The organism is Microthrixaceae bacterium (genome assembly GCA_023957975.1).
GTDB lineage: Bacteria > Actinomycetota > Acidimicrobiia > Acidimicrobiales > Microtrichaceae > JAMLGM01.
This window is the reverse complement of the sequence record JAMLGM010000012.1, coordinates 1-57,671: the sequence shown is the minus strand read 5'-3', so window position 1 is coordinate 57,671 and position 57,671 is coordinate 1. Positions and strand designations below refer to the sequence as shown.

The following is a 57,671-nucleotide window of genomic DNA, read 5'->3' as shown; positions in this document are numbered from 1 at the left end:
AATATCAACGCGGGGCTTGCTAGCGCCGCCATCACGACAACGGCCACGAGCGGAACAGCGAAGGTGTCGCTCACCGCGATGGTCGCACAGGCCGACTCCTACTACCTCGCCTCCAACCAGCACTTCTACAAGTACGTCGCAAACTCGGGGATTTCGTGGACCGCAGCGGAGGCCGCAGCTCGTGCCATGAGCTTCAACGGACAACCCGGTTACCTTGCGACGATTCCGGACTCGACCGTCAACACCTTCGTCTCGACTCGTATCGCGAACGCGACCAACGTCTGGTTCGGTGCGCGTGCCTATGCGAGCAGTGCGAGCGATGGAACCCAGGTTCTCGCAAGCGTGTCGGGCACCCCCTATCCCCGGGTGTGGCGCTGGATTGCGGGGGCCAATCAAAGCCCGATCCAGGGTGGAATCATCAGCATCTGCAACAACATCGCTGCTGTATGTGGCTTTGTGAACCCCGGCAGCTACTTCAGTGCGTGGGCCTCCAACGAGCCCAACGATGCGGGGGGCGGCAGCGGTGGGTACTCGGGCGAATGGGTTGGCGTGACCAACTGGAACGGAACCGCAGGAGCCTGGAACGACCTGCCGGCCACCGCAAGCGGAGCTAGTGGCTACATCGTGGAGTTCGGCGGCAAGGCCAACACCGATCCCTCCCTCGGCACCGGGTTTTCGGGAGTGATCACGGCGAACAGTAACGTGACCGTCGCCAATGCCCCGACCGCACCGGCAGCCCCGACGATCACCGCGACCGCGGGCAATGCCTCAGCAGCGCTGAGCTGGAGCCCACCTGTCGATGGCGGCGCGCCCATCACCGGATATCAGGTCTCAGTGAATGGAGCGGCATGGGGCGCTCTCACGACCTCGACCTCGACCACCACGGTCGACGGCAACCTTGTCACCACGGAGAACGCGAATGTCGCGGGCCTCACCAACGGAGCCTCCACACAGATCCGTATCCGAGCGATCAACAGCGTCGGCAACGGCGCGGCGAGCAATGTCGCAACCATCACCCCCGTGGGCCCTCCGGCCGCGCCCTCGAGTGTGAGCGCGACGCGTCACAACGCGTCGGCCACCGTGACCTTTACCGCTCCCTCGAACGGCGGATCCCCGATCACCGGCTACACGGTGACCTCCGCACCCGGCGGGTTCACCGCAACCTGTTCAGCGAGTCCGTGTCTCGTGACCGGCTTGACCAACGGCACCCCCTACACCTTCACGGTCAGTGCAACCAACGCCCTCGGCACCTCGCCGGCATCGGCTGCCTCCGCGGCGGTGACCCCGGCCACCGTTCCTGGGCCGCCAACCGCAGTCAGCGGCACGCGAGGTAACACACAAGCCACCGTGTCCTTCACGGCGCCAGCCTCCAATGGCGGGTCGACGATCACCGGCTACACGGTCACCAGTTCCCCAGGAGGAATCACGGCCGCGTGTTCGATGTCGCCGTGCACGATCACGGGGCTGACCAATGGGACCTCATACACCTTCACGGTGGTCGCGACCAACGGTGTCGGTGATTCGGTCGCTTCCGCTGCGAGTGCAGCGGTAATTCCGGCAACGGTACCGGGGCCTCCGCAGTCGGTGAGCGCTGTGCGAGGAGCAGGACAGGCGAGCGTCTCGTTCAGCTCTCCAGCTTCGAATGGCGGCGATGCCATCACCGGCTATGAGGTGACAGCGGCGCCCGGCGGCGTCGTCGAGTTGTGCGCCACCAGCCCCTGTGTGGTGAGCGGATTGACGAACGGAACCAGCTACACATTTACCGTTCGAGCAATAAATACCGTTGGCTATTCGCCAGGATCGACCGCATCCAATGCCGTCACTCCAGCGACCGTGCCGACCTCGCCGACCGGCGTGTCTGCGCAGCGTGGCGACGGCAACGCGATCGTGACGTTCACCGCACCGGCATCCGACGGCGGATCCGCGATCAGCGGCTACCAGGTGACCTCATCTCCGGGAGGCGCCACGGTGACGTGCTCCTCAAGCCCCTGCAGCGTGCCAGGTCTGACCAACGGCACGGCGTACACCTTCACGGTGCGGGCAACGAACCTCATCGGCGACAGCGCGGCTTCGTCGCCGAGCGCGCCAATCACCCCGGCCGCGCTACCCGGAACGCCAAGTGGCCTTGTGGTGCAGCGCGGCGACGAGTCGGCGGTGTTGAACTTCGACGCTGCGGCCGCCAACGGCGAAGCGATCACCTCATATGAGGTTTCGATCGATGGTGCTGGATGGCAAACCCTGGCAACGACGGGCACCTCCTCGTTGAGCGCGACGGTGAGCGGGCTTTCCAACGGCGTGGAATATTCCTTCAGGGTTCGTGCCGTCAACGATGTCGGCGCTGGCCCCCATGCAGGGCCACAAAGCGTCACCCCGGCCACCGTGCCCGATGCGCCGACCTCGGTGAATGCATCGCGAGGCAATGGGCGCGCGAGTGTCACGTTCAGCTCGCCTGCTTTCGACGGTGGTGCGACGATCACGTCCTACACGATCACCGCGGCCCCCGGCGCAGCCTCGGCGACCTGTTCGGCCAGCCCCTGTGATGTGCTCGGTCTCGACAACGGCACGGCCTACACGTTCACCGTTCGGGCCACGAACAGCGAAGGCGATTCGGTCGAATCCTCGCCGTCGAACAGCGTGACCCCCGCGACGGTGTCCAGCGCTCCGAGCAACGTCGCCGCGAGCAGGGCCAACCAGTCGGCCGTGGTGAGCTTTGACGCACCCGCATCAGACGGTGGATCCGCGGTGACGAGCTACACCGTGACCGCATGGCCTGGTGGCGCGGTGGCCACATGTTCGACAAGCCCCTGCACCGTGTCGGGCCTCGCCAACGGCACCTCGTATTCCTTCACGGTGACAGCGCTCAACGATGTCGGCAATTCCGCGAGCTCACCAGCCAGCAACGCCGTCACCCCGGCAACGGTGGCCGACGCACCGACGTCGGTGGTCGCTATGGCCACGAACGGGCAGGCCGTTGTTTCATTCACCCCTCCCAGCGGCGATGGAGGTACCCCGATCACGGGCTATGTCGTCACCACTTCGCCCGGCGGTGCAACGGTCGCGTGTTCGGCCAGTCCGTGCACGGTGAATGCTCTGAGCAACGGAACCGCCTACACCTTCGCGGTGACGGCCATCAACGAAGTCGGGTCCTCGGCTCCCTCAGCATCCTCGGCAGCGGTGGTGCCGGCCACCTTGCCCGGCGTACCAACAGCGGTGGGCGTTTCACGTGGCAACGAAGCTGCGGTGGTTTCCTGGGCGGCTCCAACAGACAACGGTGGTGCCGCGATCGGCCGCTACCGAGTCACGATCTCCCCAGGGGCCGGGACAGTGTGGTGCACATCGTCGCCATGCCCGATCCCTGGTCTCACAAACGGGGTCGGGTACTCGTTCAGCGTCGCTGCGGAGAACTCCGTTGGCCTCGGTGGAGAATCGGCGGTGTCCTCACAGATCACGCCGGCAGGTCCACCGAGTGCCCCCTCACAGCTCTCGATTCGCTCCGGTGACACCGCTGCGACCCTCGAGTTCGAACCGGCTGTCGCCGATGGCACGCCGATCACCGGATACGAGGTCTCATCCGATGGTGGGTTGACGTGGACACCCGTGTCGACGATGGGGGCTCATCCCATGGTCGTGACCGTGTCGGGGCTGACCAACGCCACGGTGTATCAGTTCGCCGTTCGTGCGCTCAGTAGCGCAGGTGTCGGCGAGCCGGCCGGACCGATCAGCGTGACCCCTGCGGGTGCGCCTGCCCCGGTGAGTGGAGTGCGCGTCGAGTCGGGAAATGGGTCCGCCACGATCAGCTTCAATGCGGCAACGTCCAACGGTGCTCCGCTCTTGGGCTATGTCGTGACCGTTCAGCCCGGCGCTCGTACGGTGTCGTGTCAATCGAGTCCCTGTGAGATCTCGGGTCTCGACAACGGGGTCACCTATGCGTTCACCGTTCGAGCGGTGAATCAGGTTGGCGACGGTGTCGAGTCCGCGGTCGTGGTAACTACGCCGGCCGGACCGCCCGCACCCGCAGCCGATGCATCGGTGACGATGCGGGGTGGCGAGGCCACGATCAGCTGGCAGGCGCCTCGGTCGCTCAACGGCGCGACCATTACGGGCTACACCGTGACCGCACAACCGGGGGGAGCGTCGTGTCGACCAGCGAGCCCGTTGGAGACCTCGTGCACGATCACCGGACTCGATCCGTCGAAGACCTATGTGTTCGGCATCGTGGTTCACAGCACCGAGGGTGATTCTCCGATGGAGGTCGCGTCGTTGCCGTCCTCTGCTGGAAACCTGTTGGCCTTCACCGGATCCGATCCTCGTCGTCTCGCACTTGTGGCGTTGATGGCGGTCGCTGCCGGTGCAGCAATCGTCGGCACGCAACGCCGACGTCGGGCGGCCTTCTAACCCTTCGCCAGTCGAAACTCGCTCCCGTTCAACGAAACCCGCTTCTGAGCGTGCAACAAGTGCACCCTCAGAAGCGGGTTTCGAGGTTTTCAAGCGGGATTCGGGTGGCCTTGGCTGCCGAAGTACTCAGCGCTGAAGGAGGGTGAAGAGGCGGTGCATCGCGACCGCGGCCGCAGCCGAGACATTGAGCGAATCGACCTCTGTCGACATCGGGATACGCACCGCAATTGTGGCGGCGTCGATGGTGGCCTCGCTCAGTCCGTGGCCTTCGGCCCCCAAAATCACCGCGACGCGATCCCCGAGCAGTTTGCGCTGCACCACCTCATCGATATCCACCCCGTCGCGACGAGGGGTCAACGCCACGGTCGTCACCCCAGATTCGTGGAGAGCCGACAACCCGTCGGCCAGCGCGAGGCGTGCGAAGGGGAGCCGCAGCGCCCACCCCACCGACACCCGCACCGTGCGTCGCGCGAGCGGATCACAGGTCGTGGCATCCACGAGCAAACCATCGCCCCCCAACGCTGCCGCGTTGCGAATCACGCTGCCGAGGTTCTCCGCATCGTTGATGCCCTCGCACACGACCAGGTTCCGGCCTCGGCCGATCACCGTGGAGGCCAGCACCGCCAACCCGCGATCGGCGCTCGCCACGACCCCGCGATGCAGCGGAAACCCGACGATCTCATCCAACAGGTCCCGGGGAGCGGCGAACACCGGGGCGCGCACGTGCCCGAGTTGTTCCGCCGCGCGTTCGAGGCGGGCCTCGTCCACCAGGACCGCGCGGGCGCCGTAGCGCGACCTCCCCAGGCGCTGGGCGGCCAACCACCCTTCGACGATGAAGATTCCCTTGTGGAACGGACCCGGAGCCTCGACCGAACGTCGAAACGCCGTGTCGTTCAGCCGTCGAAAATCGCTCACCCGTGGGTCGTCGGGGTCGGTCAGGTGGATCGGGGTCACGAGTTCAGATGCTATTCATTTCGAGACCCTGTCGCCGCGGCACTACTTTTGGCGCCATGTTGAATCTGGTGCTGCCCAAGGGATCGCTCGAGAAGGCGACGTTTCAGTTGTTCGCCGACGCGGATCTTCCCATCCATCGCAACTCGGCAGTCACCTACACCGCCACGATCGACGACCCCCGAATCGCCACCGTCCGGATCCTCCGCCCCCAGGAGATTCCGTCCTACGTCGCCCAGGGCCTGTTCGACATCGGCATCTGTGGGCGCGACTGGGTCGAGGAGACCTCCTCGAAGGTCGTGTCCCTCGGCGAGATGAAGTACTCCAAGGCCACCTCCAACCCGATCCGGGTGGTCGTGGCGGTCGCCGGGGATTCGCCGGTCGACCGCGTCGAGGACCTGCCCCAGGGGGTGCGGGTCTCCACCGAGTATCCCGAGATCACCCGCCGATTCTTCGAATCCAAGGGGATCGAGGCCGACATCCGGCTCAGCTACGGGGCGACCGAGGCGAAGATCCCCGACATCGTCGACTGCGTCGTGGAGATCACCGAAACCGGCTCAGCGCTGCGCGCTGCGGGCCTGAAGGTGATCGACGAGATCATGCAGAGCTACACCGAGGTCGTGGCCAACCCCGAGGTGTACGAGGACGCCGACAAACGTCACGCCATGGAGCAGATCATGACCCTGCTGCAGGGCGTGCTCGAGGCCCGAACCAAGGTCGTGGTGAAGCTCAACGTCGCCGCCGCCCACCTCGACGAGGTCATTTCGAAACTGCCGGCCATGAAGACGCCGACGGTCAACGAACTGTACGGGCAGTCGGGATATGCGGTGGAGACCGTCGTCGAGAAGCGTCAGATCAACGTGTTGATCCCGGCGCTGAAAGACGCAGGAGCCAGCGACATCATCGAATTGCCGCTGTCGAAGATCGTGCACTGAACGTGAGTGTCGCCACCGAATCCGTCCTGAGCGGAACCGTCACCACCTGGGACGACCCGCGGGGAATCGGCGAGATCACCGCGGACGACGGCACGGTCTACGGGTTCCACTGCACGGCGATCGCGGACGGATCGCGTCAGACCGAGGTGGGCGCCGAGGTTCACTTCGTCGTGAGGCCCGCGCGTCTGGGCCGGTGGGAAGCCGCGGGGATCACCCCCGCGTAGGCTGAACCCCATGACTGCCGCCACCTCCGTTGACAATGTCGCCTGGGACCTCGAACCGCTGCTGAAAACCTCCGAACTCGAGGGAGTCGAGGCGTTCATGGCCTCGGCCACCGCCGATGTGGAGGCGCTCGAGGCCTACCGGGGTCGCCTCGGCGAACTCGACGCCGGCGAGCTTGCGACCTTCTTCGACAAGGTCGCTTCGTTCAACGACAAGCTCGGCCGGGTCGGCAACTACGCCAGCCTGCAATTCGCCGTCGCCACCGACGACCCCGAGGTCGGTGCGCTGATGCAGAAGGTTCAAGAGCAGGGCACCGTCCTCGGCTCCCGACTGATCTTCATCGAGCTCGAACTCGCCGAGCTCGACGACGACACCGCAGCGTCCTTCGAGGCCGACCCGAGGCTGGCCTTCGTGCGTCACCACCTCGCCAGCATCCGCCGCTATCGGCAGTTCATGCTGAGCGAACCCGAGGAGGTCGTGCTGGCCGAAACCTCGGTCGCCGGATCCCAGGCCTGGTCGCGGCTGTACGACGAGCAGGCGAGCGCCATCACCGTCGATCTTGACGGCGAGCAGGTGCCGCTGTCGGCAGCGCTCGCCAAGATTCAGGACCCCGACCCCGAGGTACGTCGAACGGTCGCCGAGGCGGTCACCGCCGGACTCGAGCCGGGCCTGCGCACCCGCGCGTTCATCTTCAACACGTTGCTCGTCGACAAGTCGATCGACGACCGGCTGCGCGGCTACCCGTCGTGGATCTCGGCGCGGAACCTGTCCAACGAATCCTCCGATGAGTCGGTGCAGGCTCTGATCGACGCCGTGGTCGCGCGCTACGACATCCCGCAGCGTTGGTATGCGATGAAGGCCAAGATGCTCGGGGTCGAGCGAATCAACGATTGGGACCGCTCCGCGCCCGTCGTGCACGACGACACCGAATTCGGTTGGGAGGAGGCCACCGCGCTCGTCGAGGACGCCTACCGCAGCTTCTCACCTGAGATCGCCGGGGTGGTGCGCGAATTCTTCGACAACGACTGGATCGACGCCCCGATGCGGCCGGCCAAGCGCGGCGGAGCCTTTTGCGCCTACACCGTGCCGACCCATCACCCGTATCTGATGTTGAACTGGACCTCGAAGCGCCGCGACGTGTTGACCCTCGCGCACGAACTCGGCCACGGGGTGCACGCCTACCTGGCGCGCAGCCAGGGGATCTTCCATCAGTCCACCCCGCTGACCCTGGCCGAGACGGCGTCGGTGTTCGGCGAGACCGTCACCTTCGGCAAGCTGCTCGACGGGGTCGACGACCCGGCGCAACGCCTGCCGCTTCTGGCCGAACACCTTGAAGACCAGATTGCGACGGTTTTTCGTCAGGTCGCGATGAACCGTTTCGAGGATGCGGTGCACACCGAGCGGCGCGATGTGGGCGAGCTGTCGGTGGCCCGATTCGGCGAACTGTGGAGTGCGACCCAGCGCGACATGTTGGGCGACGCGGTCGACGTCAGCGAGAACTACGCATCGTGGTGGAGCTACATTCCGCACTTCATCCACACCCCCGGCTACGTCTACGCCTATGCCTACGGACAGCTGTTGGCGCTGTCGGTGTATGCGCGCTACCTCGAAGAGGGCGAGGGGTTCGTGCCGCGGTATGTCGAAATGCTCTCCGCCGGAGGTTCGATGTCGCCGGAGGACCTCGGCCGAATCGTGGGCATCGACCTGGCCGATCCGGGGTTCTGGGACGGCGGGCTCGACATCATCGCGAAGCTGCTCGACGACACCGAGGCGGCGGCACGGGCGGCGGGCAGGATCTGAATCAGTCGCGCTGGCAGAGCGTTCAGCGGCCGGCGAAGATCGCGGTGACGAGCGCGTTGCCCTGTTCCTTGCCGATCACCGCGGTGTCGAGTTCGGGTTCGAAGATGTGCCGGATGAACCCGGTGAACATCTGACCGGCGAGCAGCGACGCGATGGCCTCGCTGTTGGGCAACTCGGGAATCGACCGGCCGATCCACTCGGTCAACGCTGGGGAGATCGTCTCGATGAGGTCGCGGCCGACCACCATGACCGAGGGCTCGCCACGAAGGCCTTCGCCGAGGAGGATTCGCCAGACCTCCTCCTCGGCGATCGCTCCGTCCCAGATGACCATGAACACCGCGAACAGCCGGTCCTCGGCCGACAGCGACGCGTCGACCTCGACGATCTCGGCCATGCGGGCGCCGTACTGGCGCTCGTCGACGACCGCCTTGACCAGGGCATCCTTGCTCTCGAAGTAGTGATAGATCGCCGCGACGTTCAGGCCGCACTGTTTGGCCAACTGGCGCATCGACATCTTCGCCGCACCGTTGTTGGCGATGAGCTGCAACGCGGTGTCGAGGATGAACTCGCGCTGGTTCGGCCGTCCGGCTCCGGAGGTTGTCACGTCGTCAGTCATGGTGCGGTGGCTCTCATGCGGTCCGTTTGTCGGGCAAAGGTGCGGCCCCTGCCCGGCCCCGGGTGGGTGGGGCAGGGGCCGGGCAGGGGCCGGGTCGGCTCAGTGGGCGACCGGACACCCGCCGGCGGTGAAATCGGCCGGCATGTGCTGAAGTGCGAGAACGAGCGAGGACTCGCCGCGGGGAACCTTCGCGCCCGCGGGGACGGTGATGTCGGGCATGCGGGAGAGCAGTTCCTGGAACACCAGCTTGACCTCCATTCGGGCGAGGTTGGCCCCGAGGCAATAGTGCGGGCCGATGCCGAAGGCCATGTGCGGATTCTCCGGGCGCTGGAAGTCCAAGACGTCCGGGTTGGAAATGGCGCGCTCGTCGCGGTTCGCCGCCGCGTACAGCATCAGGACGCGGTCGCCCTTCTTGAGGTCGGTGTTGCGATAGGTGTGGTCCTGTTCGACCGTGCGAACGAAGCCGAGCACCGGCGTCACGTAGCGGATGAGCTCCTCGATCGCCGGGTCCATGAACTCGTCGTTGAAGAGGTTGTCGATCATCAACTGCTTCTGTTCGGGGTACTCGCTGAGCGCCAGCAGGCCGCCGGTGATGGCGTTGCGGGTGGTCTCGTTGCCGGCGACCATCAACACGGCGAGGAACGCGAACAGCTCGTCGTCGTTGAGGGCCGACTTTTCGAGCATCGCCTGGCGGGTCGCGTCGTCGACCCCCTGATAGACCTTCTCGTGTTCACGCTCGAGGCCGCCCTCGTCGTAGGCCTTGGTGAGGATCGAGATGAGGTCGTCTTTGGGGTCCTCGCGGCGCTCGGCGATGAGGCCCATGCACAACACGGCGAACTCGCCGAAGGCCTCGGCCGCCGCGAGCAGCACCGGGTCGTCGCCGTCGACGTGGCCGTCGCCCGCCATCATCTGGTCGCTCCAGCGGTACATGTCCATGCGCTGGGCCGGATCGAGTCCCATCAGTTCGCAGATGATGATGAGGGGCACGTGGATGGCGAACTGCTCGACGAAATCGATGTGGCCGGAGTCGATGACGTCATCGATGAGCTGGCCGGCGAGTTCGCGGATGTGGGGCATCATCGCCCGCACCCGGCGGGGCGTGAAGCCGGCGTTGATGAGCCGGCGGGTGGCGATGTGTTCAGGGCCGTCGAGGGTAATGATCGACATGTCGCCGGCGATCTTCGGACGCACGCCATAGCGCGACACATAGATGTCGTTGTTGCGGCTGATGTGGAAGATGTCTTCGTGGCGGGGCGCGATGTAGAGGTCGTTGATCGCGTCGTAGTGGAGGTGGTCGAGCTCGCGCAGCGCGGCGTAGATGTCCCACGGGTCGTCGAAGACGGTGGCGTCGGTGAAGTCGATCTTGGAGAGGTCGACTGCCGCGGGATTGCCGGCAGCTTGGGATGAGGGCGTGAACACGGAAGTCATGGCGCCCACGTTACCTAATTGAACGTTCGTTTGTTAGGTCATCCGAGGGGTCGGGGTGAGGTGTCCGCCGGTCGGTGAGATGCGTGCCGGGCGCTTGCCGGATGCGTGCCGGATGCTCGTCGCACGCGGACGTGCCGGCCGCAGGAACGCAGGCCGGCACGTCGTAAGGGTGTGGGTTGTTCAGGCGTCGGGATCGTCGGATTCGTCGGCGGGTGAGCCCGGCCGTGCCTCGACCTGTTCCTTCAACTCCACGAAGACCTGCTGAAGTTGGGTGAGCGCCTGACGCAGAACGGGTTCTGCGTCGGCGAACTTGCCCGACAGCCGATCCAACACCGCTCGCAGCGCCTCGATCGCGATGGTGGCCTCGGCGAAATTGGGAGGATTCTCGCCCAGGTGGATCGCGCCGAGTTCGTAAATCCCCATGAGGTGATTGGCCACGATCTCCGACGCCGGTACCGCCAGCATCTCCTGGCGAACCCGACCCATCTCGGCGAGCATCTGGGTGGCTTCGGCGATCTGTTCGGGGGACAGCGTCGCCACATCGATTCCGGCGGTGGCGAGCGCCTCGGCCAACTCGGGGGTGACCTCGATCGCGGCGCCGCCTTGGCCTCGCACCGATGCGCTCTGAGGCGCGGCCTGCGCTGCGGTCGGGGAGGAGGACGGCTGGGTGGTCGATTGCTTCGGGGGGACGGGGCGTTCGCCGTCCGGGGTCCACAGGCTCACGTGAACTGTCCTTTGTCTGGTCGGGAGTGCTAGTGTAGTTCCCGCAACTCAACGGAAAGTGGGCCGCCTCCGGGCATGCCCCACCTGGCCACCACCGCAGCGGGGTTTCCCCGTGGGGTCCACCTCGATGAGGTATCCCCGGCACCGAGTGCGCCAGCGTCGACGCTTGAGACCATCTCACCGTGCGACACGTCGTCGCCCGACCAGGATGTTCGCAGCGGATGTCGACGATTCCGACATCCGCTGTCAGCGTTTTCGGGCGCCGCTCGAACTCCGACCGGGGATGGGGTCGCCACCCAAACGAACCAACGTCGAAAGGACGTGTGAGTGGAAGAAGTCGGGTCATAGCACCACCACCACGCAATGATGAACCTCGGATCAATGACCGAATTCGCGCCCGTGAGGTGCGACTCATCGGTCAGGACGGAGCGCAGCTGGGCATGAAGACCCTGCCTGAGGCCCTGTCCATCGCCCGAGCGGCCGAACTCGACCTCGTCGAGGTCGCCGGAAACGCCAATCCTCCGGTGTGCCGGATCATGGATTACGGCAAGTACAAGTTCGAGGCCCAGCAACGAGCCAAGGAATCCCGCAAGAAGGCCACCAACATCACGGTCAAGGAAATGAAGTACCGCCCCAAGATCGGCGGCGGCGACTTCGACACCAAGACCCGCAAGGTGGAGCAGTTCCTCGGCGAGGGACACAAGGTGAAGATCACGATCATGTTCCGTGGTCGTGAGATGCAACACCCCGAACTCGGTCGCAAGATCCTCGATCAGGTTGCCGAGAAGGTTGCAGACGTTGGTCGGGTCGAAGTGTTTCCGAAGCAGGATGGTCGCAACATGACCATGGTGCTCGGTCCCGACAAGAAGGCTCAGGCCGCCGCTCAGAAGCGTGCGGCCGCCGAGGCAGCAGAGGCCGCCGGTACGGCGGATGATGCCGCCGAAACAGAAATCCCGCTCGACGCCGACGGCGCCGGGTCGGAGGAAGCAACGAAGGAATCGTGACGACATGCCCAAGATGAAGACCCACCGCGGCGCCAAGAAGCGCTTCAAGGTGACTGGTTCCGGCAAGATCATGCGCCGCAAGGTCAACCGGTCCCACATCCTCGAAAAGAAGCCGTCAAAGCGCACCCGTCGCCTTGCCGGTGAGGCCGAGCTTCCCAAGGGCGATGCTCAGCGTGTCCGTCGTCAGCTCGGCATCTGATCGCCTACTGACACCCCACCAGATCTAACGAGGAGTTCCCAATGGCACGTGTCAAGGGTGGCGTTCACGCCAAGAAGAAGCACAAGAACGTACTGAAGAAGGCGAAGGGTTACTACGGCAACCGGTCTCGCACGTTCCGCGTCGCCAACCAGTCGGTGATGCATGCGGGGCAGTATGCGTTCCGCGACCGCCGTGCCCGCAAGGGCGAGATGCGCAAGCTGTGGATCCAGCGCATCAACGCGGCCTGCCGTCTCAACGACATCAGCTACAGCCGGTTCATGGGTGGCCTCAAGGCCGCCGACATCGAGATCGACCGCAAGTCGCTCGCCGACATCGCCGTGGTCGACCCGGCCGCGTTCTCGGCCCTCGTCGAAGCCGCCAAGGCGGCCAACGATGCCAAGGCGTCGAACGCCGCGAACGCCGCGTAATCGGGCACCGTCGAGGTCGGTCCCAATCGATGGCTGACGAATCGGGGGCGCTGAGCGCCTCAAATTCGAGAATCAAGCAACTGCGGCGCCTCTCGGGGCGCCGCAGTGCGCGTCACGCCGACGGTGAATTCGTCATCGAGGGGCCGGTGCTGGTGAGCGAAGCGCTCGAGGCCGGCGTTGCCGTGCGAACCGTCTTCGTCGACGCCGCACACGACGGGCTACGCGAGCGGTTCCGACACCTGGGTGCGACCCACGGCGTCGAGACGCTTGAGGTCGCGAGCGGCGTGCTGGGTTCGGTGTTGAGCGCCGTGTCCCCGCAGCCGGTGTGTGCGATCGCCGAGACGACCCTGGATCGGCCGCTCAAGGACGTGGCGCAGATGGCGGCCGACCGCAGCCGACCGTTACTGGTGCTGGTCGACGTGAACGACCCGGGAAACGCAGGCACGCTCCTGCGCGCCGCCGAGAGTTCCGGGGCCGCCGGGTTGGTGTTGTTGGGAAACAGTGTCGACCTCTACAACCCGAAGGTCGTGCGTGGTTCCGCGGGGTCGATGTTTCGGCTCGCCATCGCGGTCGGGTCGGACATGAGTCTTGACGAGGCGCTCGACGCGCTGCGTCGCCGTGGTATCGCGTCGGTAGCAGCGGTGGCGCGCGGGGGAGTCAGTCACCTCGAGGCTCCGCTGGATGGCGCGATGGCGATCGTGTTGGGTAACGAGGCACACGGTCTCGACGAGGCAGCGATCGCCGCGTGCGATTCGGCGGTCACCATCACCATGGACGGAGCGACCGAATCGCTCAACGTCGCGATGGCCGGCACGGTGTTGGCCTTCGAGTCGATGCGCAGGCGCCTGACCGCGACCTGACGCAAGGTCGTGCCTGACGCGTTGCGGCTTGGGGGCTGAGGTCGGCGGCCTACGGGTTCAGCGGCCGGCGGGTTCAGCGGCCGGCGGGTTCGGTGACCTACGGGTTCAGTCCTCCGGGCCCGGCTCGCCAGGTCCCTCCGGCGGTTCGGTCGTCGGAGGTTGAGTGGTTGGGCGCTGGGTGGTTGGGGGCTCGGTCGTCGGCGGTTGGGTGGTTGGGGCCTCGGTGGTGGTGCGCGGCGGCCTTGTGGTGGTGGGAGCCTCAGTCGTCGTGGTCTTGGGGGGCTTGGTGGTGGTGGGCGCCTCGGTCGTGGTGGTCTTGGGCGGCTTGGTGGTGGTCGTCTCGTCGGTCGTGGTGGTCTTGGGCGGCTTGGTGGTGGTGGGCTCGTCGGTCGTCGTGGCTCTCGGCGGCCTGGTCGTGGCAGGGGCGCGTGTGGCCGACGCCGTGGGAGCCGGGGCCGGCGCCGTTGCGGCAGCCGCCTCCCGTTGCATCGCGGCGAACAACGCTTCGAGGTCGGCTCGGCTCGGCTGCTTGGCCTTCTTGGCGGTGGTGGTGTTCCCGTCGCGGGTGGTCGTTTCGGTGCCCGAGTCGGTTCGCTCCTCGGTCGCTCCCATGACCTCGGCGAGGGCCGCGGCGTTCATCTGGTGCAGGATCTCAATCAGTTCTTCATCGCTCAATGCCGTCGCATCGATTTCCTCCACCGCGAGGGTCTCCCCGTCGAGTTGCACCGTCGCCGGGGGAGCGGTTTCTTCGGGGCTGGCCTCAGCGCTGCTCTCGGAGCGGGCGGAGTCCTGGGCGATGATGATCGCACCTGAAGGGCCTCGTCCACCGACGATGACAACGATGGCGATGGCGGCGACGGCCCCCGAGAGCCCGATGCCCTTGACCCGTTGGGCGAGCGAATAGTCGGCCCATGACAGGAGGAATTGCTCGCGGGCGCGGGTCAGGCGATAGCGCCACCTCCGCAATCGCCCGTTCGCCCGATCGGGCGATGCGTCGTCAGTTCGATTCCACGCACCCATGCCTCAGAAGCTCCTCAAAACCCGGCTCGACGATCTTCAGCAGTTTAGACAGAGTTTCAACTCATACAAGGGCATCCTCGGCGCTCTGATGCCCCTCAGTGTCGGCCGTCACAGGTGGTGGTGGTCGTCGTCGGTCGTCGCCATAGATCGTCGCCGTCGGTCGTGCGTGGCGGTGCGGCGTCGTAGGCTCGCCCCATGACTGTCGTACGAATCAATGCCATCGAGGTTCCCGAGGGATTGGGAGCCACACTCGAGGAGCGTTTCGCCGCTCGCCTGCACGCTGTGGACCAGGCGCCCGGGTTCCGCGGGTTCGAAATGCTGCGGCCCACGGGCGAAGCGGAGAAGCGCTACTTCATCGTGACGCACTGGGCGACGGCCGAGGACTTCGACAACTGGGTGAACTCGGCGGATTTCGCAAAGGGTCACGGCCATGCTGACGGCGCGGGTGGCGCTGCTGGTGGTCATCCGGGCGCAGGGCCGGTTGCCACGGGGTCGGCTGTTCTCGAGTTCGAGGTCGTGCTCGAGTCGAAGCCGACCTGACCCGCGGCGCGCTGACCCCGCGGCGCGCTCACCCCGCGGCGCGCTGACCCGCGGCGCGCCTGAACCAGCGGCGCGCCTGACCCGCGTCGCGCTGGCGCGGGCAGCTCCCACGGCGGGTTGCTGCGATGCGGTGTCGGAACCGTCAGGCGGGTGGGCTGACGCGGCGCATGGCGTCGGGCGTGAGATCCGACACCGACGCGTAGCCGTCGACCGCCATGAGGAGGTCGAGTTCGGCGAGCAGGCTGCGGATGACGTGTTCGACACCGGCCTGTCCGCCGATCGCCAACCCGTAGGTGTAGGGGCGGCCGATGGCGACGGCGGTCGCGCCGAGGGCCAGCGCCTTGGCCATGTCGGTACCCGAGCGGATACCCGAATCGAACACGACCGGCGCATCCCCGCACGCGGCCACGACGTCGGGTAACAGGTCGATCGCCGGGATTCCGCCGTTGGCTTGTCGTCCGCCGTGGTTCGAACAGTAGATGCCGTTCACCCCATGATCGAGCGCCTTGCGGGCGTCGTCGGGATGATTCACCCCCTTCACGAGCAGCGGTAGATCGGTGACCGAACGGATCCACTCCAGGTCATTCCAGTCCATGCCGGGGTTGCCGAATCCGAACGCCCACGCGCCGGTCGCTGCGGTTGGGTCCTGCTCGGGCGGCACCGCAAGTTTGGACCGAAACACCGGGTCGCTGAAGTAGTTGGCGAGGCACAAACCGTTGAGCTGCGGGAAGCTCGCGATGGTGAGGTCGCGGGGGCGCCAGCCGAGGGTGAGCGTGTCGACGGTGACGACGATGGCCTGGTAACCGGCGGCCTCGGCTCGGCGGATCAGGCTCTCACAGACGTCTCGATCCGAGGGAGGGTAGAGCTGGAACCACCCCGGAGTATCGCCGAGCGCGGCGGCCACCTCCTCCATCGGATCCTGCATGAGCGTCGACGCGATCATCGGGGTGTTCGTGGCGGCGGCAGCGTGCGCCGTCGTGATGTCGCCGTGGCCGCTTTGTTCGCAGATCCCGATCACCCCCACCGGGGCGAGCATCAGCGGAGTGTCGTAGGCGACCCCGAACATCTCGACGCCGAGGTCGCGTTGCGCGGCCCCGGCGAGGATTCGCGGGATCAGCCCCCAGCGCTCGAACGCGCTGACGTTGGCCCGTTGGGTGTATTCGTTTCCCGCACCGCCCGACACATAGGACCAAAGATGTGGTGCCAGTGCCTCGTGCGCGGCGGCCTCGAGTTCGTCGAAGGTCATGGGGAACTCGGGGGTCACCCCCTCAAGTCCGTCGAAGTAGATGCCGAGTTGCCAATCTCCGTGATTCGCCACGTGCGCCCCCTTGAAGCCGTTCCCCATGATGGCCGATGTCGACGGGGCGGGGGAGTGTCGACGGGTTTGCGCCGTCGGCCTCGCCGCAATGGGTTCGCGGCGTCGGCGGCTGAGCGGGCAGAATGGACGGATGTCCGATTCTCCATCCGGTTCCTCGTCCGGCGGTGACCTCCTCGCCCAGATCGCGTCGATCGTCGAGGCGGCGCAGCAGGCTATCGGCGTCGCCGACTCTCTCGATGCGCTTCGCCACGCCGACAGCGACCACCTCGGCAAAGCGTCGAAGCTGTCGGCACTGAAGTCTCAAATGGGCGCGCTCGATCACGAGGGCAAGCGGTCGGTGGGCAAAGCGCTCAACGAGGCCCGCACGACACTCGAGGCATTGGTGGCGCAGCGTCGAGACGCATTCGAGGCCGCCGAGCGAGCCTCGCGTCTCGAGGCCGAACGCCTCGATCTGTCCGAGGCAATCGTCGACGCGTCGGTCGGCCACATGCACCTGATCTCCCAGACCCTCGAACGGCTTGAGGACGTGTTCTGCGGGTTGGGGTTCACCGTCGCCGAAGGGCCCGAGGTCGAGACCGACTGGTACAACTTCGAGGCGCTCAACATGCCCGAGGGGCACCCGGCCCGCTCCATGTGGGACACGCTGTATCTCGAGGCGGGAGAGCCCGAGACGATCCTGTTGCGCACGCACACCAGCCCCGTGCAGGTCCGAACGATGATGCGCCAGGAGCCTCCCATCTACATCGTGGCCCCGGGCCGGGCGTTTCGTTCCGATACCGCCGATGCCACCCACCTGCCGGTGTTTCACCAGATCGAAGGGCTCGTCGTCGACCGTGGCATTACGTTCGCCGACCTGCAAGGAACGATCGAGGCGTTCGTGAAGGCGTTGTACGGCCCCGATCGACGCACCCGCCTTCGGCCGTCGTATTTCCCGTTCACCGAGCCGTCTGCCGAGTTCGACATGACGACCGCATCGGGGGAGTGGGTCGAACTCGGCGGCTGCGGCATGGTCAACCCCAACGTGTTGCGTTCCTGTGGGCTCGACCCCGAGGAGTGGTCGGGGTTCGCGTTCGGGTTCGGGATCGAACGGATGGCGATGCAACGCCACGGCATGGACGACATCCGCGAGTTCGTCACCAACGACGTCCGATTCCTGGCGCAGTTCTAGCCGTCGCCGCCATTGCTCATCACCATTGCTCCTCACCATCGCTCAGAAAGCACACGATGAAGGTTCTTCACAACTGGCTCGCCGAGTACGTTCCAGGACTCCTCGATCATCCGATTGGCGGCGACGCCGAGGCGCTCGGCGAACACATGACCGAGCTCGGTCTCTGCTGCGAGGAGGTCGTGCGACTCGGCAATCTCGAGGGAATCGTCGTCGGCGAGGTCCTCGAGCGCTCGCCGCACCCGAACGCCGATCGCATCCAACTCGTCCGCGTCGACATCGGTGCTGGCGGCGAGCCGCTGCACATCTGCTGCGGCGCCACGAATTTCGAGGTCGGAGACAAGGTGCCGCTCGCAACGCTCGGCACCACCATGCCCGGCGGGATGGTCATCGAGAAGCGCAAACTTCGCGGTGAACTCTCCGAGGGCATGATGTGTTCGGGCCGCGAGTTGGAGATCGGCGACGACCACTCCGGAATCCTGATCCTCGATGAATCGGCGGCGATCGGCGCTCCGATCGCCGGCGTACTCGGCATCGAAGCCGACGCGCTGTTCGACCTCGACCTCACTCCGAATCGCCCCGACGCCATGTCGGTGATCGGTATCGCCCGCGATGTCGCTGCCGGCCTCGGCCTGGAGTTTGTGCTTCCGGAAATCGATGTTGCCGAATCGGGTTCGCCGGCGGCCGACGTCGCGTCGGTGTCGATCTCGGATCCGGACCTTTGCGGTCGATTCACCGCTCGGGTGCTCACAGGCGTCAAGATCGGCACCTCGCCGGAGTGGATGCAACAGCGACTCATCCACCTCGGGATGCGCCCGATCAACAGCGTCGTGGATATCTCGAACTACGTGATGCTCGAGTACGGACAGCCGAACCACACCTACGACCTCGCCAAGGTGTCCGGCGGTGCGCTGGGCGTGCGCCGGGCCGTGGAAGGGGAAACGATCGTCACCCTCGACGGGCAGACCCGAACCTTGGTCTCTCGAGACGGGGTGATCGTCGATGGTGCGGATGTTGCGGTCGGAATCGCCGGCGTGATGGGTGGTGCCGACACCGAGATCGGCGACAGCACCGAGACCGTCCTGTTGGAGGCCGCCTGGTTCGCCCCCAAGGAAATCGGGTTCACCTCGAAGCGGCTGGGGTTGCGTTCGGAGGCGTCGGCCAGGTTTGAAAAGGGCGTCGACCCGGAGATGGCCGAGCGGGCTGCGCTGCGCATCTCGCAGTTGCTCGTTGCACAGGGGGCGACGTTGCACCCCGGCGTCGTCGTCGCAGAAGGCAACACGCCGAAGCCGGCGCGTTTCGACGTACGAACAGCGCGGGTGAACGCAATTCTCGGATCCTCGTTGTCGACCGGGGAGATCCGCGGGTATCTCGACTCGATCCGGTTCACCACCTCGGATCGTGGCGGCGTGGCGGGTGATTCCGAGGTGATCGATTCCGAGGTGATCGATTCCGATGTGTTCGCGGTCGAGGTGCCGTCGTGGCGCCCTGATTCGACCGCCGAGATCGATGCCATCGAGGAGGTCGCGAGGCTGCACGGCTATGGCCGTTTCGGCAAGACGCTGCCGAAGTCGCCGACCGGGGGAGGCCTCACCGATCGACAGGTCGATATCCGTCGTCTGCGCCGGTTCCTCGTCGCTACTGGGTTGAACGAAGTCACCCCGATGGCGTTCCTCGCGCCCGGTGATGCGGAGAACTCCGGGGTTCGGGCCGATGCGGTGCGAGTCGCCAATCCGCTCGTCGCTGAGGAGTCGGTACTTCGAACCTCGCTGTTGCCGGGTCTGGTGAAGACGGTTGGGTACAACGCGACACATCGTCAGGTCGGTGTCGGGCTGTTCGAGATCGGCCACTGCTTCGCCGCGGCCCCCGATGGCGGGTTGCCGGTGGAATGGGAGGAGGTCGCCGTGGTGCTCGCCGGTCGCGATGCGCGAGACGCCGTGGAGTTGGCACGGCGCATGACGACGCTGTTCGGCCTGGTGGGTCCGGTCACCATCCGTAACGAGCCGGTCGGCGGCCTGCACCCGGGACGCAGCGGGGTGATCCGCGCCGGCTCGAAGAAAAAGGGTGCCGACATCGGAGTTGTGGGTGAGATCGATCCGGCGGTCGCCGAGCGACACGGGATTTCCGAACGGGTGGCCTACGTATCGTTCACCCTCGGCGGCCCCGAGGCCTGGCACGGTGGCGATGGCCTGTTGAGTGTGGCGCGCAGCGAGGCCAAGGCGCGTCCAATCAGTCGGATGCCCAGCGCTGATTTCGATCTCGCATTCCGGGTGGCGGACTCGGTCGGCGCAGATGTGTTGGGACAGACGTTGCGGGGTGCCGCGCCCGAGGTCGTGTCGGTGGAGTTGTTCGACGTCTTTCGTGGCGGCGCCGCCGGTGCCGCCGCGGGTGGCGTTGGTGATGCGGGCGATGCCCCGGGTGCCGCGGGCGATGCCCCGGGTGCCGCGGGCGATGCCCCGGGTGCCGCGGGCGATGCCTCGGGTGCCGCGGCCTCAACCGGTGGAGGTGGTCGCTCGCTGGCCTACCGAATCCGGGTGCAGGCGCTCGACCACACGCTCAAGGACGCCGAGATTGCGGCGGTGCGCGAACGGCTCATCGAGGCAGCATCGAACGGCCACGGCGCGACGTTGCGGTAGCGGCGGCCGGCACATCGACATGACCAGTGTGGAGCGTCCTCAGCGCCACCTTCATCGGGGGCGGTAGAGGAGGCCCTCAACCCAGGTGTCGAGTGCCCACGCTGTGAGTGGTGCGCCACCCCCGCATGGCTTAGCCGTGTACTTGTCGATGGCAGTGTTGTCGATGTGGTCGCGCAAGGACTGTTCGCTCGGCCGGTGCGGTGCGCCCTCGACCATGTGGCGTGCCAACGTGTTGCCGAGCAGGCTTCCGCGTCCGTCACGGAACTCGGCGATGCCATCGACGATCGTGATATCGAGGTGCCCGCCATGGACACGGCGATGGTGGAACGAGCAGATCGGGACCAGGTTGTCGAGGTCGGTCGGCCCGTGCGGGTATGGCTGGACGTGGTGATAGTGGAGAAAACGCGACTGCCCGCAACCGGGGACGGCACAGCCGCCGTACTGGAACCGCAGCGCCTTTCGTTGAGCCGGTGACGCGAAGCGGTGCTCGGTGCCGAGTTTGAGCGGCACCCCCTTTTGATGCCAGAGCAATTGCAGTGTCCCGGCTCGAGCGAGCATCGCCACGATGTCGGGCGTGAGGTCGGCGCCGTTGAGCAGCGTGGCGACCGAGTCGGGACGGAGTTTCTGTGTGACGAGGGTGTCGATGTCGATCAGCACATTCACGCAGAACGGTTCGTTGCCCTCACGGGTCAGGTTGTGGGAACGGGCCGCTTCTAGGGCCAGCCGGCCGAAGTGATACATGATCGAGTAGTTGGAGGGAACCGGGTTCCGCTCGGGTCGATCGCTGCTGGAAGCGGGTGGGGTGTCTGGCCCCGGTGCGGCGCCTGAATCGGGTGCGGCGTCCGCTGAGTCGCCTGACGCAGTCCTCGCGATGTCGCCCACGGGTGCGCCCGTCGTGTCGCCCGCTGCGGGGTCACCGGCGGTATCGCCCTGTTTGGAACGCCCGGTGTCGCCTGCGCTGTTGGCCGCGGCGGCGCGCTCGGGCTCATCGTCGAATCTCTCGTTGCGTTGGGCGCTGCGTCGTGCGGCCTCGAAGGCCTCGTCGAGCAGTGCGCCAAGTTCGAGTGGCGCCCTGCCGTTGACCCGCCAGAATCCGTGCTCGTCGTGCCAGGTTCGCCAGTAGGTCTCGTCGTCGTCGGTGACGTCGATCTCGTCGGTGTGTCCGCCTCCGGGGCCGACGGGTGGGTTCGGTACGGCCGTCGTGTTGCCATCGGCACCGTTGGCAGAACCGGAGGTCTGGCCGGGAGCGTCATCGTCGCCCGTAGAGGTGCCAGAGTCGTCGGGTTCCCCGTCAGGCCCGGCGCCGCTTCCGGTTCCACCGTCGGCGCTTCCATCGCCGTCGTTGCCCGCGGCGCTTCCATCGCCGTCGTTGCCCGCGGCGCTTTCCGCGGCGCTTTCGTTGGCGCCTTTCTCGGCGCTTTCCTCGGCCTCGGGGCGGACCTTGCGGTACCAGCGAAAGGCCCGCGCCGCCTGTGGGGTGGTTGCGGTGGTGACGATGGAGGCGAGCGCCTCGTCGTTTTCGGGGCAGGCGACCCGAGCCGCCATCGCCGCCATGCCAAGCGAGACGGCGCCCTGGCTCGCCCGCTCCATGACGGTTGGCATCGCTTGTTCGGAGACGGCCTCGGCGACATGGGCGACCTGTTGTGCCGTCGAGCGGGTCATTCCGCAGTTGACGACCAGCCAGTGGATCACCGACCGCCAGTCTCCACCGGCGTTGTACCGCTGATGCGAGGTCAGATCGGCAACCTTGATCGCGAGGCGGGCGTGAGCCGCGTTGATCTCGCCAGCCAGCGTGCGGATCTGCGCCTCGAGGTTGTCGTAGTCGGCGTAGCTCTCTGCGACCTCGGCGCGATGTCGGCGGCTGTCAGAACCGGTGCCCGCGTTCGACGTCGCGTTCGATGTCGCGTTCGACGTCGCCTCGTCGTTCCCGGCCGTGCCGGAACGCTCATGACGTGATGCGAGGGGATCGAACATGTGTTCATTGTAACCATAAAACGAACGGGCGTTCGATAAATTGCATGGGTAATTTCACCCAGGGTGGGCATGGGAGGGCTGAGCTCCGCGTGGTCATGCATCCTCGCCAGCTATGCGATAGGGTGCATGACTATGCAGAACGTCCGGAAGATCGGAATCATCGGCGCCTCTGGGTTCGCTGGATCCGAGGTGCTGCGCCTCGCTGTCGGTCACCCCGGGGTGGAGGTCGTGTGGGCCACCGGAAACTCCGAGGCCGGTACGGCGATCGGCGACCTCTACCCGTCGCTCGCAGCAGCCTACGGCGACGCTCGCTTCGCGACGTTCGACGCCTCGATGCTCTCCGAGGTCGACACCGTCATCCTGGGGCTGCCCCATGGCGCCTCGCAGGCGTTGGTGCCGGCCCTCGTCGACAATGTCGAGTTCGTCATCGATCTCGCTGCCGACTTTCGTCTTCGCGATCCCGATCAGTACACGACCTGGTACGGAGAACCTCACACCGCGCCCGAACTGCTGGAACGCTTCACCTACGGATTGCCCGAGCTGTACCGCGACGAACTGCGCTCGGCCCGTTTCGTCGCTGCTCCGGGTTGCTACCCCACCACGGCCATTGTCGGATTGGCGCCGGTCGTCGCCGCCGGGTTGATCGAGCCGAGAGGCGTGATCGTCGACGCTGCCTCCGGCGTGTCTGGCGCGGGCCGTCCACCCAAGCCGAACACCACGTTCTGTCAGGTCGACGAGGACTTCACCGCCTACGGACTCATGAACCACCGTCACACCCCCGAGATGGAGGCCCACACCGGCGCGTCATTGCTGTTCACACCGCACCTCGCCCCGATGAACCGAGGCATCCTCGCCACGATCTACGGTCGTGCGACCGCGGGCACATCCACCGAGACCGTGATGGAGGTGCTGCGTGACGCGTACGCTGATTCGCCGTTCGTCGTCGTGAGCGACCGGATTCCTTCGACCAAGGCCACGCAGGGCTCGAACACGGCACACCTGACCGGCCGATATGACGAACGCACCGACACGGTGATCGTATTGAGCGCGCTCGACAACCTCGTGAAGGGCACCGCCGGCCAGGCGCTGCAGTGCCTCAACCTGATGGCGGGCTTCGACGAGACGCTCGGCCTGCCCCGCGTCGGCCTCACCCCGTAACCCGCCAGCGCTCTTGCGCCCGTTCTCCGATAACCAGTGGTCGTGATCACGACCACTGGTTATCGGAGAACAGGCTGGTGGCGCGGGTCAGGTGTCCCCGAGCGATGAGTAGAACTGGCGGAACCATCGCCGGTACTCGTGCACCGGCCCGTCGACCGCGGTGAGGATCGGCCGCTGGCGGTAGACCTTGTTCTCCCAGATGGCGATGTCCTGGGCGAATTGTGTGTTGGTGACCTGGTCGTTGAGCGCCGCGATCGCGGCGGTGGCCTCGGGGTCGTCGAGCTCGCGCATCGAGAAGTGGATGGTGATCTCGGTGATCTCGCCGTCGATCGGCGTCTGGGTGATGTAGGTCAACATGTCGAGGCCCGCTTCTCGCACCTCGACCGCCACGATCCCGGGGCCGTTGGTGGTCGTCACCGAGTGGACCTCGAAGCCGGCGGCATCCACCGCGGTCACCTTCAAATGCTGATCGACGACCATCGACGGCCCATCGAAGCTGACGATCTGGCGGTCGTCGCTCGGAGGTTCCATGTCGTGGACCATCCAGAAGTGCGACGAGTCGATGATGTTCTCGGTGAGATCCTGGACCCCGACGCGCACCCGATAGGAGTTGATGTTCCACGGCGTCCAGGCGCCATCGGTGCGATAGGGGGTGATCTCGTAGGTGGGGTCGATGCCCGACGCGTGGTGCCACACGAAGATCCGGTCGTTGAGTTCGCGGGTGTGCCACGTCGGCAACGTCGCTCGAGGCGGTCGACGGTCGAGTCGCGGCACCTCGATGAGGCGACCCTCGGCATCGAAAACCCACCCGTGGAATGGGCAGGTGAGGGTCTCGCCGCACACGATTCCGCCGACCCCGAGATGCGCTCCGAGGTGGGGGCAGTGGGCATCGAAGACCTGCGCCGTCCCCGTTTCGGTGCGCATGACCACGAAGTCCCGATCGAGGCTGGTGACCGGCACGGCCTCACCTGCGCCGACCAGATCGGACGGGGCGATCGAGAACCAGCCGTCGGGAACCGTCGGGAACGGGTATCGGCCGCCGGACCCACCCGCGGCCATCGCCTCAGGCGCCATCGCCCGTCCCGCCAGTCCCGCCCGTCCCGCCAGTCCCGCCGACCGACTCGGCAGTCCCGACGACCGACTCGGCGAAGCGCCCGGCGAAGGCGCGCAACGGCAGGTCCGCGCTCGTCACGATTCCCGGTGGGGCGTCGACGACCGCACGGATGGAGTTGAGCGCCGGCATCCCGGTCACGGTCATGCCGACCGCTGCGAATGCGGCGGCGGAGCTGAAGTCGGTGCCCGGCTTCGGCAGGATCAGGTGCTTGGAGTAGATGCACGGGTCACCGTCGATTTGGGTGATGTAGCACCCCTGGATGTTCCAGTTCGGCGCGGTGTGTGGCGTCATCTGCCACTCGAGGTGCATCTCGATACGTGGCACACCGTCGACCATTCCGAGGTACTTCAGATAGCAGCCGCCGAGCGACCCTTTGGGGAGTTGGTACCAGCCCAGATCGATGTCGTCGGTGCAGGCGCCCAACTCGTAGTCGAAACGCACCTCGTCGAGTTCCAGGTCGAAACAGTCGGCCATGAGGCGAACGGCGTCTTCGAACACGCGGGTGTATTTCTCCAGCATTGCGGGCACCCGCGGATCATCCACCGGGAGCCCGAAGCCGACCTCGTTCCAGGTTTCGACGGAGTGGTGGCACGACACGTCGACCGACTCCTTGCACAGGACCCGTTCGATCTCGGTGACGTCGGCCGAATGCACGATGGTCAGGATCTGTGCGAGCCCCGGATTCATGCCGGTGCCGTAGAACGTGGATCCGCCGCGTTCGCAGGCCTCGGCGATCAACTCGCGTTCGGTGCGTCCCGACGGGTGTGGGTGGTTGGCGACCCGGTGGTGGCCGGTGATCCAGTCGGCGGTGGTGACGAGGTCGATGCCCGCTTCGAGGACGGGCAGGTAGATGTCGAGGTCGGGAAAGACCCCGTGGAAGGTGACGCAGTCGGGCTTGGCGGCGATGAGTTCGTCGACCGTGGCCGTTGCGACGACGCCGACCGGTTCGATTCCGACGATCTCGCCGGCGTCGCGTCCGATCTTGTCGGGGGAGTAGCAGTGCAACGCCACCAGCTCGAGGTCGGGCTGGTGGCGTAGGCGTTTGATCATCTCGGTGCCGAGGTTGCCGGTGGCGACCTGGGCGACGCGAATCGGTGTGCGGCGACCGGTCGGGTCGTTCATCGTGTTCCCCCTGGATCGCTGGTTGACCAGTGTCAACCAGCGAGGGGCAACCTACCAGTTCGGCGGGGATTGAGCCCCGATCGTCGTGGCAACGCCGGTGGGTGCCGAACCCCCTACTGGATGGGGGTAATAGCCTCGGCGTCGATCGCGATCTTCACGTCTTTGCCGACGACGACGCCACCGGTCTCAAGCGCCTGGTTCCAGGCGACCCCGTAGTCTTCGCGGTTGATCTGGCCGGTTGCGGAGAACCCGATGCGGAGGTTGCCCCACGGATCGACGGTCGCTCCCTCGAATTCGACGGTGAGCGTGGTCGCCTTGGTGATGCCGTTGAGGGTGAGGTCGCCGGTGACCAGCCACTCCGAGCCCTTGGGTTCGACCTTGGTGGAGGCGAAGGTCATCTTCGGGGTGGACTCGGTGTTGAAGAAGTCGGCCGACTTGAGGTGGCCGTCGCGGTTCTCGTCGTTGGTGTTGATGGAGTTCAGGTCGATCTCCACGGCCACCGAGGACTCGGTCGGTTCGTCGGCGATGGTGATGGAACCGGCGAACTTGTCGAACGAACCGCGCACCTTCGACACCATCATGTGGCGAACGGTGAACCCGACGGCGCTGTGCGACGGGTCGATGGAGTAGCTGCCGGGGAGGGGGAGGGTGGATCCGTTGACGGTGCGGGTGGTCTCGGTCATGGGAATGCCTTTCGGGGCTGGGGTTGGGTTGCGTTGAGGGCAGATCCTCGTGAGGGCAGATCCTCTCGGGGGAAAATCCTCTCGGGGGAAATCCTTCTGCCAACAAAGGTACCACATGCAACTATTGAAACGTCAAATAAATTCCCTGGTAGCCTGAAATCGTGTCCACCAAGCCTCCGAAGCCGTTGAAGGCGCCGAAACCGTTGGCGATCTCGCCCGAAGACGACCGTCTGCTCACCCTCGCCGGCCTGCTGCTCGAGTCGACCGACAGCGTTCGCGCCCGCATCGCCGAGACGCTCGAGGCCGACAACTCGCTGAACGAGGGACTCTTCGACCCGTTGTTGCGGCTGGCTCGAACCGAAGGCGGGTCGCTGCGGATGACCGACCTGGCCGCCCAGTGCCGCGCCACCCCGTCTGCGGCGACGCGCAATGCGGATCGCCTCGAACGCCTGGGGCTCGCCGAGCGCGTTTCATGCCCCGGTGACCGTCGGGTCGTGCACCTGTCGATCACCGATCGTGGGCGTCGAGTGGTCGCCGATGCGCTGCCGCCGCACCTCGAGATGATTCGTTCGTTGCTCGATGCGGCGCTCGAACCCGACGAAGTCGACGAGTTGGAACGACTGCTGCGAAAGCTCCGCGACACCGTGCATCCGTGTGCCGCGGTGGTGAGTGGACCGCCCGCGTAGGGTTGACCCCGTGAACGAACCGACATCGACTTCTGCCAGCGCGCCGCGGGGCTTTCGGGTTCTGACCGCGAATCTCGGGGTGAAGGACTCGACCACCGACTTCTGCCTGGTGGTCTCCGAGCGCCCGTGCGTGTCGGCCGGGGTGTACACGCAGTCGCGATTCTCGGGTCCGAGCGTGGCGCTGGCCCGCGCCGCCACCGGTCGCGGGGATGCCCGGGGAGTGGTCGTCGTGTCGAAGAACGCGAACGTGGCCAACGGCCCCGACGGCGACGCGGACGCCGCGGAGCTTCAACGCCTCGCCGCCGACCTCTCAGGAGCGGCGGTTGAGGGCATCGCCGCGCAACAACTTGCGGTCGCCTCCACCGGGGTGATCGGACGGCGCTACCCGATGGAGCAGATGCGATCCGCGATCGCCGGGCTGTCGCTGCCCGATACGGAGGCCACGGCTGCCGACTTCGCCGCAGCCGCGCAGGCGATCATGACCACCGACACCCACGCGAAGCTCGTTTCGGCCGAGGTGGAAACCCTCGACGGTTCGACCGCCACCCTCGTCGGTATCGCCAAGGGGGTCGGCATGATCGAGCCCAACATGGCGACCCTGCTCACCTTCTTCTTCACCGACGCCGAACTCAGCGCCCCGGCCCTCGACGCCGCGTTCCGTTCCGCGATGGAGGTCACGTTCAACGCACTCAGCATCGACACCGACACCTCGACGAGCGACTCGGCGGCCATCTTCGCCAACGGCGCGGCCGGCCGTGTCGATCCGGCGGCCTTCGGCGCCGCGCTTCGGTCGGTGGCTCGGGACCTGGTGTTGAAGATCGCAGCCGACGGCGAAGGAGCCTCGAAGGTGATCGAGGTGCGGGTGAGCGGCGCACGAGACGATGCCCAGGCGAAATTGGTGGCCAAAGCGATCGTGAATTCGCCGCTGGTGAAGACGGCGGTGCACGGCTCAGACCCGAACTGGGGCCGCATCGTGATGGCCATCGGCAAGTGCGATGACCAGGTCGACATCGACCAGGACCGGGTGTCGGTCGACATCGGCGACACCCGTATGTATCCCAGCGCCGCGACCGAATCCGAACGCAGCGACGCCCTCGCGCGGGCAGAGGCCCACATGGCCGGCGACCACGTCGTGTTGTCGGCGAACCTGGGCATTGCCGCGGGCGAGTTCACGGTGTACGGATGCGACCTCACCGACGGCTACATCAGGATCAACGCGGACTACACGACATGAGCAACGACCCGACCTCAAGCACTCAACCCGGAAACGACGCCCCCTCGAACAACCAAGGAGGCAGCGGGCAGAGCCGCCAGGTCGACGTGTTGTTGCAGGCGTTGCCCTACATCCAGCGCTTCCGTTCGGCGACGGTCGTGGTGAAGTTCGGCGGCAATGCGATGACGTCGCCCGAGCTGTTCGACCAGTTCGCCCAGGACATCGTCATGATGCACTCGGTGGGCATCCGCCCGGTCGTCGTGCACGGCGGAGGACCCCAGATCGGGCAGTGGCTGGACCGTCTCGGCAAATCGAGCGAGTTCGTCGACGGCCAACGGGTGACCGACGCCGAGACCCTCGAGGTCGTACAGATGGTGCTCGTGGGCAAGGTGAACTCCGACATCGTCAGCGCGTTGAACGCTCACGGGCCGGTTGCGGTGGGCCTGTCCGGGCAGGACGCCGGACTCATCGAGGCGACCAGACGCCACGCGGATCTCGGATTCGTCGGCGACGTCACCGACGTCAACCCCGAAATCGTTCACCGTCTCGTCGACATGGACCTCATCCCGGTGATCTCGACGGTCGGTTCCGACAGCGACGGTCAGGCCTACAACATCAACGCCGATGCGGTGGCCTCCGCCGTCGCCGAGGCGCTCGGCGCTCAGAAGCTGATCTTTCTCACCGACGTTCCCGGATTGTTGGGCGACATCGACGACCCGTCGAGCCTGATCACCGAGGTGTCGACCTCGCAGGCGCGGCAGTTGATCGACGACGGCACGATCGGCGGCGGGATGATCCCCAAGATCGAGGGGTGCATCGAGGCCATCCACCGCGGGGTGCGCGAGGTCCACCTGATCGACGGTCGGGTGCCCCACGTGTTGTTGTTGGAACTGTTCACCGACGCCGGAGTTGGCACAATGGTCATCGCCTGAATCGGCATTCGAAGGGGGAAGAACATGGGGAAGCGTCTCAGGCGCGTCGGCGCGGTGGCGATCGCCGCAGCGGTCACCGCGAGCGCATGTGTGGCCGAGGCGCCTGCGTCGAGCCGCGATGCGGAAGTCGCGAAGATGGTTCGGTACGTCGAGCGGAAGCGTGGCCGCGAATTCTTGACGCCCCCGGTGGTGAGCTTCGTGCCGGAGCAGGAGTTCGTCGCCCGCGTGCACGAGATGGTCGACGACACAACCGCCACGCTGCAGGTGGACGAGGCGGCGTTCAAGGCGCTCGGGTGGATGCCCGAGGCCGATGCCCTGGTCGACAAGTACCGGATTGCGTTCGGCAACGGCGTCATGGGGTTCTACGACCCGATCACCGAGGAGTTGGCGGTGCGCGGGGACAAGCTGACCCCGTATCGGCGCGAGGTCGTGGTGCACGAACTGACCCATGCGCTCGACGATCAGCACTTCGGCCTCGACGAGGAACACGGTGAGGGCATCATCGATTCGCGGCAGTTGGCGTTTCTCGTCGCGGTCGAAGGCGACGCGGCCGCGGCTCAACGGTCCTGGTCGCAGTACCGTGGCCCGATCGAGGCCTCCGCGAGCTTGCTCGAACAGCTGTCGATGCCGGTCAGCGCCGAGTTGCTCGGCGTTCCGATCGCGTTGCTGAGCCTGGCCCAGGCCCCCTACCTGCAGGGTCCACGGTTCATCCGCGCACTCGATGGCGAGATCGATGCCATGTTCTCGGCGTTTCCGGTGAGCGAGGAACAGGCGTGGTTCCCGGATCGTTATCTTCTCGGCGATCAGCCCCAGGACGTGCCCGATCCGATCGCCGGTGGCGTCGAGATCCGTCGCGGCGAGTTCGGCGTGTTCCTGCTCACGCTGCTCATCCAACGGGGCATCAGTCTCGACGCTGCGGTCAATTCCGCGACGAGCGGGTGGAGCGGTGGCGAGTACGTGACCTGGGACGGCGGAGGGTCACGCCGGTGCCTGACCGCGACCGTGCGCATGGATACCGAGGAGCAGGCCGCGGGCCTGCGCGCCGCGTTGAGTGGATGGGCCGCGTCGGCACCGTCGGCGACATTGAGTGCACTCGGGGCCGACACCGAGATCGAATCGTGCAGCTCCGCCGGCGGATAGGCCGGGACGCTCACGCTGGCCGTTCGGGCAGGGCGCCGTTGGCCGTTCGGGTAGGGCAGCGCTGGCCGTTACAGTGCCACACAACAGCGACAGGACTGCAGCGACACGACTGCAGCGACACGACTGCAGCGACACGACTGCAATGAGGGGGTACCTGACATGTTGGTGAAAGCAGCGGTTCTTCGCGAGCCGCAGGCTCCGTACACGATCGAGGACGTCGAGCTCGACGAACCCGGCCAGGGTCAGGTGCGGGTACGCATCGTCGGTGCCGGAATCTGTCACACCGACGTCGTTCCCCGGGGGGTGTCGTTGTCGCCGCTGCCGATCGTCACCGGCCATGAGGGTTCGGGCGTCGTCGATGCGGTGGGCGAAGGGGTCGAGGGGATCGCGGCCGGAGATCACGTCGTGTTGACCTTCGATTCCTGCGGTGAATGCGAGCAGTGCAGGGAGAACCATCCGGCGTATTGCGAAACGTTCCTCATGCGTAACCTCGTGGGCCGTGAACTCGACGGGACGACGTGCATGCACGACGCCGGGGGCGAGGAGGTCTCGGCGCGTTGGTTCGGTCAGTCGTCGTTCGCGACCTTTGCCATCGCGAATGCTCGCAACACCGTCGTCGTCGACAAGGACCTGCCGCTCGACAAGCTCGGCCCGCTCGGCTGTGGCATTTTGACCGGTGCCGGATCCATCGTTTCGGCGATGGATGTCCAACCGGGCCGCAGCCTGGTCGTGACCGGTGCCGGAGCGGTCGGGTTGGCGGCGATCATGGCGGCCAAGGTCATCGGCGCGAACCCGATCATCGCGGTCGACCTGCACGAGTCGCGCCTCGAACTCGCGAAGGAACTCGGCGCCACCCACACGGTGAACGGCGCCGGCGACGTGGCCGCCGAGGTGCTCGCCATCACCGGTGCAGGAGCCCACTACGCCTTCGACACCACGGGGGTGCCGGCGGTGATCCAGACGGCGTTGGCCTCGCTGCGAATGTCCGGGGTGTTGGGTCTGGTCGGCGTACAGCAGGGCGAGGTGGTGCTGGATGGTTTCACACAACTCGGCAAGACGATCATGACGATCTTCGAGGGCGACGTGGTGCCTCAGGAGATGATCCCGAAACTGATCGGGTGGTGGCGTAACGGCGAGTTCCCCTTCGACCGGCTGATCGAGACCTTCCCGTTCGATCAGATCAACGAGGCCGAGGAGGCGTCGCTTTCGGGGCGGGTCGTGAAGCCCGTACTCCTCTTCTGAAGCTCCTCTTCTGAAGCCGGGTCGGCGGCGCCCGGTCAGCGGTGTCCGGTCAGCGCCCGGTCAGCGCACGTCGACCGCGGTTCCGTCGATCAGCGACTGGATCCAGTCGACCAACATGACGCCGCCGACCCGGTGGTCCCACAAGTACGGCGTGGTGAGGATCGTGTGATGCTCGCCCGGTGAGACAAAGCCCGCGAGGTCGATGCCCTGGGCCTCGATCTCGCGTTTATTGCGGTCGATCTGTGCGGCGACATCGTCGCTCAGGCCGGCGAGTTGTGCGTAGGTCACCTGGGCCTGGTCGTTCGCGAAATCGCGTCGTCCGAAGCGGAGATCGGGGTGTTGGCGCCCAGCGTGCACGAACAGGGTCGGTAGTCCGAAGTCGGCGGCGCCGAGCCCTTGGGTTCCAGGCCAGTCGGGGACCGCCGCGAGCGCGCCCCACCGGCTGATCGCGAGTTCGTTGACCGCCGGATCGTTCGGGTACGCGCCGGCGCCGTCGGCGAGCACCGTCACCTGGGCGTCCGAAAGCCGGTCGGCCAGCAAGCCGCCGTACAGCGGGGCGGCCGCGGCCCCGGCGCTCTCGCCGGCGACCAACACCTCGGTGGCGGTCTGGAACTGTTCTTCGACCTGATCGAGCACGGCGGTGCCGTTCGCTAGGCCGGAGTGGTGGACGACCTGTTCGGGGGAGTCCTCGCGCACGGCGTCTCCGAGGTGCAGATCGCCGGTGCAGTAGGGCACGAACACCATCGACCAGTCGGCGAGCGGGTTGCGTTCGTCGTCGATGTCCAGCAGGCCGTCGCCGTCGTTGGGGTCGTCCTCCTGGAACAGACGCGGCTTGTAGGGGCCCTCCACGAAGGTGCACGTCGCAGCATCGAAGCACGCACCGCCGCCCTGGAAGATGACCGCAACCCTGGTGGGGTCGCCCTGACGAACCCAGAACGCGAATTCGCTGCCGTCGGCGCAGCCGCAGTCGCCTCCGGGTTCGATCCGGCGCCAGTGCGCAAGCTCGGCAACGACGTCGGCGCTGGGTGCGGGATCTGCGCCGCCGGTGCCGGTGTCGGTGTCGTTGGCGCTGGGGGTGCCGGCATCAGCGTCGTTGGTGCCTGCAGCGTTGTTCGACGAACACCCAGCGAGCACGACGGCGAGGACGACCGCGGCACCTAGTGTCGCCCTGAGACGGTTCGGTCGGTGCCTTGAAGGTTCGGCGGTGACGGTTGAGAACAGGGATCCTCCAGTGGGCCTGTCGCGGAGCTGTTTTGGCCGGCGCTGCTATTGGCTGGCGCTGCTATTGGCTGGCGCTGCTATTGGCTGGCGCTGGCCTGGTCGTCGTAGATGGCGTGGCCGAGCGATCGCAGCGTGTGAGGGAACTGCGGACCGAAACTGAGGATCTCAGCATCGGACATGTCGACGGTGCACTGGTGGATCCCGGCGTTGGTCTCGGCCACGCCCGGGACATCGGCGAGACCGTCGACGCCGCCCACCGAGCTCAGCCCGTCGGACATCATGAGATACAGGTCGGGAGCGGACTTGATGAGGCCCTCGGCGTTGAGCGGTCGGGTTCCGGCGAGGCCGGTTTCCGACGCGACGTCGATACCGCCGAGCGCCTCGATCAGGTCGTCGGCGCCGGAGCCTTCTCCGAACCAGTAGAAGACGCCGGCGTTGCCACGCATGTAGAGGAAGACCATGCGGACCTTGTCGGCCTCGTCCTTCGGGGCGAGCTCGGCGACTTCGGCCTCGGCCTCGGCGATCTCGGCCTCGACCCGTTCGGCCAGGATCGTGCCCCGTTCCGCAACCCCGAGCACCTCGGCGACGGCGCGGATCTGGTCGCCGATCGCATCCCGACTGCGTTGGTCGTCCATGATCACCACCGGGATGCCGGCGTCGCGAAGCTGCATCTGAACCTCGAGCGGGCCGATGCTGTAGTCGGTGAGGATCACCGAGGGGTTGAGGTTGAGGATGGCCTCGGCGGCGAGTTGGTGTCCGTTGTGGGTGACCACCGGGAGCTCCGCGAGGTCGGGCACTCCGGTGGAGACGTCGCGTCCGACGAGTTGGTCTCCGAGCCCGAGTGCGTGAACGGTGGTGCCCAGCGTGCCATAGGTGTCGAGAGCGAGGATCCTGCTGGTATCGGTGATCGTGATCTCGGTCGCCGAATTGTCCAGGTAGGTCACGGGGAGTTGGGGTTCGATGTCGGACTCGAGCGGTTCGGTCCACCCCGAGGAGCTCGCGGTTCTCGCCCCGCTGCATTTCACGCCGGCGGGAACCTGCGAACCCGTCGACGAGCTGTCGGTTTCGGCCCCGCAGCCAGCGGCGAGCGATATCGCGCACACGGCGGCGATCGTCGTCGCGAAGAACCTCGGGGTACGTCGGTGACGGGCTGACGCGGCTGGGCGGGACGGGGGCGTCGGGCGGGACAAGCGGGACGGGCGGGACATGGTGAGGTCTTTCGGGTGCGACAGGGGGGTCAGGCAGGTTCGTCGGCGGGGGATGCCGTCGGCGGATTCCACTCCGGAGGTTGAGCGTTGGCCCATGATGAGTCGGAGCCGACAGCGGGATCCGCCGGGGTCGGTGGAGCAGCCGGTGCCGGGGTCGGTGGAGCAGCCGGGGTCGGTGGAGCAGCCGGTGCTGGTGCCGGCACCGGTGCCGGTGCTTGGGCTGGTGCTTGGGCGATGGCCGCGCTGACCGCGGTCTGGATGGCGACGGCGAGGGCCTTGCGTCGGCGTCGTCGAGCGATGGCGACGCCGAGGCCGATCAGCGCCAAGACGAGCAGGCCGACGAGTTGCGGTGCGGGAAAGAGGGAGAGCCGGTAGTTGCCGACCACCTGTTCCGGGGCGACGTCTTGGCGTAGCGAGGAGTCATACGGGCTCAGTTCGACCGAGACCTTCGTCGCGAAGAACGGCCAGACTCCGTCGACGGTCTGGGTCAGTTCATAGGAGTTGCCGGGCAACAGTTCGGCCATGTCCTCGCCGTCTGCGCGACGGATGTCGGTGCCGAGCCCCGATTGCACGGTGACGGCCTGCTTGGCTCGCAGTCGGGTGTTGCCGGTGTTGGTCACCTTGTAGCTGACCTCGACCGTGCCGCCGCGGAACGGATTCCAGTTCTGGGTATGGGTGGCGGTGAGACGATCGAAAAACAACTCCGGTGTCAGTTCGCCGGTCACGCGAAGGTAGATCCGCGTTCCGAGCCTGCGTTCCACCCGCACCTGGTTGCCTTCGGCGTCCTGTTCGGTCATCACCAGCGAGGTGACGATGCCGCCGACATGGTCTCCAGAGGACGCGTCTGGTGGCACCGCGACGGTGAAGGGCACGATGACCCTGCCGCCTGCGGGTACCGTGACCGATGGCGAGTCGGCGGTCGTCCAGGCACCGACATCGGTCGGCTTCTGGTCGCCGGCGAGTAGGTCGATCTTGCCGTCGGTGGTGTTGAACGCGTCGCTTGCGTAGACGCCGAGGACAAGGTTGACCTCGGAGGAGTTGGTCACGACGAGGGAGTCGTGCAGGGTCTCGCCGGGGGTGGCGTCGAGGACGAAATTCGGGCGGTCGGCACCGTCCTTGCCGAGATCCGGGGCGACCGACCAGGAGATCGGTTGTTCGGCCTCGTCGGCCGGGGCCGCGGCGGCTGGGGTCTCGGCGGCTGGGGTCTCGGCCGGGGCGTCCTGGGCGGCACTCGCGGGAATGAAGACGGTGGCGCCGACCACCGCGAGAGCGGAGGCAACGATCAGCGCCCGAACGGCGGAGGTCGTCGAACCGTTTCGAAGGGTCGAGCGCCGCAGCGGTCGCAGCGGTCCAAGCGTGGGTGGAGAAGTCATCGTCTGATCGGTGTCGTCGGTTCAGGGCCAATGGGTGTTCAGGGCCGATGAGCCCAGGTGAGGTCAACCCGGCCGGCTCAGCCTCGGCAGTTCAGCCCAGTGCCGTCAGGGTGAGCGTGGCGGTTTGGCGGCCGCCGGCGGTGGAGGCGGGCACCATCAGGTCGAGATCCGCACCGATGGTGGCGGACCCCTTCGCATGACCCTTCTGCGCCGAGGCGAGGGAGGACACGTCGCGCAGGCCGTTTCCGGCGACGAACCCGGACGGGACAGTCCCGCCGGGGATGGCACCGGCTCCGGCGGTCACGATCTTCGGGGTCCATCCGAGGTACTTGCCCGAGAGGCCTCCGCTGAAGTCGCTGACCTGGCCGGTGAGCGACCACGCCGCCTGGCTGTTGCGAGTGTCGATGACGGTCACGTTGCCGAGCGAGCCGGAGAACCGATGGAAGTCGGCGCCACCCGCGACGGGGGCGAGCACGATGCTCGACTGTGCGGCGTCGATCGTCCAGCTGAAGACGTTGTCGGGAAGGCTGGGATCGGTTCCGCCGCCGTCACCGTCACCGTCGCCCGGGTTCTCGCCTCCGCCGTTGTCGACGTCGGGAATGTCGACCGTGAGGTCGATCCCGTTGCTGGAACCGGGCGCTGCAGTCGTGGTCGGCGCCGCGGTGGTGGGGGCAGCGGTGGTGGGGGCAGCGGTGGTGGGCGTCGCGGTGGTCGGACTCGCGGTGGTCGGACTCGCGGTCGTGGGAGCGGCGGTGGTCGGTGCCGCGGTGGTCGTCGACCCTGGGGCCTTCGTCGTCGACGGGGCGGGAGTCGAGGTCGTCGGAGCGGTGGTCGCGCCGAATCCCACCGTGAGCGGAGCCCCCGGCTTGCGGGCATCGGCGGCACTTCCGGTGGTGTACCAGTACGCCCCGAGCCCGAGGCGTTCCATCATCTTGATCATCGGCAGCGACCAGGAACCCCAGCCGGGAAAGACCCGGATCTGGGGAACCTCGCCGTCGTTGTACTCGACGCCGGCCCAGTGCGGGGTCGCCACAAACCCCGTGTTGTTCTTCGAGTTGGTGTCGAACGTCGCAACGGTCACATTGGCGACCGGGTTGATGAGTTCGCGGACATCGGGGTCGTCGATCGAGGAGGCGTATCCGGCCATGGAAGCGATCAGCTTGCCGTTTCCGGAGGCGTCGACTTCGACGCGGGGGTTGATGAACCAGAACGGCGTCAGGGTGCCGTAGTAGTTGACCGAGAAGGTGCCGGTGAACTGGATCGACGTCTCGCCGGTGACGGGATCGGCAGTCCAGACTCCCTTGGTGTAGCGCACCTTTTGACCGAGACGGCGAGCACCCGCCGCCGTGACGTTATTGCCGTCTTTGTCCTTGCAGCGCGTCGTGTAGTCCGAGATCGGGACGTACTCGTTCGCGGAGTTCAACTTGAGCACCGTGGCGTTACCGTCGGTCGCCTTGTAGGTGCCCGCATATCCGTCGGACACCCCCGCCGACATGAAGTTGCACTGTCCGTTGAACGAACCCGTGTTGGCTTCCTCGCTGACCGACCACTCGAACGTCGCGTCGGTGATGTTGAGGGGCGCCGCACCGGCGGTGTCGGTGAAGGCGATCAGCCCAGCGCCGAGTGCGACGGTGGTCAGCATGGCCAGGGCCCGGGCCGGGCGTCGAACCCGCATCGGCGTTGGCGTGCTGGCCAGTCGGGCCTTGGTCGTTGTTGGCTTCGTCATTCGTGTGCTCCTGGAGATGGCGGAGATCGGTGTCGGTGTCTGGAGTGTCTGGAGTGTCTGGCGGTTGAGTTCCGTTGCCGGGCGGATCAGCCGGCGTCGGGAGAAGGTTGGCGCTTCTTGCGTGCGAGGAATGCTCCTGTGGCACCAACCGCTGCAACGAGCGCCACGGCGACGCCGATGACGATGCCCGAGCCCCCGCCCGAGTCGTCGCCGCCGAAATCTTGAACCCGGGCCTTTGCCGCGGTGTTGGAACTGTCGAGGGCCTCGCGCTCCTCGGTTGCTTCGGCGACGCTGGCATCGGGTGCCTCCCCGAGGGTGCCGGCTTCGCCAACGGTCGCCGATTCCGTTGCGGGGTCGGACGCTGGGTCGCCGCCGCTCGCCGCGTCGGTGCCGGAATCGCCGCCCGAGGCACCACCGGAAACGCCGCCCGAGGCACTGCCCGAGCCGCTGTTGGAACCGCTGTTCGATGCCGCGCCCTTCGAGCCCGACCCGCCCGAGCCCGACCCGCCCGTGCCCGAAGCAGCCGAACCCGACCCGCCGACACCAGGGTTCGGATTCGCAGGCGGCACGACGACCTGGCCGCCGCCGGTGGTGAAGTTGATCGGCGTGAACTGTTCGTTTGGACGGCTCGTGATGCCGTGTCCGCCGATGGTCAACACGCCGCACTGCACCTTGAGGCAGTCGACGGTGAACTCCTCGTCGGTTCGGACGTTCTTGAAGTGGTACGACGATCCTCGAACGGTCAGCGTGGTCTGCCAGTTGCCAGAGCCGTCCATGTGAAAGGGGGTGGCGTCGCCGGATTCGCCGCCGGGGGAGAAGGCGACGAGTCGCACGGTTCCGGTGCCGTCGTCGCGGGTGTCGTCGCCGCCGCCCTCGCCCGGGTAGCTGAAGGTGTAGCCGAACAGGCCGTCGGTGCTGTTCGAGGACTTCCAGGACGGACCCCACTGGCCCCCGGGCTTGACCCAACCGAAGAACACGTAGATGCCGCCGAAGACCGGCTTGGTGCAGTCGCGCAGCGGCGCCTGGTAGCTCCGTCCGGTGACCGTGATCTCGGTGGTTCCGGTCGCGGGCAGCGTGGTCTTGTCGACGGTGAGCTGGGACGCCGCGGTGATGTTGCCGCACTGCTGGACCTGTGCCTTGACCCGTGATGTCGCGGCCGATGCCACAGGCGCATCAACGCCCAGTCCGACGGAGGCGACGGTGACGGACGCGGTGAGCGCGAACGCCGCGACGATTCGAGAGGTCGATCGGATCATGCGGCGATGTTAGGTACGCCATACATCGAATGGCAAGTCGCTCGTCGCAACCGTCGTGGCGTGGTGTTCGCGGTTGTTTGGGCCCGTCGCCGATCGTCGGTAGCCGCCGCTCCAGTCTGGCGTAGGCCGTGCTATCTCGATATGGTAGGTCAACCTCATATGCGGCAGGCCAGCGTGTGAGCGCTCGGCTGCCGACCAATCCGTGAAGGAGAAGCATCGCAATGAAGATCTTCAGTCGCCGACGTGCAGTGGCCGTGGCCGCCCTGGCCACCGCTGGCTTGGTCGGAGCCTGCACCCCACCGGAGTCGGGAACGCCGGATCCGAACGTCAAGTCGGTCAGCAACGCTGTCTTCGAATGGGAGATCAGTCGCGAGGCCAACAACGCGGCCTTCGCCCCCGGTCAGTTCAACTGGTGGAACGCCGGCACGGCCGCCGCCACCAACGACGCCACCTACAACAACGCCACCCACGGCAACGCGACCGTGCTGAAGAAGAATGCCTCGGGAACCTTCGTGCCGATCGGCTCGGAGTCTGCGGTGTCGTTCGCCAACCGCACCAAGAAGGGCAATGGCGCGGCGGTGACGACGGGCAACTCGAACTTCCTCGACCAGAAGGTTCGCTACACGGCCGGAACCGGCAAGGTCAACACCGCAACCGGCGTGGCGACGATCTCCTGGAGCGGCACCTTCACCATCAACTTCTACGGCAGCTATGTCCCGTTCCAGGTTGCCAACCCGAAGCTGACCGTCGATGCCTCCGGCAAGGGGACCCTGACCGCGACCCTCAGCGGCATCGCCAAGGACCAGAGCGATCCGGAAGCACCCGGAGTCACCCTGCCGAAGACCAACGTCACCCTTGCCGAGGTCCCGAACTTCTACAGCTCGGGCTCGATCGCGACCGGAGCTTCGGCCGCTCAGCCCAACTACCTGGGCAAGGTCGTGACGACCCACCCCGATGCCGCGCCGCAGAGCGCTTCGGGCACGGCGTACCACGGCTCGTGGCCGCAGAACTTCGTGAACTTCCAGAACGCGACGGGTCTCAGCTCGTACTGGTACTCGAGTGGCGGCGCCGCCGACGCACTCAAGGTGCAGCTTCCGTTCTCGGTGAACTACTCGATCGCCGGCTGAGCGCAGGGGTTGGCTGGCGACGAGCCGACCCGGTCGCTGAACGAATCAACAAACACGAGCGAGGCGCACTCACCGCTGAAGGTGAGTGCGCCTCGTTCGCGTTGTGGCGTTGGTGTTTTAGCGACCAGTCCAGGCGGGGTCAGTCCAGACGGTTCAATCCAGGCGGGGTCAGTCCAGACGGTTCAATCCAGGCGGGGTCAGTCCAGGCGGGGTCAGCCCATGCCGAGGCGACGGCCGGCGTGCACCAGCTCGGTCGTGTGGGAGACGACCTCCCCGAGCGGCACTTCGCTGGAGGTGCGGCCGTCTCGAACCGTGAACTCGACGTTGCCGGCGGCGAGCGCCTTCGGCCCGACCGTGATCCGGAACGGAATTCCGACGAGTTCGGAGTCTGCGAACTTCACCCCGGGGCGTTCGTCGCGGTCGTCGAGGATCACGTCGATGCCCAGGTTGCGCAGTTCGTTATAGATCGTCTCGGCGGAGCGAACCGACTCGGGGTCGTCGACCTTGACGATCGTGATGCACACCTCAAAGGGGGCCACGGTGACCGGAAGGACCATGCCCTTGTCGTCGTTGTGGGTTTCGATAGCGACCGCCAGCGCACGGCCGACCCCGATCCCGTAGCACCCCATGATGAGCGGCACGAGATCGCCGTTGGGGTCGAGAACCGTGGCGCCCATGGCGTCGGAGTACTTCGTGCCCAGCTTGAAGATGTGCCCGGTTTCCACGCACCGCTCGACCGTGAGTTTGGCGCCGCATTCGATGCACGGCTCGCCCTTGGTGACGGTGCGTAGATCGGCCCACTCGCTCACCGAGATGTCGCGGGCGAGGTCCACGCCGCGAAGGTGCCAACCGTCGTCGTTGGCGCCGGTGGTCATCCGGGTGCGGCCCTGCAACGCGAGGTCCGCGTAGATGCGCGGCCCGGTGACGCCGACCGCGCCGAGGGAGCCGGGTTTGGCCCCGAGCAGTGCGAGGATCTCGTCCTCGCCGGCGGGACGAATGTCGATCCCACCGGTGAGGTCGGCCAGCTTCTGTTCGTTCAGGTTGTGGTCGCCGCGCAGGATCACCACGACCGCCTCGCCGTCGATGACGTAGACGAGGGTCTTGATCTGGTGCACGGCCCCGGCCCCACCGGGGAACTTCGCGAGCTGTTCGATCGTGACGACGCCAGGGGTCTCGAAACGCTCGACCTCATCGGGGCCGTCCTTGGGTCCGATTTCCATCAGCGCCGAGGTGGCCCGTTCAACATTGGCGCGGTAATCACAGTTCGGGCAGATGATGACGTCGTCCTCGCCTGCAGCCGAGGGAACCATGAACTCGAGGCTCTGGCCCCCGCCCATGGCGCCGGAACTCGCCATGACGGGAAACGCCGGCAGGCCGAGGCGGTCGAAGATGCGCTGGTAGGCGCCACGGTGGGCCTCGAACGAGGCGTCGAGGCCGGCGGTGTCGAGGTCGAAGCTGTAGGCGTCCTTCATGAAGAACTCCCGAACCCGCAACAGTCCGGCCTTGGGCCGGGGCTCGTCGCGGAACTTCGTCTGCACCTGGTACCAGGACTGGGGGAGGTCCCGGTAGGAGGTGATCTCGCGGGCGAGGGTCGTGAAGACCTCCTCGTGGGTCATGCCGAGCGCCAATTCGTTGCCGCGTCGGTCCTCGAGGCGGAACATCTCGGCGCCCATGGTCTCCCAGCGCCCCGACTCCTGCCACAGTGCGGCGGGGTGCATCGCGGGCAGCGAGAACTCCTGGTCGCCGATGGCGTCCATCTCCTCCCGGATGATCGCCGCGACCTTGTTGTGGCTCCGCAGGCCCAGCGGCAGAAGGGAGTAGTGGCCGGCGTGGAGTTGCCGCACGAAACCGGCACGGATGAGCAGCTTGTGACTGATCGCCTCGGCGTCGCCCGGGGTTTCCTTCAGGGTTGGGATGAACAGCTTCGACCAGCGCATAGGGGGCGAGACTATCCGGCAGACACCCGTGGCCCGATCATGAATAACTATGCAGGGGAGTGCACATTTTCGACTAGCGTCGGTCGCCATGACGAACGCCGCGAACTCCCCGTTGATGAACACCTATGCGTCGCCGGCGGTCACCTTTACCCGCGGGGAGGGTTCGTGGCTCTTCGACGACGAGGGGCGGCGTTACCTCGACTTGTTGAGCGGCCTGGCGGTGACCTCGCTCGGCCATGCGCATCCTGAACTCGTCGCCGCGGTGAGTGAACAGGCCTCGAAGCTGTGGCACGTCTCGAACCTGTACGGCAACGAACACAACGAAGCGCTCGCCCGAGAACTCGACCGGCTGATCACCGGTGGCGGAGAGGTGGGAGATCCTGTCGGCAACGATCCTGTCGGCAACGGTCCCGTCGGCAACGGTCCCGTCGGCAAGGATCCCGTCGGCAAGGTGTTCTTCACGAACTCCGGAGCCGAGGCGAATGAGTGCGCGATCAAGCTCGCCCGGAGGTGGGCGGGATACGGACGACACGTCGTGGTCAGTGCCTTCGGATCGTTCCACGGTCGCACGCTCGCCACCCTCCACGCGACCGGTCAGCCGCAAAAGCACGAGGCCTTCCAGCCGCTTCCCGAGGGGTTTCGCCACGCGGCGTTCGACGACCTCGACGACCTCGAGCGTCAGATCGATGACACGACCGCCGCCGTGCTGCTGGAGGTCGTGCAGGGTGAAGGCGGCGTGAACCCGGTGTCGGAGGCGTACCTGCGGGGGGTCGCCGAGCTGTGCGCCGAACGCAACCTGTTGCTGATGCTCGACGAGGTGCAGACGGGCCTCGGACGCTGCGGTGAGTGGTTCGCGCATCACCGCTACGGGGTGAAGCCCGATGTGGTGACCGTGGCCAAGGCACTCGGCAACGGCATGCCGATCGGGGCGTGCTGGGCCCGCTCGGAGGTGGCCGATGCGTTCGTGCCCGGCGATCACGGCACGACCTATGGAGGACAGCCGCTCGTGGCTGCGACGGCCCGCAAGGTGCTTGAGATCATGCGGCGAGACGACGTGGTGAGCCGTGCCCGCGAACAGGGCGCGGCGATCATCGCGGGCCTCGAAGGGCGCCCGGGGGTCGCCGCCGTGCGCGGACTGGGTCTGCTCATCGCCGTCGAACTCGACCAGGACGGTGCCAGGGCGCTGGGCGCCCCGGCGGTCGCGTCGAAGTTGTTGGAGCGTGGGGTGATCGTCAACGCGGTCACCCCGACCGCGCTGCGGTTGGCGCCGAGCCTGCTCATCACCGACGACGAGGTGCGCCTCGCAGTGGCGTCGATCGTCGGGGTGCTCGGCGAGATGCTTGAATCGTGACCATGGTTCGAGCGGCCACATGTAACGCACCACGTTCGACATCGGTGGTGATGCCAGCGTTCAACGAGGAGGCGACGATCGAGGAGATCGTCGGCCGGGTGCTGGCGTCGCCGTGGACCGCCGAGCTGATCATCGTCGACGACGGTTCCCGCGACGCAACGGTGGCGATCGCGACGAAGCTCGCCGAGGCCGACGATCGGGTGCGGGTCGTGTGCCAGCCCGTCAACCGGGGCAAGGGCGCAGCGTTGGCCCGCGGGTTCGCCGAGGCAACCGCCGAATTCGTCGTCGTGCAGGACGCCGACCTCGAATATGACCCCGCCGAGTACGACGACCTTCTGGCGCCGCTGGCGGAGGGGCGCGCGGATGTCGTATTCGGGTCGAGGTTCCTGGCCGGTCGGCCGCACCGGGTGTTGTATTTCTGGCACAGCGTCGGCAACCGGTTCCTGACCCTGATGTCGAACATGTTCACCGACCTGAACCTCACCGACATGGAGACCTGCTACAAGGCCTTTCGTCGAGAGGTGATCGCCGGCATCCGGATCGAGGAGAATCGCTTCGGGTTCGAGCCGGAGATCACCGCCAAGGTGGCGGCGGGCGGTTGGAGGATCTACGAGGTCGGCATTTCCTACGACGGCCGGACCTACGCTGATGGCAAGAAGATCGGTTGGAAGGACGGTTGTCGGGCGCTGTGGTGCATCGTGAAGTACTCGCCGATCGGAACCAAGGTGCGTCGCCTGGTGGCGAAGCTGACGGGCAGGGGTCGGTAGGGCGCGGGTCGCCTGGGCGCGATTCGGTAGCGCGCGGGTCGTTTGGGCGCGGGTCGTTTGGGCGGGGACTGTTTCTGATCGCGCTGCTGGCGGCGGTCCTGCGGGTCGCGTACGTCGTAGCGGTCATGGACGATCCACTCGGCGGCGACGCAAGCCGCTACTCCGCCTACGGCGAGACGATCGCCCAGGGTCGAGGCTTTGCCGACCCGTTCTCGGATCTGCCGGCTGCGGAGCACCCACCGGGGGCGGGAGTTGCGGCGGCATTGGCGCCGCTGTTGGTGCCCGACTCGGCGATGTTCGGTCAGCATCCGGCGTTCGTGTTCGGCCAGCGTTTGACGATGGCGGCGTTCGGCGTCGGGGCGGTCGTCGTGTTGGGTTTCGTCGGACGCCGATATGGCGGCGAACGGCTCGGGCTGGTCGTCGCAGGGGTCGCAGCGGTGAACCCGTTGTTGTGGATCAACGACGCGCTGGTGATGAGTGAATCGCTCACGGTGTTCGTCGTGGCGTTGGTGCTGCTGGCGGCACTTCGGGCATGGGACAGGGGAGCGCTGGACGGGGGAGCGCTGGACGGGGGAGCGCGGGACGGGGGTGCGTTGGCCGGGGGTGCGTTGGCCGGGGGTGTGTTGGCCGGGGGTGCGATGGCGGGGGGCGTGCGGGTTGATCGGGAGCTGGTCGATTGGGCGCTCGTCGGTGCTGCGTGTGCGTTGGCATCGCTCGTGCGGGCGGAGCTGATCCTGTTGTGCGTCGTGTTGATCGTGCCGATGGCGTGGTGGCGGAGCCGGGACCTCGGCCGGCGACCGTTGCTTCGTCGGTTGGTGCGAGCGGGACGGTTGGTCGGCGTAGCGGCGTTGGCGGCGGTGCCCATCGTCGCGGTGTGGGTCGTGCCGAACCTGGTCCGTTTCGAGGAGCCCACGTTGTTTTCCACCAACGATGGATTGACCTGGTTGGGGGCGAACTGTCCGGACACGTACCCCGGTGGTTCGGCTCTGGGCATGTGGTCGCTCGAGTGCGTTCGCTTCGTCGATGGGGACGGCAATGGGCGTGACGACTGGACCGATCTCAGCGAGTGGCGCTTCGGCGACCCTCGCCAGGAGCCCTCAGAGCAGTCCGTGGCCTATCGCCGAGCCGCGTTTGAGTTCATCGGGGACCACATCGGCGACGTGCCCAAGGTGGTCGCGGCCCGGATCGGTCGGTCGCTCGGTGTGTATGAGCCTGCGATGATGTTCGAACGTGAGACCTTCGAGGGGCGCCGTGCTGTGCTGAGTTGGATCGGGTGGGCGTGGTTCTGGATCACACTCGTTCCCTCACTGCTGGGCTTGCGGGCGCTGGCTCGGGCCGGTCGGCGGGTCTGGCCACTCGTTTCTGAGGCGATCGTCGTCGCTGTGACCACCGTGGCGATCTATGGGGTGACCAGGTTCCGGCTGCCGTGGGATGTCGCCGCGACCGTGGCTGTCGGGGCGTGGCTCTGTTCGGTCGTGGACGCGCGCCAGCGGCCGCGCGCCCACGCTGGGGTCGTCGGAGGCGGTGCTTGTTGATTCGTTGACGTGGCGCGTGCAGCGGGTCTGTGCAGCTGGGTCTGTACCGCTGGGTCTGTGCAGCGGGGTGGTTGCCGTGTGCTCGGCGGTCGACTTGGGGAGGGACCCATTGGGCCGCCGGGATTCTGGACGGGCGGCCCGGGTCACCGCCGGTTCATTGGCGTATCGGTGGTTGGGGTGGTTTGGTCGGGGTGAGTGAGAGTTGCCCGGCTGTGGGGCGCCCGGCCCTCGTCGCTCCGCCGGTTCGTCCGGTCCTGCCCGAGCCTCGGCCTGTGCTTGACCTGCGGGCATCGTGGGGTCGGTAGATGCGGGTGTCGGGGGTGGCGGCCATGCGGTCGTAGCGGTGCCGGATGGTGGCGATCGCGTCGGCGAGATCGATGGTTCCGCCGCGGACTTTCACCTTCGGTCGGGCCGGGGGTTCAGGCTGGGTGTCCAACTCGGTGGGGATGGGGCCTTGGCGTTGTACCCCGTGTTGTTGTCCCCAGATCGTGATGCCACAGGGGTGGGTGTAGAGGGTCCATCCGTCGGTGGTGATGTGCATGGCCCAGCCGACGCGGTGCACCAGGCCGTGGTGGTGTCGGCACAGACAGGCCAGGTTGTTGACCGCGGTGGCGCCGCCGTTGCGGTGGTGGCGGACGTGGTGGGCTTCGGTGTGGTGGGCGGGTGCTTCGCAGCCGGGGAAACAACAACCCCCGTCACGCGCTGCGAGTGCGGCGCGTTGAGCGTCGGTCGCTAACCGTACGGAGTGGCCGACATCGAGCGGTTGGCCGAGCGAGTCCAACAGCACAGCGCGTAGTTCTGGGTCACACATCATGCGTTCGATCACGTCCGCGGTGAGTGGATCACCCGTAGGCGAATACGCGCGTGGTTGGCCGTGTTCGTCGGCCTGCAGAATCACTGACACTTCTGCGGTTCCTGGCCGGTAGTTACCCGACAGGGTGAACTGGGTGCCGAACCGGCACAGGTCCATCAACGCTTTCGCGCGTAGTTGGGATTCTGAGGTTGTCGGTGACCGGTCGAATTGTTCGGCGTCGTTGCGGACCTGTTTGCGGTGACGTGCGGTGGCGTCGTTGATGGCTTGGCGTACGACCTCGGCGTAGTCGCCGAAGAATTCTCCGACGATCTCTACGCCGATGACACCGTCGGGGCCGTGGATGTCGCGTAGGTCGAGCCAGGATTCTTCTGCGGGTGGGGCGGGTTCGGTGCCGTCGGTGTCGACGAGTCGTGCCAACGCGGCGATGACCTTTTCCCATTTCGCGAACGTCAAATGCTCGGCCAAATCCAACATGGGTCCGGCGTTGTCGGACCAGGTGGGTTCGATACGCGGGTTCGACCACCGGCCGATCACGACCAGATGATCAAACCCCACGACCCCGGACCGCAGGCGGTCCAACACCTCGGGCCGATACCGGCGCCGCACCGCCCGAGCCACCGAAACCCGACGCGCCGCGGTCACCCCCGAACAACGAGCCGTCTTCGACACCCACGCTTTGGTGGACAGACCCTCGACGACGTCGGTCATCCCAACCGCATCCAACTCCCCGAGCGCGTCGATCATGTGCAGATCCAAACGCCGTTGCAGCTCGAACAGGACCGCAACATCGTCGATCCCGGAACCCAGGTTATTCAGTTCGCTGTCGAAGCCCTCGAACATGCGTTTGACTCTAAACGCAACCCCTGACAACGAAGCCCAAGACGCCGCAAATCGTTGAGAATTTTCGAAAACTCCCGAAAATCGCTGGAAATCAAAGCCAGGCACCCCAGCCAGAGCGGCCAACATGTCCGACGGTTGGGGGCCTCGTGGGTACTCGTCGATCCGGTCGGCAATCTCGAGGGCTGGACGGGCACGCAGTGTGTGCGTCTAACCTCTGAGCGTGATGTTCGCGACGTTCGTGGCGCTTGCCTTGGTGGTGACGACCGGCGTCGGTATCGCCGGATGGCGGGCGCGTCGACTCATGGCCGATCCTGTCGAGCTGTCTCACCGTGTCGCTCGTCTGCTCGAACTCCAGGTGCGCCGCAGGGTCGGAAGGCAGTGGTGGGCTGTCTCCCCGATCGTCGACGCCAGCGGGCGGGTCGTTCGACTGCTCGCCGTCGGGGGTGTGCGTGTCGGGTGTGCGCTGCCGAGTCGACGGCGGCCTCAACGTGTCAACCAGGCGCTGTGGCTGGCGGCGGTGGTCGCTGCGGTGGTTCCTGCCCGCCGCCGCTGAGTTCGCCGCCGCTGAGTTCGCCGCCGCTGAGTTCGCCGCCGCTGAGTTCGCCCGTCGCAGCCGCCCGCAGCAGCACCGCCCGCAGCACCCGCCCGAAGCCAGTTCCCGCAGCAGCACCCGTCGCCGTCCTGCGCCGTCCCTTCCGGAGTCAGCATCAGTGGCCGCATGCAAGAATCGCATCGTGAACCTCGGATCGCTTGAGCCGGTCACTCGAATGCGCAGATGGGTCAGGACCCGTGGTCGTGACGCCGACGCGCATGCGGCGTTGGCCAGCCGCCACCTGCCACTGCCGCCGGGCCTGACCATTCAGTGGCTGGGAACCGCGGGGTACCGCCTCGACTACGAGGGTCAGACGCTGCTGATCGACCCGTACCTGAGTCGCGTGTCGATGCGCGACGTCGCGACGAGGGCGCCGGCGCGGCCGAATCCGGCGCGGCTCGACGAGTTCCTGGGGGACGTCACGGCCGTTGCGGGGGTGCTCGTCGGTCACACGCACTTCGATCATGCGGTGGATGCCCCGGAGATCGCCCGACGCTTCGGATGCTCGGCGTACGGATCGGAATCGCTGCGCCGGTTGATGACCCTGCACGGGCTTGGCGACCGGGCGAAGGTTGTCACGCCGCATCAGCGCTATGACCTTGGGCCGTTCGTGGTGAGCTTCACTCCATCGAGGCACTCGAAGCTCATCGCCGGCCTGGCGGTTCCTTCCGACGGTGAACTCACCTGCGAGCACCTCGATGGGCTTTCGAGCTCCGCCTACCGGTGCGGTCAGGTGTGGGGCATTCGCATCGAGGTCGCGGGCATCACGATCTACCACCAGGGAAGTGCCGACGTGGTCGAGGAGGAACTCACCGACGGCCCCGTCGATGTGCTCCTCGCCGGCATCGCCGGTCGGTATGCGAGCCCGGGGTACTTCGAGACGATCATCAGGCGACTGTCGCCGGGAATCATCGTGCCCGGTCACTACGACAACTTCTTCGAGCCGCTCGGCACGCCGATCGAGTTCTCACTCAACGTGAATCTGGAGGCGTTCGTCGAGGAGATCGAGCGGATCAGTCGCAACGTCGAGTTGGTGGGCCTACCCGTCATCAGCAGCACCGACGGCACTGGCAGCATGTTCATGCATAAGCGTGCATGAACATGCAAAAGGTGGCTAGATTGTGCGAATGGTCCGCCACTTCCTCGAGATCGACGATCTCAGCGCCGACGAACTCGCCCAAGTCCTCGACCTCGCCGAGGTCGAACACCCCGAACTCAGCCTGACGCGGCGCGGCGTCGCGTTGTTGTTTGAGAAACCCTCCGCCCGCACACGTCATTCGATGGAGGTCGCCACGATCGAGCTCGGCGGCCATCCGGTCTACGTGCGCGCCGATGAGGTCGGCCTCGACGAGCGGGAGTCGGTCGAGGACATCATCAAGGTGTTCGCCGGCTACCACGCCGCCATCGCCGCCCGGGTCTTCGAACACGACAAGTTGGTGCGCGCCTCGGCGGTGTCCTCGGTGCCAATCGTCAACCTGTTGTCCGACCAGTCTCACCCGATCCAGACCCTCGCCGACCTGTTGACGCTTCGCCAGGAGTTCGGTTCCCTCGACGGGCTCGTCGTCAGCTACATCGGCGACGCCAACAATGTCGCCAAGTCGTTGGCGCTCGGCGTCGCCATGAGCGGTGGGACCTTCCGCATCGCCCACCCGGCCGACTACGGGTTTGCCGACGAGGTGCTCGACGAGTTCGCCGCCAAGGGGGTCTCGATCGAGGCCACGACCGATGCGCGCGAAGCCGCCGAGGGGGCCGATGCGCTCTACACCGACGCCTGGTATTCGATGGGCCAGGAGGCCGAGGCCGGTCATCGACGGCCGATCTTCGCCCCGTATCAGGTGGACGAGGCGCTGATGGGCGTCGCAAAACCGACGGCGGTCTTCCTGCACTGCCTCCCGGCTCACCGAAACGACGAGGCAACCGACGCGGTGCTAGACGGTCCACAGTCCCGGATCTTTCCGCAGGCCCACAACCGATTGCATTCGGCTCGGGGGCTGCTCAGCTTCCTGAGCGCCGGGACCTGATAGCCGGCGACCGAACCCCAGGTAGACCCACCGGCAGAACTTCAGGCAGACCCACAGACAGATCCACAGGCAGATCCGCAGATGGCCAAACTCACCAAGCTCACCAAGACCGCCCGACAACACCGCATCGTCAAGCTGCTCGAGGACAATCTCGTCACCAATCAGGCGCAGGTCGTCGAACTCCTTGAGGCCGACGGCTACGAGGTCAACCAGGCTACGGTCAGCCGCGACCTCGAGGAACTCGCCGCGGTGAAAGTTCGGCTCCCCGGCGGTGACACCGCATACGCCATTCCCGAGTTGCCCTACGAGCGCGTCACCACCGACGACCACCTCAAACGTGTGCTCGGCGACTGGGTGGCCGAACTCGATCGATCCGGCGACCTCGTCGTGTTGCGAACCCCGCCGGGTTGTGCGCACGTTGTTGCCTCCGCGCTCGATCGTTCGGCGCTCGCTGACATCCTGGGCACCGTCGCCGGCGACGACACCATCTTGGTGATCGCCACCGAGTCGTCCGGCCCGGAGGTCGAGGCGGAGATCGCCCGTCTCGCCGGACTCGCCTGAGCCCCCAGCCCGCCGGACACCAGCCCGACCAAATCCACCCCCGACATCGAAAGAGAACACCACCCATGGCCAAGAAAGTCGTGCTCGCCTATAGCGGAGGTCTCGACACCTCCGTCGCAGTGCGTTGGATGATCGAGAACCTCGGCTGCGAGGTCATCTGCGTGTCGGCCAACATCGGCCAGGAAGGCACGCTCGACGGCAATCGCGAAAAGGCCCTCGGTGCCGGAGCGATCGAGTACATCGAACTCGACCTGCGCGAGGAATTCGCCCGCGACTACCTCGCTCCCATCATCAAGGCCAACGCGCTCTACGAAGGCAAGTACCCGTTGGTCAGCGCGCTCAGCCGACCGCTCATCGTCAAGCACCAGGTCGAGATCGCCCGGCGTTTCGGAGCCGATGGTGTCGCCCACGGATGCACCGGAAAGGGCAACGACCAGGTGCGTTTCGAGGTGTCGACCATGGCGTTGGCCCCCGACCTCGAACTCGTCGCCCCCGTGCGCAACTGGGGATTCACCCGCGAAGACTCCATCGCGTATGCGGCCGAGCACAACATCCCGATCCGGGCCACCAAGGAAAAGATGTACTCCATCGACGACAACCTGTGGGGTCGAGCGATCGAGTGCGGCGAGATGGAAGACCCGTGGGCCAAGCCGCCGGAGGGCGTCTGGGAGATGACCCGGCTCACCGCGACCGAGAACCGCGAGATCACCATCGCGTTCGAACGTGGCGTTCCGGTGTCGGTCGACGGCACGGCGATGCCGCTGTTCGAGATCGTCGAGCACCTGAACTCCGTCGTCGGCTCCTATGGCTGGGGTCGGCTCGACATGGTCGAGAACCGTCGCGTGGGCATCAAGTCCCGCGAGACCTATGAGGCCCCCGGCGCGCTCGCCATCATGTTGGCCCACGCCGACCTCGAGTCGATCACCGTCGAGCGCGATCTCGGCCGCGAGAAGATGCGCCTGGAGCACCGCTACGCCGAGTTGGTCTACGACGGCCTGTGGTTCAGCCCGCTCAAGCAGGCCCTCGACGCGTTCATCGAGGAGTCGCAGCGCTTCGTGACCGGAGAGGTGCGCCTCGCGCTCGAACCCAACAACTGCTACGTGGTCGGGCGCCGCGCCCCCAAGTCGCTCTACGACTACGGGCTGGCCACCTACGACGCGGCGGACCGGTTCCGTCACTCCGATTCGGAGGGATTCGTGCAGCTGTGGGGTCTCGGCATCAAGACCTGGGCCGGCATTCAGGGCGCCGGCACGACCGACTGAGCCCGATTCGGCCCAACTCAGCCCGATTCAGCCCCCTTCGGCCCGTTCTCCAATAACCAGTGGTCGTGATCACGACCACTGGTTATCGGGAAACGGTATTTCGATGGGGTCGTTCTCGACCGCGGCGGTGACCCGCGTGGTGTCGGGCACCCGTTCACGAACCTCGGCCGCCAGAACCGACTCGTCGGGGTAGCGCGACGAGAAGTGGTTGATGACCACGTGGCCGACGTTCGCCTCGGTCGCAACCCTGGCCACGTCGAGGCTGCAGCTGTGCATCCACTGCCCGCAGTAGGGGTGATCCGACGCGGCGTAGGTGCATTCGTGCACCAGCAGGTCGGCGTCGAGTGCGAGTTCGACCGAGGTCTTCGCATACATCGTGTCGCCCAGGATCGTGACGACCCGTCCGGGGCGCGCCTCGCCGATGATCTGGGCCGCGTCGAGCCCTTCGAACCCGTCGAGGCGCTCACCTCGCTGGAGTCGGCCGATGTCGGGACCGGACAGCCCGAGTGCGGTGGCCGCAGCGGCGTCGACATGGCCGCGGCGTTCCGGCTCGGCGAAGCGGTAGCCGAAACTGGGGACCCGGTGGCGAAGCGGCAGGGCCGTGACCTCGAGACCGGAAATCGTGCCGAGCGAGGCCGCCGATTCCAACTCGAGCACCTCGACGTCGAAGGTGAGATTGAGGATCGGCAGATTCAACATGGCGTCCAACCAACTGCGAACGCCGACCGGAGCGACAAGGGTCAGGGGAGCGGTTCGTCCCTCCATCCCCATCGTGCCCAACAAGCTGGGCAACCCCAACACGTGGTCGCCGTGAAGATGGGTGAGCAGCACCGCGTCGATGCGGTGGATCTTCAGCGGGCTGCGCATGATCTGTTGTTGGGTCCCGTCCCCGCAATCGACCAGCACCCACCGTCGGCCGAGGTCGAGGCCCAACCCGCTCACGTTGCGTCGCGCGGTCGGGCGACCCGAGGAAGTGCCGAAGGGGACGATCCGCATCCGGCCAGCCTACGCGGGCGACCCGCCGGCCGTTCGCCGGCCGTTCGCAGACAGGGCGCTAGCGTGGCGACGATGTCTGAACAGCACCGCGACGCCGAACCGACGACCGACGACCTCGCCGAACGAGCGGGCGAGCCGAACCAGCACAGCGCTGCAGCGCCGTTATGGCATGGCCGATTCGCCGAGGGTCCCGCCGAGGAACTGTGGGAGTACACGCTGTCGTTGCCGTTCGATCAGCGCCTCGCCCCCTACGACATTCGCGGTTGCGTTGCCCACGTGGCCGGACTCGAGGCCGCAGGTGTGCTGAGTGCCACCGAGGCGGCTTCGGTCGTCGAGGCGCTGGCGGTCACCGAGGCCGAACTGGCGAACGCGACGTTCGAGTTCGTCGCCACCGACGAGGACATCCACACCGCCATCGAGCGTCGCGTCACCGAACTTGCCGGCGACGCCGGTGCCCGCCTGCACACCGGGCGGAGCCGCAACGACCAGGTCGCGACGGCCTTTCGACTGTTCTGCAAGGACGCCGTCGCCACCGTCGCCGCGAAGGTGATCGAGGTGGAGCGGGTGCTGTTGGCGAGGGCCGACGAGGCGGGCGACGCCTACCTGCCCGGCTACACGCACCTGCAACAGGCCCAGCCCGTGCTGTTGCGCCACCACCTGCTGGCGCACTTCTGGGCGTTCAGCCGGGATCTCGACCGGCTGGTCGATGCCCACCGGCGCCTCGATGTCTCGCCGCTCGGCGCGGGTGCACTCGCCGGGTCGAGCCTCCCGCTCGACCCGGCCGCCAACGCCGATCGCCTGGGCTTTTCCGGCGTGTTTGCGAACAGCCTGGACGCGGTGAGCGACCGCGACTTCGTCGCCGAGATCCTGTTCGACTTCGCACTCATCGGCATCCACCTGAGCCGCATCGGCGAGGAGATCGTCATCTGGTCGACCGAGGAGTTCGGCTTCGTCAAGCTCTCCGACGCCTACTCGACCGGTTCATCGATGTTGCCGCAGAAGAAGAATCCCGACATCGCCGAACTCGCACGCGGCAAAGCCGGCCGGGTCATCGGGAACCTCACCGGGCTGTTGGCGACGCTCAAGGCGTTGCCGCTCGCCTACAACCGCGACCTGCAGGAGGACAAGGAGCCGCTGTTCGACAGCTTCGACCAGGTCCGTCGCGGGCTCGGCGCGTTTGCCGGAATGCTCGCGACCATCACCTTCCGCACCGACAACATGCGCGCCTCGGCCGACAGCCCATTTGCGGCGGCGACTGATCTCGCCGAGTACCTGGTGCGCGGCGGCATGCCGTTTCGCGAGAGCCATGCGGTCGTCGGGGCGATCGTTCGGCGGGCGATCGACGACGGCCTGGACCTGCGCGAGCTCGTTCTCGCGGAACCGACCCTCGGACCCGACGCCGTGCACCTGTTGGACCCCGGCGTATCGGTGACGCAGCGCACGACCGCCGGAGGCGCGGGCCCGAAGCCGGTGGCCGAGCAGCTCGCCGCGGCGACGCTTCGGTTCGAAGCCGACACCGCGGCGGCCGCGGCGCTGACCTGCTGACCCGCTGAGCAGGCTGACCCGCTGTACCTACTGAAGACGATGGGGACCGATCACACCACCCTCGTCGACGGGGCCACGCTGACTCCGTCACCTGATGTCGCCGTCGCTGCGGCCTTGGTCGATGCGGTTCCTGCCGGCGACGAGGCGCTCGAACGCGACCGCCTGCTGATCGCGCACCTCATCGAGGGCCGACCCGACGCAGCGACGCGAACGACTCGTCCCGGCCACCTCACCGGATCCGCGTTCGTCGTCGACTCAGACGCCAGCCATGCGCTGTTGTTGTTTCACGCGAAGTTGCAGCGGTGGCTGCAACCCGGCGGACACGCCGACGGCGACATGAACCTCGCCCGCGTCGCGTGGCGCGAGGCCACCGAGGAGTCCGGCATCGACGGACTCCTGATCGACCTCGACCCGATCGACCTCGACATCCACCGGGTCGCACCACCGACCGAGGACCCGCATCTGCACCTCGACGTGCGCTTTGTCGTCGTCGCCCCGCCGGGAGCGCAACCGGTCGGCAACCACGAGAGCGAGCAGCTGCGTTGGGTCCGCCGAAGCGACCTCGGTGACTACGGCCTCGACCCGGGGCTGTTACGCCTGGCGGCCTCGGCGTTCGAACGGGTCGCTACACGTCACCCGGGGTGACACACGAGGCCATCTGGTTCTGCTTCGCGAACTCGTTGAGCGACACTGAGATCTGCTTGTCGGCCTTCGGGGTTTCGAAAAACTCCTCCTTGGCGCCGTCGGGGCCGTCGAGGCGCTCCGCGTAGTCGAGACGGTCGGCGAGGTGGATGCCGTAGTCGTCGAGCCACATGTTGATCCACTTCGCGTCGGCGTCGTCGGGAACGATCTCCCGGAGATCCGCGATCATCGTCTCGAGCACCCCCGTCGTCTGGCGAATCACCGCAGCGCGCTCGGTGGGTGTCTTGGATTCGTGTGCTTTCGGGAAGGTCTTGATTTCCGCGACCGCTGCGGCGCAGATCGGTTCGGCCGCCTCCGGGAACTCGCGGTTCTCGAGCCAGTTCACCGGCTTCGGGTCCGTCGCCCACCCCCAGATCACCGCTCCGGCCCACAGGCAGGTCGAGGCGACGACGACGAGGATCAGTACCAGGTTCAGCAGACGCCGGGTTCGGGTCGGTGGCCGGTTCTGGTGGTCGGCGTAGGGCCCCGCGTTCGGTCGAGTCGGGGTGGTCATGTCACGTTCCTCCGAAGGGGGGAGTTGGCGGTTGCAGGCCGCGGCGGGGCCATCAGGGCTGCACGTGCAGGGTCAGCTTGCCATCGATCGAGACCGTGCCGACAGCCGGGGTGACCGACCACACGATCCCCGGCAGCGGCGCCAGCCCATCGCCCATGACCACATCGGCGGGGGCGGCGACCACCTCGTGGCTCACGATGAACCCGGCCGACCGCAACTGGGCGGCGGCGTCGTTCAGTGGCAGCCCGACGATGTTGGGAACCGGTCGAGTCGGTGCCGGCGACCCGGCGGTGGCCTCGACGGTGATCGTCGCACCCTTGGAGACCTGCGATCCCGACGCGGGCGCCTGGTTGAGCACCATGCCGGGCCCGGTGTTCGGTGGGGTGTCGACGTTGATCCGCCGCAGCGTGAGCCCGGCCGACCTGGCGCGGGAGGTCGCCTGGTCGATGTTGAGCCCGTTGAGCGCTGGCATGGTGACGGTCTCGGTGGTGCCCTCGAACTCGAAAATCTCCGTGTTCGTCGGGGCGATCGTGGTCGTGGTGGTCGCGGAGGAGCGGATGGTGAAGTCGAAGTCGGTCGGGGGTACCTCGGCGAGAGCGTCCTTCATGAACCGTTGCCACACCGGCGCTGCGGCGGTCGCTCCGGTGGAGCCGACCTTGCGGGTGGTCGACTGCGAATACCCGGTCCACACGGCGGTGACGAGTTGCGGCGTGTAGCCGACGAACCACGCGTCGGTCTCGTCCTGGGTCGTGCCGGTCTTTCCTGCGGCCGGACGGTCGATGCCGCGGCCTTTGGCGGTGCCCCGTTCGAGGACGGCCTGTAACTGGCGGGTGATCTCGTCGGCATCGGCGGCCTCGAGCACCTTGTCCTGAGTGCGTTGATGTTGAAACAGCACCGTTCCGTTGGAGTCGACCACCTTGGTCACCATCGTCGCGGGAACGTGCAGCCCCCGGTTTGCGAACACGGTGTAGGCCTCCGCCATGTCGAGCACGGTCGTGTCGTTGGCGCCGAGTGCCATCGACAGCACGGGCCGGAACCCGCGCGCCGGGGTGTTCTCGGTCGCCGGCACATAGGTGGTGTCGATCCCCATCGAGGCGGCCATGGCCGTGGTGCGTTCGACCCCGACGCGACTGTCGGCGATCAGGTTCGCGAAGCACGTATTGGCGGAGTGCACCATGCACTCGGTCAGCGAGGCCGCCCCGCCGAGGCCGTGGCCCCGGACCTTCCACGGGGGATGGCCGGCCACCCTGATCGTCGCAGAGCCGGGTGCCGAGAAGGTGGCGTTCTGGGGGACGCCGTTGGCGAAGGCCGTGGCGGTCACGATCGGTTTGAACGTCGATCCGGCCTGGCGTCCCTTGCCGACCGCCAGGTTGTATTGGGCGTAGGGGTGAACCTCGGCGTTGGTGTCGAAGTAGTCGTAGCCTCCAACCATCGCCCGCACGTACCCCGTCGAGGGATCGATGGCCACCAACCCCACGTCGGGGTCCTTGCGGCGGTCGCGAAAACCGCGGTTCTGGTTCGGGTACACCGCGGTCACGTCGGCTTCGGCGAGTCGCTGCAGGTTGAGGTCGAGGGTGGTGTGGATGGACAACCCGCCGGTCGTCAACAGTGCGTTGCGTTCCTCGGGGGTCTCGCCGAAGCGGGGATCGTTGAGGATGAACTTCTTCACTTCGTCGACGAAGTGCGCGGCCTCGTATCGTCCCCCGGCCGCGGCGGTGCTCGCATCGACGAGGTTGACCGGCGAGTTGATCGACCACTCGTACTCGTCGTCGGTGATGTAGCCGAGCTGGCGCATCTTTGCCAGCACCGTGTTGCGGCGGGTGACGGCACCGTCGAGGTTGATGTACGGGTTGAACCGCGTCGGGCTCTGCAGCAGTCCGGCGAGCAGGGCGGCCTCGGCGGCGGTCACCTCGGAGACCGGCTTGCCGAAGTAGCCCTTGGAGGCTTCCTGAATCCCGTAGCTGCGGTTCCCGAAGAAACTCGTGTTCAGGTACTGCTCGAGGATGAATTCCTTGGTGTGGGTGCGTTCGAGCTGCAATGCGAGGTTCGCCTCCTCGACCTTGCGCCGCAGGGTCTGTTCGGGCGACAGGAACGTGTTCTTGACGTACTGCTGGGTGATCGTCGAGCCGCCCTGGGTGGCCTCGCCGGCGCCGCTGGTGCGGGTCAGGGCTCGAAACAGGCCTCGGGGGTCGATGCCGTTGTGCTCCCAGAAACGTTCGTCCTCGATCGCGATCACGGCGTTCTGGGCGATCTGGGGTATCTCGTCGAGCGCAAGCGTCTCGCGGCGCTCCTCCTGGGCGACCTCGACGATGAGGGTGCCGTCGGCGGCGTAGATCTTGGTCCGCACGCCATTTGCCGGCGGATTGATCGTGGGGAGCGGTCGAGGGTTGAACCCGCATGCCGAGGCCAACAGGCACAGTGCAAGGCACGCAGCGACGACGGAAGGCAACGAATGCCGCGACGCTCGGTGCGACTGGCACCCGATACGCGCCGGTACACTACGAAGGTGGGGGAACATCGCCGCCCATTCTTGCGGGCTTCGCGCCCAAAACGGTGGCATCCACGGCCATCCGAGGGCCCAAACCTGAAAAGGTTCGGGAAATTCTGTCGGTCGAGTTGGCGATCGTTCCCTGATCGTGGCTAGAGTGATCAACGCAATCGGGTGCCCGGCTCAGCGAGTCAGACACCAGTCGCCTTCCCCGAAGCCCAGCAGGATCGACGCCACCGGCACCGGTCACTGCAACAGGGAGCAGGAGAACCCTCCTGGCGGTGAAGTTGACACGATTCATACGGAGGCCTACAGTCTTCGCCTGCTGTCTCGAGTCCTTGCGGCTCAAGTA

Annotated in this window: 49 protein-coding genes and 1 pseudogene (1 of these 50 running past the window's edge); 29 read left to right on the top strand and 21 right to left on the bottom strand. The window is 66.6% G+C overall.

Annotated features, from left to right (window positions below; all coding sequences use genetic code 11):
- A protein-coding gene (locus M9952_15145) for a fibronectin type III domain-containing protein (protein MCO5314258.1) crosses the window boundary here: on the top strand, positions 1-4,395 show its 3' portion. Its footprint begins 186 nt before the window's first position; the window shows 4,395 of its 4,581 coding nt (coding positions 187-4,581); its start codon lies beyond the left edge, outside the window; its stop codon occupies positions 4,393-4,395.
- A 126-nt stretch (positions 4,396-4,521) separates the two neighbouring features.
- Here M9952_15145 and M9952_15140 read toward each other — a convergent pair whose 3' ends face one another.
- Positions 4,522-5,349: an RNA methyltransferase gene (locus M9952_15140; GenBank protein MCO5314257.1), complete on the bottom strand. Its 828-nt coding sequence runs from the start codon at positions 5,347-5,349 to the stop codon at positions 4,522-4,524.
- Between the two features lie 56 nt (positions 5,350-5,405).
- On the opposite strand from M9952_15140, the gene hisG reads away from it, so the two are divergent.
- From hisG to M9952_15125, 3 genes are read left to right on the top strand one after another with little or no spacing between them, the layout of a single operon-like run.
- Positions 5,406-6,281 (top strand): ATP phosphoribosyltransferase, encoded by an 876-nt coding sequence (gene hisG, locus M9952_15135; protein ID MCO5314256.1) that lies wholly within the window; start codon positions 5,406-5,408, stop codon positions 6,279-6,281.
- Positions 6,282-6,283: 2 nt separating this feature from the next.
- Positions 6,284-6,505, top strand: a complete 222-nt coding sequence (locus M9952_15130) for a cold shock domain-containing protein (GenBank protein ID MCO5314255.1) — start codon at positions 6,284-6,286, stop codon at positions 6,503-6,505.
- A gap of 10 nt (positions 6,506-6,515) precedes the next feature.
- Positions 6,516-8,303 (top strand): M3 family oligoendopeptidase, encoded by a 1,788-nt coding sequence (locus M9952_15125; protein ID MCO5314254.1) that lies wholly within the window; start codon positions 6,516-6,518, stop codon positions 8,301-8,303.
- Between the two features lie 22 nt (positions 8,304-8,325).
- Here M9952_15125 and M9952_15120 read toward each other — a convergent pair whose 3' ends face one another.
- The 3 genes from M9952_15120 to M9952_15110 form a co-directional block, all read right to left on the bottom strand.
- Entirely contained in the window at positions 8,326-8,919 is a 594-nt protein-coding gene (locus M9952_15120; GenBank protein ID MCO5314253.1) for a TetR/AcrR family transcriptional regulator, read from the bottom strand.
- Between the two features lie 99 nt (positions 8,920-9,018).
- Positions 9,019-10,347: a cytochrome P450 gene (locus tag M9952_15115; GenBank protein MCO5314252.1), complete on the bottom strand. Its 1,329-nt coding sequence runs from the start codon at positions 10,345-10,347 to the stop codon at positions 9,019-9,021.
- Positions 10,348-10,527: 180 nt separating this feature from the next.
- A complete protein-coding gene (locus tag M9952_15110; protein MCO5314251.1) occupies positions 10,528-11,070 on the bottom strand; it encodes a hypothetical protein in 543 nt (180 codons plus the stop codon).
- Positions 11,071-11,447: 377 nt separating this feature from the next.
- Here M9952_15110 and infC point away from each other — a divergent pair.
- The 4 genes and pseudogenes from infC (at position 11,448) to M9952_15090 (ending at position 13,561) form a co-directional block, all read left to right on the top strand.
- Positions 11,448-11,936: pseudogene (gene infC, locus M9952_15105) on the top strand (translation initiation factor IF-3).
- Positions 11,937-12,078: 142 nt separating this feature from the next.
- Entirely contained in the window at positions 12,079-12,273 is a 195-nt protein-coding gene (gene rpmI / locus M9952_15100; protein MCO5314250.1) for a 50S ribosomal protein L35, read from the top strand.
- Between the two features lie 41 nt (positions 12,274-12,314).
- Positions 12,315-12,701 carry a 50S ribosomal protein L20 gene (gene rplT / locus M9952_15095; GenBank protein MCO5314249.1) on the top strand — a complete coding sequence of 129 codons (387 nt, stop codon included), beginning with the start codon at positions 12,315-12,317 and terminating at the stop codon, positions 12,699-12,701.
- Between the two features lie 29 nt (positions 12,702-12,730).
- Entirely contained in the window at positions 12,731-13,561 is an 831-nt protein-coding gene (locus M9952_15090; protein MCO5314248.1) for an RNA methyltransferase, read from the top strand.
- A gap of 105 nt (positions 13,562-13,666) precedes the next feature.
- Here M9952_15090 and M9952_15085 read toward each other — a convergent pair whose 3' ends face one another.
- Positions 13,667-14,581: a hypothetical protein gene (locus M9952_15085; GenBank protein ID MCO5314247.1), complete on the bottom strand. Its 915-nt coding sequence runs from the start codon at positions 14,579-14,581 to the stop codon at positions 13,667-13,669.
- A gap of 195 nt (positions 14,582-14,776) precedes the next feature.
- Between M9952_15085 and M9952_15080 the strand changes: the two genes are divergently transcribed.
- Positions 14,777-15,121, top strand: coding sequence for an antibiotic biosynthesis monooxygenase (locus M9952_15080; GenBank protein MCO5314246.1), 345 nt, complete (start codon positions 14,777-14,779; stop codon positions 15,119-15,121).
- A gap of 142 nt (positions 15,122-15,263) precedes the next feature.
- On the opposite strand, the gene M9952_15075 is transcribed toward M9952_15080, so the two are convergent.
- Positions 15,264-16,439, bottom strand: a complete 1,176-nt coding sequence (locus M9952_15075; GenBank protein MCO5314245.1) for an alpha-hydroxy-acid oxidizing protein — start codon at positions 16,437-16,439, stop codon at positions 15,264-15,266.
- Between the two features lie 130 nt (positions 16,440-16,569).
- Between M9952_15075 and pheS the strand changes: the two genes are divergently transcribed.
- Positions 16,570-17,607, top strand: a complete 1,038-nt coding sequence (gene pheS, locus M9952_15070; protein ID MCO5314244.1) for a phenylalanine--tRNA ligase subunit alpha — start codon at positions 16,570-16,572, stop codon at positions 17,605-17,607.
- Between the two features lie 56 nt (positions 17,608-17,663).
- Positions 17,664-20,240: a phenylalanine--tRNA ligase subunit beta gene (gene pheT / locus M9952_15065; protein MCO5314243.1), complete on the top strand. Its 2,577-nt coding sequence runs from the start codon at positions 17,664-17,666 to the stop codon at positions 20,238-20,240.
- 51 nt (positions 20,241-20,291) lie between these two features.
- Here the strand turns inward: pheT and M9952_15060 are convergent, their stop codons facing one another.
- Positions 20,292-22,214: a hypothetical protein gene (locus M9952_15060; protein ID MCO5314242.1), complete on the bottom strand. Its 1,923-nt coding sequence runs from the start codon at positions 22,212-22,214 to the stop codon at positions 20,292-20,294.
- Positions 22,215-22,346: 132 nt separating this feature from the next.
- Here M9952_15060 and argC point away from each other — a divergent pair, with 132 nt between their 5' ends.
- Positions 22,347-23,372: an N-acetyl-gamma-glutamyl-phosphate reductase gene (gene argC, locus M9952_15055; protein MCO5314241.1), complete on the top strand. Its 1,026-nt coding sequence runs from the start codon at positions 22,347-22,349 to the stop codon at positions 23,370-23,372.
- An 87-nt stretch (positions 23,373-23,459) separates the two neighbouring features.
- On the opposite strand, the gene M9952_15050 is transcribed toward argC, so the two are convergent.
- The 3 genes from M9952_15050 to M9952_15040 all read right to left on the bottom strand — a co-directional run bounded on the left by M9952_15050 (position 23,460) and on the right by M9952_15040 (position 26,291).
- Positions 23,460-24,431, bottom strand: a complete 972-nt coding sequence (locus tag M9952_15050; protein MCO5314240.1) for a Rieske 2Fe-2S domain-containing protein — start codon at positions 24,429-24,431, stop codon at positions 23,460-23,462.
- Between the two features lie 4 nt (positions 24,432-24,435).
- Complete coding sequence (locus tag M9952_15045) at positions 24,436-25,608, bottom strand: hypothetical protein (protein MCO5314239.1); 1,173 nt, start codon at positions 25,606-25,608, stop codon at positions 24,436-24,438.
- 113 nt (positions 25,609-25,721) lie between these two features.
- Positions 25,722-26,291: a YceI family protein gene (locus M9952_15040; protein ID MCO5314238.1), complete on the bottom strand. Its 570-nt coding sequence runs from the start codon at positions 26,289-26,291 to the stop codon at positions 25,722-25,724.
- A gap of 161 nt (positions 26,292-26,452) precedes the next feature.
- Here M9952_15040 and M9952_15035 point away from each other — a divergent pair, with 161 nt between their 5' ends.
- The 5 genes from M9952_15035 to M9952_15015 all read left to right on the top strand — a co-directional run bounded on the left by M9952_15035 (position 26,453) and on the right by M9952_15015 (position 31,504).
- A complete protein-coding gene (locus tag M9952_15035; protein ID MCO5314237.1) occupies positions 26,453-26,977 on the top strand; it encodes a MarR family winged helix-turn-helix transcriptional regulator in 525 nt (174 codons plus the stop codon).
- 10 nt (positions 26,978-26,987) lie between these two features.
- Positions 26,988-28,211 carry a bifunctional glutamate N-acetyltransferase/amino-acid acetyltransferase ArgJ gene (gene argJ / locus M9952_15030; protein ID MCO5314236.1) on the top strand — a complete coding sequence of 408 codons (1,224 nt, stop codon included), beginning with the start codon at positions 26,988-26,990 and terminating at the stop codon, positions 28,209-28,211.
- Positions 28,208-29,122, top strand: a complete 915-nt coding sequence (argB, locus tag M9952_15025) for an acetylglutamate kinase (protein ID MCO5314235.1) — start codon at positions 28,208-28,210, stop codon at positions 29,120-29,122. The genes argJ and argB overlap by 4 nt, the downstream gene beginning before the upstream one ends.
- A 24-nt stretch (positions 29,123-29,146) precedes the next feature.
- On the top strand, positions 29,147-30,262 hold the full coding sequence (locus M9952_15020) for a hypothetical protein (GenBank protein MCO5314234.1): 1,116 nt from the start codon (positions 29,147-29,149) through the stop codon (positions 30,260-30,262).
- A gap of 159 nt (positions 30,263-30,421) precedes the next feature.
- Entirely contained in the window at positions 30,422-31,504 is a 1,083-nt protein-coding gene (locus tag M9952_15015) for an NAD(P)-dependent alcohol dehydrogenase (protein MCO5314233.1), read from the top strand.
- Positions 31,505-31,564: 60 nt separating this feature from the next.
- Here M9952_15015 and M9952_15010 read toward each other — a convergent pair whose 3' ends face one another.
- Both M9952_15010 and M9952_15005 read right to left on the bottom strand, forming a co-directional pair.
- Entirely contained in the window at positions 31,565-32,638 is a 1,074-nt protein-coding gene (locus M9952_15010; protein ID MCO5314232.1) for a pectinacetylesterase family protein, read from the bottom strand.
- Between the two features lie 164 nt (positions 32,639-32,802).
- Positions 32,803-33,669, bottom strand: coding sequence for an ABC transporter substrate-binding protein (locus tag M9952_15005; protein MCO5314231.1), 867 nt, complete (start codon positions 33,667-33,669; stop codon positions 32,803-32,805).
- Between the two features lie 16 nt (positions 33,670-33,685).
- Here M9952_15005 and M9952_15000 point away from each other — a divergent pair, with 16 nt between their 5' ends.
- Positions 33,686-33,871 (top strand): hypothetical protein, encoded by a 186-nt coding sequence (locus tag M9952_15000; GenBank protein ID MCO5314230.1) that lies wholly within the window; start codon positions 33,686-33,688, stop codon positions 33,869-33,871.
- A 91-nt stretch (positions 33,872-33,962) separates the two neighbouring features.
- Here the strand turns inward: M9952_15000 and M9952_14995 are convergent, their stop codons facing one another.
- The 3 genes from M9952_14995 to M9952_14985 form a co-directional block, all read right to left on the bottom strand.
- The gene (locus M9952_14995) at positions 33,963-35,306 is read right to left on the bottom strand and encodes a DUF916 domain-containing protein (GenBank protein MCO5314229.1); all 1,344 of its coding nucleotides are present in this window, start codon (positions 35,304-35,306) and stop codon (positions 33,963-33,965) included.
- Positions 35,307-35,397: 91 nt separating this feature from the next.
- Positions 35,398-37,032 carry a hypothetical protein gene (locus tag M9952_14990; protein MCO5314228.1) on the bottom strand — a complete coding sequence of 545 codons (1,635 nt, stop codon included), beginning with the start codon at positions 37,030-37,032 and terminating at the stop codon, positions 35,398-35,400.
- A gap of 86 nt (positions 37,033-37,118) precedes the next feature.
- Positions 37,119-38,288 (bottom strand): hypothetical protein, encoded by a 1,170-nt coding sequence (locus M9952_14985; protein MCO5314227.1) that lies wholly within the window; start codon positions 38,286-38,288, stop codon positions 37,119-37,121.
- A 221-nt stretch (positions 38,289-38,509) separates the two neighbouring features.
- Here M9952_14985 and M9952_14980 point away from each other — a divergent pair, with 221 nt between their 5' ends.
- Complete coding sequence (locus M9952_14980) at positions 38,510-39,415, top strand: hypothetical protein (GenBank protein ID MCO5314226.1); 906 nt, start codon at positions 38,510-38,512, stop codon at positions 39,413-39,415.
- A gap of 212 nt (positions 39,416-39,627) precedes the next feature.
- Here M9952_14980 and M9952_14975 read toward each other — a convergent pair whose 3' ends face one another.
- Entirely contained in the window at positions 39,628-41,352 is a 1,725-nt protein-coding gene (locus M9952_14975; protein ID MCO5314225.1) for a proline--tRNA ligase, read from the bottom strand.
- An 88-nt stretch (positions 41,353-41,440) separates the two neighbouring features.
- Between M9952_14975 and M9952_14970 the strand changes: the two genes are divergently transcribed.
- Complete coding sequence (locus M9952_14970) at positions 41,441-42,703, top strand: acetylornithine/succinylornithine family transaminase (GenBank protein MCO5314224.1); 1,263 nt, start codon at positions 41,441-41,443, stop codon at positions 42,701-42,703.
- Between the two features lie 2 nt (positions 42,704-42,705).
- Entirely contained in the window at positions 42,706-43,470 is a 765-nt protein-coding gene (locus M9952_14965) for a glycosyltransferase family 2 protein (protein ID MCO5314223.1), read from the top strand.
- A gap of 301 nt (positions 43,471-43,771) precedes the next feature.
- On the opposite strand, the gene M9952_14960 is transcribed toward M9952_14965, so the two are convergent.
- A complete protein-coding gene (locus M9952_14960; GenBank protein MCO5314222.1) occupies positions 43,772-43,960 on the bottom strand; it encodes a hypothetical protein in 189 nt (62 codons plus the stop codon).
- A 214-nt stretch (positions 43,961-44,174) separates the two neighbouring features.
- On the opposite strand from M9952_14960, the gene M9952_14955 reads away from it, so the two are divergent.
- Positions 44,175-45,005, top strand: coding sequence for a hypothetical protein (locus M9952_14955; protein MCO5314221.1), 831 nt, complete (start codon positions 44,175-44,177; stop codon positions 45,003-45,005).
- Between the two features lie 154 nt (positions 45,006-45,159).
- Here the strand turns inward: M9952_14955 and M9952_14950 are convergent, their stop codons facing one another.
- Positions 45,160-46,659, bottom strand: a complete 1,500-nt coding sequence (locus M9952_14950; GenBank protein ID MCO5314220.1) for an HNH endonuclease — start codon at positions 46,657-46,659, stop codon at positions 45,160-45,162.
- Positions 46,660-46,879: 220 nt separating this feature from the next.
- Between M9952_14950 and M9952_14945 the strand changes: the two genes are divergently transcribed.
- From M9952_14945 to M9952_14925, 5 genes are all read left to right on the top strand, one after another.
- Positions 46,880-47,212: a hypothetical protein gene (locus tag M9952_14945; GenBank protein ID MCO5314219.1), complete on the top strand. Its 333-nt coding sequence runs from the start codon at positions 46,880-46,882 to the stop codon at positions 47,210-47,212.
- A 181-nt stretch (positions 47,213-47,393) separates the two neighbouring features.
- Positions 47,394-48,350 carry an MBL fold metallo-hydrolase gene (locus M9952_14940; GenBank protein ID MCO5314218.1) on the top strand — a complete coding sequence of 319 codons (957 nt, stop codon included), beginning with the start codon at positions 47,394-47,396 and terminating at the stop codon, positions 48,348-48,350.
- Between the two features lie 28 nt (positions 48,351-48,378).
- Positions 48,379-49,272, top strand: a complete 894-nt coding sequence (gene argF / locus M9952_14935) for an ornithine carbamoyltransferase (GenBank protein MCO5314217.1) — start codon at positions 48,379-48,381, stop codon at positions 49,270-49,272.
- Positions 49,273-49,353: 81 nt separating this feature from the next.
- Complete coding sequence (gene argR / locus M9952_14930) at positions 49,354-49,833, top strand: arginine repressor (GenBank protein ID MCO5314216.1); 480 nt, start codon at positions 49,354-49,356, stop codon at positions 49,831-49,833.
- A 65-nt stretch (positions 49,834-49,898) separates the two neighbouring features.
- Positions 49,899-51,095 (top strand): argininosuccinate synthase, encoded by a 1,197-nt coding sequence (locus M9952_14925; GenBank protein MCO5314215.1) that lies wholly within the window; start codon positions 49,899-49,901, stop codon positions 51,093-51,095.
- 69 nt (positions 51,096-51,164) lie between these two features.
- Here M9952_14925 and M9952_14920 read toward each other — a convergent pair whose 3' ends face one another.
- Positions 51,165-52,091: an MBL fold metallo-hydrolase gene (locus M9952_14920; protein MCO5314214.1), complete on the bottom strand. Its 927-nt coding sequence runs from the start codon at positions 52,089-52,091 to the stop codon at positions 51,165-51,167.
- 72 nt (positions 52,092-52,163) lie between these two features.
- Between M9952_14920 and argH the strand changes: the two genes are divergently transcribed.
- Positions 52,164-53,636: an argininosuccinate lyase gene (argH, locus tag M9952_14915; GenBank protein ID MCO5314213.1), complete on the top strand. Its 1,473-nt coding sequence runs from the start codon at positions 52,164-52,166 to the stop codon at positions 53,634-53,636.
- Between the two features lie 39 nt (positions 53,637-53,675).
- Positions 53,676-54,281, top strand: a complete 606-nt coding sequence (locus M9952_14910) for an NUDIX hydrolase (protein ID MCO5314212.1) — start codon at positions 53,676-53,678, stop codon at positions 54,279-54,281.
- Here M9952_14910 and M9952_14905 read toward each other — a convergent pair.
- Positions 54,262-54,831 carry a hypothetical protein gene (locus M9952_14905; protein MCO5314211.1) on the bottom strand — a complete coding sequence of 190 codons (570 nt, stop codon included), beginning with the start codon at positions 54,829-54,831 and terminating at the stop codon, positions 54,262-54,264. The genes M9952_14910 and M9952_14905 overlap by 20 nt on opposite strands.
- A 52-nt stretch (positions 54,832-54,883) precedes the next feature.
- The gene (locus M9952_14900) at positions 54,884-57,280 is read right to left on the bottom strand and encodes a transglycosylase domain-containing protein (GenBank protein ID MCO5314210.1); all 2,397 of its coding nucleotides are present in this window, start codon (positions 57,278-57,280) and stop codon (positions 54,884-54,886) included.
- Positions 57,281-57,671: the final 391 nt, after the last annotated feature.

What these genes read in the sequence shown, in the direction of transcription:
- M9952_15120 (MCO5314253.1), bottom strand. Translation starts at nt 8,919, where the DNA reads ATGACTGACGACGTGACAACCTCCGGAGCCGGACGGCCGAACCAGCGC.
- M9952_15125 (MCO5314254.1), top strand. Translation starts at nt 6,516, where the DNA reads ATGACTGCCGCCACCTCCGTTGACAATGTCGCCTGGGACCTCGAACCG.
- pheS (MCO5314244.1), top strand. Translation starts at nt 16,570, where the DNA reads ATGTCCGATTCTCCATCCGGTTCCTCGTCCGGCGGTGACCTCCTCGCC.
- M9952_15045 (MCO5314239.1), bottom strand. Translation starts at nt 25,608, where the DNA reads ATGAACGACCCGACCGGTCGCCGCACACCGATTCGCGTCGCCCAGGTC.
- M9952_14985 (MCO5314227.1), bottom strand. Translation starts at nt 38,288, where the DNA reads ATGATCCGATCGACCTCTCGAATCGTCGCGGCGTTCGCGCTCACCGCG.
- argR (MCO5314216.1), top strand. Translation starts at nt 49,354, where the DNA reads ATGGCCAAACTCACCAAGCTCACCAAGACCGCCCGACAACACCGCATC.
- M9952_15000 (MCO5314230.1), top strand. Translation starts at nt 33,686, where the DNA reads ATGTCGGACTCGAGCGGTTCGGTCCACCCCGAGGAGCTCGCGGTTCTC.
- M9952_15080 (MCO5314246.1), top strand. Translation starts at nt 14,777, where the DNA reads ATGACTGTCGTACGAATCAATGCCATCGAGGTTCCCGAGGGATTGGGA.
- M9952_15060 (MCO5314242.1), bottom strand. Translation starts at nt 22,214, where the DNA reads ATGTTCGATCCCCTCGCATCACGTCATGAGCGTTCCGGCACGGCCGGG.
- M9952_14965 (MCO5314223.1), top strand. Translation starts at nt 42,706, where the DNA reads ATGGTTCGAGCGGCCACATGTAACGCACCACGTTCGACATCGGTGGTG.
- argC (MCO5314241.1), top strand. Translation starts at nt 22,347, where the DNA reads ATGCAGAACGTCCGGAAGATCGGAATCATCGGCGCCTCTGGGTTCGCT.
- argH (MCO5314213.1), top strand. Translation starts at nt 52,164, where the DNA reads ATGTCTGAACAGCACCGCGACGCCGAACCGACGACCGACGACCTCGCC.
- M9952_15115 (MCO5314252.1), bottom strand. Translation starts at nt 10,347, where the DNA reads ATGACTTCCGTGTTCACGCCCTCATCCCAAGCTGCCGGCAATCCCGCG.
- M9952_14995 (MCO5314229.1), bottom strand. Translation starts at nt 35,306, where the DNA reads ATGACTTCTCCACCCACGCTTGGACCGCTGCGACCGCTGCGGCGCTCG.
- M9952_15085 (MCO5314247.1), bottom strand. Translation starts at nt 14,581, where the DNA reads ATGGGTGCGTGGAATCGAACTGACGACGCATCGCCCGATCGGGCGAAC.
- pheT (MCO5314243.1), top strand. Translation starts at nt 17,664, where the DNA reads ATGAAGGTTCTTCACAACTGGCTCGCCGAGTACGTTCCAGGACTCCTC.
- M9952_14910 (MCO5314212.1), top strand. Translation starts at nt 53,676, where the DNA reads ATGGGGACCGATCACACCACCCTCGTCGACGGGGCCACGCTGACTCCG.
- argB (MCO5314235.1), top strand. Translation starts at nt 28,208, where the DNA reads ATGAGCAACGACCCGACCTCAAGCACTCAACCCGGAAACGACGCCCCC.
- M9952_15050 (MCO5314240.1), bottom strand. Translation starts at nt 24,431, where the DNA reads ATGGCCGCGGGTGGGTCCGGCGGCCGATACCCGTTCCCGACGGTTCCC.
- M9952_14970 (MCO5314224.1), top strand. Translation starts at nt 41,441, where the DNA reads ATGACGAACGCCGCGAACTCCCCGTTGATGAACACCTATGCGTCGCCG.
- M9952_14950 (MCO5314220.1), bottom strand. Translation starts at nt 46,659, where the DNA reads ATGTTCGAGGGCTTCGACAGCGAACTGAATAACCTGGGTTCCGGGATC.
- M9952_15020 (MCO5314234.1), top strand. Translation starts at nt 29,147, where the DNA reads ATGGGGAAGCGTCTCAGGCGCGTCGGCGCGGTGGCGATCGCCGCAGCG.
- M9952_14905 (MCO5314211.1), bottom strand. Translation starts at nt 54,831, where the DNA reads ATGACCACCCCGACTCGACCGAACGCGGGGCCCTACGCCGACCACCAG.
- M9952_14925 (MCO5314215.1), top strand. Translation starts at nt 49,899, where the DNA reads ATGGCCAAGAAAGTCGTGCTCGCCTATAGCGGAGGTCTCGACACCTCC.
- rpmI (MCO5314250.1), top strand. Translation starts at nt 12,079, where the DNA reads ATGCCCAAGATGAAGACCCACCGCGGCGCCAAGAAGCGCTTCAAGGTG.
- M9952_14920 (MCO5314214.1), bottom strand. Translation starts at nt 52,091, where the DNA reads ATGCGGATCGTCCCCTTCGGCACTTCCTCGGGTCGCCCGACCGCGCGA.
- M9952_15090 (MCO5314248.1), top strand. Translation starts at nt 12,731, where the DNA reads ATGGCTGACGAATCGGGGGCGCTGAGCGCCTCAAATTCGAGAATCAAG.
- rplT (MCO5314249.1), top strand. Translation starts at nt 12,315, where the DNA reads ATGGCACGTGTCAAGGGTGGCGTTCACGCCAAGAAGAAGCACAAGAAC.
- hisG (MCO5314256.1), top strand. Translation starts at nt 5,406, where the DNA reads ATGTTGAATCTGGTGCTGCCCAAGGGATCGCTCGAGAAGGCGACGTTT.
- argF (MCO5314217.1), top strand. Translation starts at nt 48,379, where the DNA reads ATGGTCCGCCACTTCCTCGAGATCGACGATCTCAGCGCCGACGAACTC.
- M9952_14990 (MCO5314228.1), bottom strand. Translation starts at nt 37,032, where the DNA reads ATGACGAAGCCAACAACGACCAAGGCCCGACTGGCCAGCACGCCAACG.
- M9952_15040 (MCO5314238.1), bottom strand. Translation starts at nt 26,291, where the DNA reads ATGACCGAGACCACCCGCACCGTCAACGGATCCACCCTCCCCCTCCCC.
- M9952_14975 (MCO5314225.1), bottom strand. Translation starts at nt 41,352, where the DNA reads ATGCGCTGGTCGAAGCTGTTCATCCCAACCCTGAAGGAAACCCCGGGC.
- M9952_15015 (MCO5314233.1), top strand. Translation starts at nt 30,422, where the DNA reads ATGTTGGTGAAAGCAGCGGTTCTTCGCGAGCCGCAGGCTCCGTACACG.
- M9952_14980 (MCO5314226.1), top strand. Translation starts at nt 38,510, where the DNA reads ATGAAGATCTTCAGTCGCCGACGTGCAGTGGCCGTGGCCGCCCTGGCC.